Raw genomic sequence first — 57671 nt, 5'->3', positions numbered from 1 at the left:
CAGCAACTGACGGAGTAGTTTTAGATAGTAAATATACTGGAACTACTGGTACAGCAACTTTCCCATTTAACTTAGGAAGAACTGGAACTCACGAAGTTGGACACTGGATGAACTTACGTCACATTTGGGGTGATGCTACTTGTGGATCAGATTTAGTTTCTGATACTCCAACTCACAATGCTGCTAACTCTGGAGTTCCTGCAGTTGGACACAGAAGTACTTGTTCTGGTACTCCATTAGAAATGTACATGAACTACATGGATTATACAGATGACAGAGGAATGTACATGTTCACAAACGGTCAAAAATCTAGAATGTTAGCGATATTTAATGTTGGAGGTTCTAGAGCTTCTTTCAGATAATATAACAAAACACAAATAATTTTTCCCGAATAGTTGAAAAGCTATTCGGGATTTTTTTTATATTTGAATAAAAAAGTAACATGACAAAATCCAAAGAAATATCCAACGCCTTATTAAGAACTCTTTTTATATTAGTAGGAATAGGAATTTGTGGTTATTTTTTATTTTCCATCGCATCGATAATTGTTTATGTAATTCTTGGTATTTTATTAAGTTTTGTAGCAGAACCCATTTCTAAATTTTTACAAAAGCGTTTTAAATTTAAACCTATATTAGCTATAGTAACTTCATTATCCGTTTTTATCCTCTTATCATTTGGAATTTTAATGTTATTTGTTCCTCTAGTATTAAGTCAAAGTAAAAACCTATCGCTTTTAGATATTAATTCCTTGGAAAAAAACTCAAGCTTATTCATTCAAAATGTAGATATCTGGCTAAAAGGTCATAACATTAATTATGAAAACATTATCAATCCGCAAAAAATCTCACAAAACTTAAATTTCAATTTCATAACTGATATTCTCAATTCAATAATTGGTTCTATTGGTAGTTTTGGAATGGCCTTTTTTTCAATATTTTTTATCTGCTTTTTTATTCAAAAAGACAGAAAACTTGTAACAGCAAATTTAATAACTGTATTACCAGATTCTAATAGATGGAGAATTATTGCTTCACTTTTAAGAATTAAAAACATGTTAACCAAATATGCAATTGGTTTATTATTACAACTGCTAATTGTATTTGTCATGTATTTAATTGTACTACTAATCTTCGGTATAGAAAACGCATTTATTATTGCGCTTCTTGGAGCAATTTTAAATATCGTTCCGTATGTTGGACCAATTATTGCGCTTGTAATGACAGCCTTTTTAACTATGCTAAATTTTATTAATCAAGATTTTCAAACAGTTGTTTTACCAACAACTTTATATGTTATTATCGGTTATTTTATTGTTCAAATAATAGATAATAATTTTAGTCAACCTATAATTTTTTCAAAAAGCACCAATTCACATCCTTTAGAAATTTTTCTAGTTACCATAATCGCTGGAACACTTTTAGGAATTGTTGGAATGATTATCGCAGTACCACTGTATACTGCAATTAAAGTTGTATTGAAAGAATTTTATCCAAACAACACATTTATCGATATTTTAACTAGAAGTTTATAATGAATTTAAACATTATTACTACTGAAATTCAAGATTTTATTGACAAATCACTTCAGGCAAATATCTCAAAATTGGCTTTATCTAAAAGCCCTTTTCCAGAAATTGATTGGAAAGAAATTATCAATCAAATTGTTTCTAAAAATAAAGCAAAAAATAAATTACCTAGTTGGTTTGAAACGTATGGAATTTACTTTCCGCCTAGCCTTTCTATAGAACAATCTTCATCTGAAATTACTGCTAAATACAAAGCAAATTTAATTTCTGGAAAAGCTATAATCGATTTAACAGGTGGTTTTGGAGTAGATTGTTATTATTTCGCTCAAAATTTTGAAACTGTTATTCATTGTGAAAAAAATAGCGAACTTTCTGAAATAGTAGCACACAATTACAAACAACTAAATTGTAATAATATTGGCTGCATTGCTAAAAATAGCTCTGATTTTTTAGCAGAAACTTCAACAATTTTCGAATGGATTTATCTTGATCCAAGTAGAAGAAGCGACACAAAAGGCAAAGTGTTTTTACTAAAAGACTGTTTACCGAATGTGCCCGAAAATTTAGATTTCTATTTTTCGAAAAGTAAAAATATTTTAATAAAAACAGCACCAATTTTAGACATCACAGCTGGAATAAGTGAATTAAAATATATCAAATCAATTCATATAGTAGCCATAGAAAACGAAGTTAAAGAAATTTTATGGTTTTTAGAAAAAGAATATCGTGGAGAAATTGAGATTGTAGCGGTAAACATTCAGAAAGAAAAAATAGATACTAATAGGTTCACTTTAGGAGAAACTAAAAATGCAACTTTTGCTTTACCAGAACTTTTTTTATACGAACCTAACGCAGCACTTTTAAAATCAGGTTGCTTTGATAATTTATGTAATGATTTGAATATAAAAAAATTACAGGTAAACTCTCATTTGTTTACAAATATTAAATTAATAGAATTCCCGGGAAGACGATTTATAATTGAAGAAACTATTCTTTATAAAAAAGAAGAAGTTAAAAAGCATATTGAGGGAAAAAAAATGAACATTACAACACGTAATTTTCCATTATCAGTAGAAGAACTAAGAAAAAAACATAAAATTTCTGACGGTGGAAAGATTTACACATTCTTTACTACAAACCTAAATAACGAAAAAATTGTGTTAATTTGCACTAAAATTTAATATTAAAAATGAAAAATATAATCCGCATAATTACATTACTTTTATTAACTAACCTAGCATTTGGTCAAGAGAAAGCTTGTGAATTTGAAATTGAAATAGTAACAGACACCTCCAATACTAAAGTTCTAAAAGAAAAAATTATTGATGAAAATATATTTGGAAATACAACCTCATTTCTAACTTTTAAATTATTTGTAGTTGATGGCTTTGTAGGCTTAAATTTACAATATTTACAAAAAAGCAAAGATTTTTTATCGCCAATATGTATTGATGGAAATACTGTTGTTTACTTAGAATTATCAAACGGAAAACAAGTAAAACTGATAAATTCGTCTAAAAATGAAGATTGTAATGAGCTACAATACGATGAAATTAACAAAAATAATTTAAGAATATTATCTGGATTCTTTTATTTCACACCCGAAAACTTCCAAGATTTAAAAACTGAAAAAGTATACTTAATTAAAGTTACGGCAAATACAGGTGATGTAAACTTCGTAATAAAACCTGAATTAAACTCGGAAATCTATAAAGAAAAATCTACGCCAGATACTTATTTTATTGATTATTTAAAGTGTTTGGGAGTTTAGTTTTCATTCAATAAATTTCATTTACAAAATAACAAGAAATGAGTAAACTAAAACTACAAACTATTACCTTCTTAATGTTTGTAATCCAAACTTGTTTGGGTCAAACTTCTTCTAAAAAAGAAATCTATAATGCTGATTTTAAATGGACGATAACGATACCAGAAAACTTCATATCTGTAAGTTCAGAAGAATGGGCTAAAATGCAAGCAAAAGGTGAAGATGCAATTGAAAAAACGTTTAATGAAGATATAGTCAATCAATCGAAAACTATTTTTATTTTTAAAAATGATAATTTTAACTATTTCGAGTCAACGCATCAACCTTTCGATCCCCTGATTGATGGAGATTATATAGAAACTTTTGATGGCGTAAATGGATTATTAATGGAAACCTTCCAAACTCAAATGCCAAATGTAAAAATCGATACCCTTAGAGGCACAGAAAAAATTGATGGTTTAGAATTTCAAACTTTTAAAATGAAAGTAGTATATCCTAACAATCTAGTTTATACAATTTTAATGTTTAGTAGACTATTTGATAAGAAAGAACTAACAGTCAATATTATGTTTATTGATGAAGAAAAAGGCAATCTAATGTTGGAAAGTTGGAAAAAATCAAGATTTCAAAATTAGTAATACTGTTTTAAAAATACAAAAGGACTTTTTTATTATAAAGTCCTTTTTTTTATCTTCTAGATTCTTTCAAAATACATTGCCTTTACAATTCCATCTGAAAGTCCGATTTTTGGCACATAAATATGGTTGGCTCCGCTCCATTTCATGGCACTTAAATATATGGTAAGTGCTGGAATAATTACATCGGCACGGTCAGTGTTTAAACCTAATTCGGCAATACGTTGTTCGTAAGTTAAACTGTTAATATAATCAAATTGTGTTTTTAAATACTTATAAGTTAAGGGCTTATCTTGCATCTTGCCTGATAATTTAAAGGTTTTATTAATGTTTCCACCCGAACCAATCATTATTATATTATCTAAACCTTCCGTATTGGTTTTTATCCATTTTTCAATTTCTTGCCAAACTATTTCGTTTACCATATGGTTTAACAAACGGACGGTTCCATTTTTGAACGATTTGGAAACTACCATTTTTCCATTTGAAAACAATGAAAATTCTGTACTTCCACCACCCACATCAACATATAAATAATTTTCGTTTGTTTTGATAAACTGATGCAAATCGGAAGAAGCAATTATGGCTGCTTCTTTTTTTCCATCAATAATATCAATTTTTATATCTGCTTTTTTCTTGATAATTTCGATTACTTCTTTTCCATTATAAGCTTCTCTCATGGCTGAAGTAGCGCATGCCATATACTTTTCAACTTTATATACTTTCATTAATAATTTGAAAGCTTTCATAGCATCAATCATTCTGTCGATATTATCTTCAGAAATTTCTCCTACAGTAAAAGCATCTTGACCCAAACGTATGGGCACACGTATTAAAGCACTTTTATTAAACTGTACTTCTTTATTTTTTTGCTCAATAATATTAGTAATTAACAAACGCATGGCGTTAGAACCAATATCTATTGCAGCATATTTTTTTATATGAATCATTAACTTTTATTTTTAGCCACGAATTACTTTTAATTACGAGACTGCATTTCACGAACTATTCAAACAAGATTTTATAATTTTTACTAAAAGAATAAATTATAGTACTTCAGTAATTACTTCTAACTTGTTTTGATAATATTTATACATTTCTTGTTGTGCTCTAAACGGTTTTTCATCGCCACGTTTGCGGTATTGATTTTCAAATTTTTCAGAATGCAATCGGGCTTTTACGTTGGCTTTCCATCCGATTTCAAAGGTTTCAATTAAATCTTGTTTGATTTCTTTATCGTAAATTGGACAAGTAACTTCTACCCTTGCATCTATATTTCTGGTCATAAAATCTGCAGAAGATATAAAAACTTCAGGATCATTATCGTTACAAAAAATAAATACTCTCGAATGCTCTAAATAATTATCGACTATACTAATCGCTTCAATATTTTCACTAATTTTTAATTTATTTGGTACTAAGCAACAAATACCTCTAACAATTAATTTAATTTTTACACCAGCTAAACCTGCATCATATAGTTTATCGATCATTTTATAATCAGATAAACTATTCATTTTCAAATTGATATACGCTGGCTTTCCTTCTAACGCATTTTTAATTTCCCTTTCAATTAATTTAACAAAACGAGATCTTGTATAATGTGGGGAAACAATTAAATGTTTGTATCGATGCACTCGATAATTGACTTCAAAAAATTCAAAAACTTTAGAAACGTCTTTTAAAATTCTAGAATCACTTGTAAATAAAGTAACATCTGTATATATTTTAGCAGAAGATTCACTAAAATTTCCAGTCGAAATGAAACCGTATCTTTTCATTTCATCATTTTCAACTCGTTCAACCACACAAATTTTACTGTGAACTTTTAAACCTTTCACACCAAAAATTAAGTTAATGCCTTCTTCTTGCATTTGTTCTGCATAAGAAATGTTACTAGCTTCGTCAAAACGAGCTTGCAATTCAATTTGAACGGTTACTTTTTTTCCATTTTTAGCAGCATTAATCAGTGAACTCACAATCTGCGAATTTTTAGACAATCTGTACAAGGTAATTTTTATGGATTGTACTTTCGGATCGAGAGCTGCTTCTCTTAAAAAACGAATTACGTATGAAAAGGATTGGTAAGGTGCATGCAATAAATAATCTTTTTCTTTAATACTTTCCAGCATGCTTCCCTCTAAACTTAAACCCTGAATAGGCAATGGAATATTTTGTTTGTACAACAAATCGTAACGACCTAAATTAGGAAAATCCATATAATCTCTACGGTTGTGATATCTTCCTCCAGGAATAATTGAATCGGAACTATCAATTTTCATTCTACTCAAGAAAAAATCTAAGGTGTCTTTATCAATGGCTTGATCGTACACAAATCGAACAGGTTCCCCTACTCTTCGCTCTTTTACACTGTAAGAGATTTTTTCAATAAAACTTTTACTTAAATCCGAATCAAATTCTAATTGTGCGTCGCGAGTGATTTTAATCATGTGCGCAGCGATACTTTCGTAATCGAAAATTGTGAAAATACTGTCAATACTATAGCGAATCACATCGTCTAGAAGAATAATGTATTGTTTTTCAGAATTAGAAGGCAAAACTACAAATCGGTTAATAGTTTTAGGAATTTCAACAATTGCGTAGCGTATTTCTCTGTCATTTAACAACTGAGAAATGATTCCAGACTTATTTTTTTTCATAACCAGTTTAACGGCTAAATATCCGGAAGTATCTTTAATTAGTGGAAATTCTACTAAATCATTTAACATGATAGTAACCAATTCCGGACTTACTTTCTGAATGAAAAAATCTTTAATAAAGGTTTCTTGCTCTTTATTGATTTCTTTTTCATTGATGATGTAAATCCCTTCTTTTTCTAATTTTTTTTCGATATCATTTAAAATTCTTAAACTCTCCGACTGATGTTCTATAACAATTTCAGTAATATCTTTTAACAATTGATCGGCGGAAATACCACCTAAAATAGGTTTAGTATCAATATTTTCTAAACTCATTCTTCTGATTGCTGCATAGCGTACACGGAAAAATTCATCTAAATTATTTGAAAAAATTCCTAAAAATCTTAATCTATCTAATAGTGGAACATTTTCATCTGCAGCTTCTTGAAGTACTCTTGCATTAAAAGTTAACCAACTTTTTTCTCTATCTATATATGGATTCATTATTTATATCACTTCTTATTAATTTTGGAAATAAAATATTTTTTACTTTTCCTTTTTTGATGTTTAACCAATTATCATTGTCAAATTCAATTTGTACTACTCCAGAAGTTGGTACATTATCTATATATTTATTGCTGAATGAGTTAACAAAATTTGTAATCGCATCATTATGACCAAACAAAATAATATTTTCAAATTGGTTATCGCATCCTTTTATTTTTTCATATAAATCTAAGTAATCAAATGTATACAAATCTTTTTTAAAGATAATATTTTCGATAGGAATTAACAAATTTTGAGCAAAAATATAACAAGTTTCTTGAGTTCGTTTAGCAATACTACTCCATACTACAAAGCGGTTTGGAAGTAATTTATTAAGCTTAGAAGATACCAAAAGTGCATCATTTATTCCTCTTTGAGAAATGGGTCTGTCGATATCGCTTAATGGTAAGTCCCAATTTGATTTTGCATGTCGTATTAAAAATAAATTTTTCATTGCATTCCTTTTTAGTGAATCTTAAAAGTAATTAAAAAAAACAACTACCTACTTACCTGAAAGTTACTTTTAAAAGTTTTTATGTTACCGTTTAACGATTTTTAATGGTTCAAATAATTTTTAAAACTTTAAAAGTACAAATTAGAAACAGCTTCAAATAGGATTCCGATTTATTTACCTAAAAAATAACTAAAATTTAACTCATCTTATTCTTCTTAAATCTCTTTTTAAGAAATTTTATTTTCTAGTTTCAAATTTTAAAAAAAACAAATTATTATTTCTAATTTTAAATTTCAAACTTTCTACAATCTGTAACTTGAATTTTTCATTTGCTCCAAACTTTCAGGAATAAAATAACATTCAAACAATTCGATCGAAGCGTATAAAAATGGTAAGTTTTAAAACAGCATTCCATAAACTAGTCACACAAAATATTTCAATTAATGATACATCAAAAAATAAATTTAACTTTATTAGAGATAAATAGCTAAGGATTCTTATTTTTATATTTTAAATTAATTCATCTAAAATATTGAGATACTCGCGAAAAAAATATTAATTTATGAAAAATTACCTATACAAATTTTTAATATTATTTGGTATTTTGAGTTATGGGCAACAAGACTCGCAGTTTACTCAATATATGTATAATACCATAAATATTAATCCCGCTTACGCAGGAACGAGAGAATCGTTAAATATATTTATGCTTCATAGAAACCAATGGGTGGGATTGGATGGAGCACCAATAACTAACTCCGCATCAATAAACACTAATGTAGGTGATAGTAAATTTGGAGTGGGACTTTCATTTATTAATGATAACATTGGACCAACTCAAGAAAATACTATTTCTGCAGACATTGCTTACATTATACCACTAAATAATGAGTACAAGCTTTCTTTTGGAATAAAAGGAACTGCCAATTTTTATAGTTTAAACGCAAATAAATTAAACATATTTCAACAAAATGATCCCGAATTTCAGAGTTTAAATGGAAAACTTTCACCAAACATTGGAACTGGAGTATATTACTATTCGGATACGTTTTATGTTGGTGCTTCGGTTCATAATTTTAACCGAACAAAATATTATGATACAAATGAAATTTCAATAAATACTAAAGCTGTAAGCTATTATTTATTATCGGGTTATGTTTTTAATTTGAATGAAAAAATTAAATTTAAACCTTCTTTTTTAGCAAAAGTAAATGAAGGAGCGCCCTTTCAATTAGATGTAAATGCTAACTTTATGTTCAATGAAAAGTTTGTAATTGGCGGCTCCTACAGATTAGACTCGGCAGTAAGTGCATTACTTGGTATTCAATTTTCTAACTCGTGGTTTTTGGGTTACGGATATGATTTAGAAACCACAAAATTATCCAATTATAATTCCGGTTCTCATGAAGTTTTCTTGAGATATGAAATTTTTAAAAACACAAAAATTGTGGCGCCTAGATTTTTTTAAAACAATATCGAAATAAAAAAGCTGATTCGTTGTAAATCAGCTTTTAATAGTGTTATATTTTAATTCCTGGTGGAAGTAATTCATGAAATTTTTTATTTTTTCTAAAAAAAGAAACAATTTTTGTATTCGTTGGTACTACTTTAAACTTACGTTCTTGGGCAATATCTAAAACTGTTGCGATAAATTCATTAACTTTTTGTTCTTGCTCATTCTCATTCGCACAAAGCTTAGTTAAAAATATCTTTCTTTCCTGAATGGCATATTCAATAGTTAAAAGACCGTTATCTGTTTTAACTTCAAATTGTCTTAATAATTCGTTATCTTTAATTTCTTCAACTTGCATAAAATATTGTCTTTAAATACTAACAAATCTTAATTGTTTGTTAAAATGCGACACAAATTTACAAAATAAACAAAGACTAGTCAAGTACTAATTAAATGAAAATCATAAGAATAGAAAATAATTAATTAAAAATGCATTTTTATAGAAAAAAAAGAGAAAAAAAATAAATTTATATCCTAATTTTAAGGCATAAAACTAATTCTTATGTCTAAAATACAAGTATATTTTGTTCCTGGTTTAGCTGCCAGTATCGAAATATTTGAAAACATAAAACTGCCTGAATCTACTTTTGAAATGCATTTTTTAGAATGGATTTTACCCGTTCATAATGAAAGTATTGAAAAATATGCAAAAAGAATGTGTGATAAAATAACACATGAAAACATTGTATTAATAGGTGTTTCTTTTGGTGGAATTATGGTACAAGAAATGAGTAAACTAATTTCTACTCGCAAAGTAATTATTATTTCAAGTGTAAAAAGTAATCAAGAATTACCGATTCACATGAAACTTGCTAAAGCTACCAAACTATATAAAGCAATTCCAACTAGTCTTTTGGGAAAAGTAAATTATTTATCGAGATACATCAAAGGACGTGGTTTACTTGCAAAAAGAGTAAAATTATACAACAAGTATTTATTTATGAAGCAAACTAAATATTTAGATTGGGCGATTGAAAATGTTTTACTTTGGCAAAGAAGTGTTCCTGATGATAAAGTAATTCATATACATGGCGACGAAGATATGGTTTTTCCTATTAGCAATATCAAAAATTGCATCAAAGTAAAAGGCGGCACCCACATTATGATTGTAAACAAATACCGATGGTTAAATGAAAATTTACCTAAATTAATTTTAGAATAATAAAACGCAAACAAATGAAAACAATACACAAAACCTTAGTACTATTTACCCTTTTTATAGTTTGTGGCTTACTAATTTATGCCACTTCTTACCAAAATATTTCTAAAAATAATTATCAAGAATATCCTTTAGATATAGACTTTTGTGGGGAAAAAGTACCAACTGATTTGGCAGATGTTAAAGAACGTTTAGATAGAGAAATGTTAGTAAACATAAACATGAATGCTTCTACTGCTATTCTAATAAAGAGAGCTAATAAAGTATTTCCAATCATTGAACCCATTTTAGCAAAAAATGGTATTCCAGACGATTTTAAATATCTGGCTGTGATTGAAAGTGGCTTAATCAATGCAGTTTCTCCTGCTGGAGCAAGAGGTGTTTGGCAATTTATGCCCGCTACAGCAAAAGAAAGCAAATTGGAAGTTACAGATCAAGTTGATGAAAGATACCATATCGAAAAAGCTACTCAAGCTGCTTGCGAATACTTGTTAAAAGCGAAAAATAAATTAGGAAATTGGACGGTAGCAGCTGCTTCGTATAATGGTGGAATGGCTGGTTTGCAAAATCACATCAATTATCAACAAAGTTCTAATTATTATGATTTGTGGCTAACTGATGAAACTGCGCGATACGTTTTCAGAATTTTAGCTTTAAAAGAAATTATGAAAAACCCTGAAAAATATGGTTATAACATTCCAAGAGAAGCTTTATATCCAAAAATTAACACCAAAAGAATAACGGTTGACTCTACGATAACCAATTTATCTGCTTTTGCTATTAGTCAGGGAATTAACTATAAAATTTTAAAAACACATAATCAATGGTTAAGAGATAAAAGATTAGATAATCCTACCAAAAAGGTATATGAAATTGAAATTCCAACTGAAGGATACAAGTCAGAATAAAAAACAATCTTACACTTAATTGAATTGTCTCCAAAAAAAAATTTAAGATTACTAATTTCCGGCCATTCTGGTAGTATCAAAACCGTCATTAACAATTAATGAAGTTAATCCTGAATTGAATTTATTGTAATAAAAATCTAATGATTTTTTCATGTTGACTTTATTTTCAGGCTTTACAAAATTTTTCTGAATATCCACTAATTCCATATTTTCATCAATCAAATAAGAAGTGGGAAAACCAAAAGTTCTTTTCAAAAAAGAAATTGCTTTTAAATCTTTTTGTTCAGTATCATTAGCATAGCAAACCATTATATCAGAATCAAAATTTCTTGCTATCTTTTTCATTTCGCTTTTTTTATTCCAAAACACCACAACTATTTGCATTTTGTCTTTATATTCTTTGGCAATCTGATTTAAAGCTGGAATTTCACCTTTTCCCATAATGCACCATGAAGAATAAGTTACCAATAAAATAGGTTTATCAATGGCAGACAGTTGAATTCTGCTTTTCCCTAACCTTTTAAATGAAAAATCGTCAAAATGTGTTCCTTTCAAAGAATTTTCAACTAAAGAATCGAACAAACTCTCTGCTTTTTCATAATTTTTAGTAGTATAAGCTTTATTAGATAAACTTACATATTTTTTAAAATTTGATTTAACAGAAGCAGAAAAAACAGCAATTGTATCTGTAGAAGATGCAAATGTTGAAATTGTTACAAAACACAATAAAAAATAGATTTTTTTCATAACATTGACTTTATTTGTTACAAATTTACAGCTATGTATGCATGCATAGAAAAATAATCGTTACGACATTTAAAAAGTCGTTAAACAACATTATAGCAGTGTTAAAGCTCGAAAATATCGGTAAAATGCATATTTTTTGTATTTTTTATAAATTTTAGAATTTTACTTGTATTTTTACCAAAAAGAAAACTTTTGAAAAATAAGAAAATTGTCATTTCAGGCATAAATATGGTTGAAGGTGGAATATTTACTATTCTTCATAACGTATTACAAGAGCTCTCCGAATTTAATAAAAACAATACCATTGAAGTCATTGCTTTAGTGCATGATGCCACAAAATTTAATTTTCCAAACATTCAACTGATTGAAATTCCTAATTCTAAAAAATCTTGGTGGTTCAGATTGTATTATGAATATTTTTATTTCAAAAAATTATCAAAAAAATTAAAACCCGACGTTTGGCTTTCTTTACACGATACGACTCCAAGAGTAATGGCAAAAAAACAATTTGTGTATTGTCATCATCCCACTACCTTTTTCAAACCAACATGGAAAGATTGGAAATTCGATTATAAAATTGGTGTTTTTTCTTTATTTTATGATACATTGTTTCAAATAAACATAACTAAAAACCACACCGTTTTTGTACAACAACATTGGATCAAGGAAGTGTTTGAAAAACGTTTTCAGATTAAGAATGTTAAAGTAGCCTTACCAGAATTTGTAGAAGAAATTACAACAGAAACATATAATTTTGAAACCGGTAAAATTCACTTTTTTTATCCTAGTTTTCCTAGAAGTTTTAAAAACCATGAAACCATTTTAGAAGCGATAAAAATATTGCCTCACGAAATTAAAGATAAATGTCAATTTCACTTTACAACAATTAAAGATAGTAAAGAAAAATATGCGCGATTTTTAATCAAAGAATATAGTTTTTTAAATAATGTTGTATTTTATGGAAAAGTAAAAAGGAAACAATTACTTTCTATGTACAACAGTATGGATTGCCTTATATTCCCCTCAAAAATTGAAACTTGGGGTTTACCAATTTCGGAAGCAAAAGCTTATAAAAAACCTCTTTTTTTAGCCAATTTACCTTATGCAAAAGAAACCTGTGGCGATTATGAAAAGGTTACTTTTTTTGAAGAAACGAATGCTGTAAATTTAGCGCAATTGATTACAGAATTTGTAAAAGGTAAACACCAATTTAAAGGAAATAAAACGCCTTATCCTACCAATGAAGATTTACAAAACTGGGAAGAAGTATTCCATTATATTTTAACTGATTAAGATGCCATTTTTTTCTGTCATAATTCCACTTTACAATAAAGAAAAGTATATTGAAAAAGCTCTTAAAAGCATTCTCAATCAGACGTTTACAGATTATGAAGTACTCATAATAAACGATTGTTCAACAGATAAAAGTGCTGAGATTGCTTCAACGTTTTTATCCGAAAAAGTGCAATTAATTCATCATGAAAAAAACAGTGGATTGGCTGCATCTCGAAATACCGGAATAAAAAAAGCACGTGCTAATTACGTAACTTTCTTAGATGCAGACGATGTATGGAAACCTCATTTTTTAGAAAAAATTTTCCAATTGATTGAGACGTTCTCAGAAGCCAGAATATTTGCAACAAATTATGAAGAAATTTGGAACCAAACCGTTAAAAAACCACATAACGGAAATGAAAATTTACCTGAACATTTTACGGGTTATGTCGATTTCTTTAAAACTAATTTAAAACAAGGAATTTACAATCATGGTTCTGTTTGTGTACATAAAGAAGTTTATGAAAAAGTTGGTTTTTACAACGAAAACATACAATTATCACAAGATTTAGATTTTAATATTCGAGCCAATTATCAGTACAAATTGGCGTATGACAACTCGGTTCAAATGAGTTATTTTATGCAAACCGATAACCAATTGACTAGAAGTTCGATTGTAAATAAAACGATTCCAAATTACGATTTGTATGAAGATTGGACAAAAAACAACGCCAATTTGAAAAAATATCTCGATTTTGAACGGTATGTTTTAGGAAAGCGGTTAAAGAAAAACAACGATTTACGTTGGAAAAAAATGACTGCCAATATTGATACTAACAATCTAAATTGGAAACAAAATTTACTTTTAAAACTGCCGAGTTCAATGCTAAATTTAATCGATAAACTAAAGTTATTTTTACTGAAATTAGGAATAAAACCTAGTACGTATTAATTTTTTATCTTGCTGAACTCGTTTCAGCATCTCATTTAGAATTAAGTAGATTCTGAAACAAGTTCAGAATGACAATGGTTACTTCACAAAACTCAAATATTCCTTATAACTTCTGATATAATCAGATTCAGAAAATTCTTCAGAAGCCAATACCAAACAAACGGAACCAGAAGAAAAGTTTTCTAGTTCTCGCCAAATGTTATTCTCAATAAGTAACCCTTTATCTGGTCGATTTAAAGTAACAATTTCTTTTGATTTTCCATCTTTCAAAACCACATCAAAACTCCCCGAAATCGCTATCAAAACTTGCTTTAGCTTTTTATGTGCATGTCCACCACGCTTGGCACCACTTGGCACATCAAATAAATAATAAACTCGTTTCACAGCAAAAGGAATTGTATCGTTTTCAATAACGCCAATATTTCCCTTTGTGTTATTTATTTTTGGAATATCTAGTATTTTGTAGCTCATTTTTTAATTAGTTTTTCAAAACCTTTAACCATTTAGCGCCAATAGTATCTAAATCAAACTGTTTTACACTTGTTAGCGCGTTTTCTTTATAGTGTAAATATAAATGAATATCTGAAACAAACAGATTCATCGCTTCAATTAGTTTTTCTGAATTCTGGTTTTCAACTAACCATCCATTTCTTTGATGTTGAATGATTTCACTAGGTCCGGAAGCATAGTTCCAAGAAATTACTGGTGTTTCACAAGCAAGAGATTCTAATAAAACCATAGGCATTCCTTCATATTTACTAGTTGAAATAGTAAATAAAGCGTTTTTATAATATCGAAATGGATTTTTTACACTGCCTTTGAAGACGATCATTTCTTTTAGGTTTAGACTTTCTGCTAATTTGATCCATTTATTTTTCAGTTTTCCTTCTCCTAAAATAATTAGTTTGATATTTTTTGATGGTAAAGTTGATTTTGCATAACATTCAATTAATTTATCGAATTGCTTCACGTTTTTATTCATACTTCCAGCTGATAGTATATATGAATAATCGTCTGAAACGTATTCATCAATCTTATCTGAAATCAATTCAAAATCAATTGGATTATAAATTAATTCTGATGGAATAAAATTATATTTAGCACTAACTTTATCATTAATTCCTTTTGAAACTGTAATAAATTGAAGGCAATTTCGATATAAAATTTTCGCTAAAAACGAATTCTTTGGAAGATACGATTTCAGTTTAAAGCTATGAACGGTTTGAATAAATTTAGGATAAACAAAATTATGAATCAACAATTCTTGCAAAAAAAGTGGTTTCGTTCTAAAATCAATCACATAATCAAAATGATGGTTCTTAAAAAAATTCTTTAACGCGAAAAATCGTTTACTTCTACTCCACCAACTGTTTCTTTTATCTTTTAAATGTTCTAAATGAAAAATTTTACCCGAAAAATTATAGGACACTTTTCCATTGAAAACCACATGATATATTTCAAAACCCTGATTATCAAAATAATTAGACAACAAAGCTGCTACACGTTCTGCGCCGCCATCTGAAAGTGTTGCTGTAACCAAACAAATTTTTAATACATCCGTTTTCTTATCCAAAAGACCTAGTTTTTAACAAATATAAAAATATTCAATAAACTATACCGCTCATTCTTTAAATTTATAAATACTTTGTATATTTGAGCAACTATAAAAGGATAATAATGTCATTTATTAAAACCACTGAGCAAACATCAAAATACGAGCATTTAGAAAAAATGTCTGTTCACGAATTGCTAACCCATATTAATAACGAAGACAAAACAGTTCCTTTTGCTGTTGAAAAAGCCTTACCACAAATTGAAGCTTTAATTGCAAAAATTATTGCAAAAATGAAAAATGGTGGACGCTTATTCTACATTGGTGCAGGAACGTCTGGAAGATTAGGCGTAGTAGATGCAAGTGAATGTCCGCCTACTTTTGGTGTAGCATTCGATACCGTAATAGGAATCATTGCAGGTGGTGATTCTGCAATTAGAAAAGCGGTAGAATTTGCGGAAGATGATAAAAATCAAGCATGGAAAGACTTACAAGCTTGGAATATTACGGATAATGATGTTGTAATTGGTATTGCAGCTTCTGGAACAACACCTTATGTAATTGGTGGTTTAGAAAAATGCAATGAAAATAATATTACAACGGGAAGTATTAGCTGTAATGCTGAAAGTCCGCTTTCAAAAACAGCGAAATATCCAATTGATGTAATTGTTGGTCCAGAATTCGTAACTGGAAGTAGTAGAATGAAAGCTGGAACAGCTCAGAAATTAGTTTTAAACATGATTTCTACATCCACTATGATTGCCTTAGGAAAAGTGAAAGGTAATAAAATGGTAGACATGCAATTGAGCAACGACAAATTAATCGATAGAGGAATTCGAATGATAATGGAAGAAATCCCAGTAACCTATGAAGTTGGTGCTGAATTACTAAAAACTCACGGAAGTGTAAGAAAAGCAGTTGATAACTATACAAGCTAAAATAAATAACAATCAAAAAACGTAAATAATATAATATGAAAAAATTATTCGTCATCAGTTTATTTCTAATTTCAGTAGTAAACTTCGCTCAAACAAGATTTGTTACAAGAGAAATTCCTGCCGGACAAGCAATTGAATTAAAAGACAAAAAAATGTTTATTAACAATGAACAAATTCCATCTTATGAGATTAAAAAATACCTGAAAGAAAACGATTATAAAGCCTATTCTTTATATAATAAAGCAAAAAACAAAAGTGTTTTTGGAGGTTTATTGTTAGGATTGGGTTCGGTTCTTATTGTAAGTGACGCTGTAAAAGCAGCTGTAACAGAAGGTGGAAATTATCCGACAGTTATGAGCGGAATTGGAGTTGTTTTTGCTGGAACTTCATATTTTGTTTTAAAAGGAAAAAATAAAAAGATGCAAACAGCTATAGAAACATATAACAGTGGATTACAATCAACTGGTGATTTAGAAAACAATTATAACACTAGTTTACAAGTAGTGGCTAACCAAAATGGCTTAGGTTTACGATTAAATTTTTAACATGTCTATCAATAGAGAAGTTTTAAACAAAGGTTTACGGTTTTTATTAGGTTCGCTACCCACTCTATTTATTGGTGTTTTTATCTTAAATAGTAGTTTTAAAAATCAAAAACATCCTTTATATGTCTATGTATTAATTTTAGCAATATTAATTTGTGCTTATGCTGTGTATCTAATGTTTAAAGGCATTAATACAATTATGAAAAGTATGTTTGAGAAGTAAAAAATGTCTGGAAACATATATAATATAATAGGCGGACTAATTTGGTGGTTATTTCATTTTGGAAAAAATAATTTAAGCATTGAAACTTCGGAACAATTTTATTTTAGAAACCAAATTACAATATTCATTTTCAACTTGTTATTTATCACTTCAGTTGTACTCTTATTTATCTATTATTAATGAAACAAATAATATTACTATTCGCTTTTACTCTAGTGTCTTGTTACAACCAAGAAAGATCATGTAAAGACTTTAAAACTGGAAAATTTACTTCCGAAACTACCGTTGAAGGAAAAAAATTTACCAGTACTTTTGAAAGAAATGATTCGATTCAAATAGAAAATTATAATGCGATTATTGACACTTTTTCCATTCGTTGGATTAATGATTGCGAATATATTTTAGAAAATGTGAAACCTAAAAATAGAGCTGAAAAAAAAGCCATTCATGTTAAAATACTAAACACCAAAGAATTAAAATACAATTTCGAATATTCTTTTGTGGGCGATTCAAAAAAACAATTTGGTTCTGTAACAAAATTGTAAAAGTCTACGTAAAATACATGTAAAATAAATTAACAAACTAAACTAAATGGAAATTTTATCAAATCCGAATGCTTGGGTAGCTTTATTAACCCTAACTTTTTTAGAAATTATTTTAGGAATAGACAACATTGTATTCTTATCTATTGTATCTGGTAAACTTAAAGCAGAAGACCAACCAAAAGCTAGAAGAATTGGTTTATTATTAGCCATGGCTTTCAGAATCATTTTACTTTTCGGAATTACTTGGGTAATGAGTTTAAAAGATTCTTTCTTTAATTTCGATTGGGGATTTGTATCAGGTGGATTAAACGGCCAAAGTTTAATTGTTTTTGGAGGAGGATTATTTTTACTTTACAAATCGGTTTCTGAAATTCACCACAAACTTGAAGGCGAAGAAGAAGGAACATCCGGAAAAGCAAGTAATTCATTAAGCGCTGCCATTATCCAAATTGCTTTGTTAAATATTGTATTCTCTTTTGATAGTATTTTAACTGCAGTTGGATTAGTTAGTGCTGCCGAACCACCAATTGGTTTTGGACCTGCAGGTGCATTAGAAATTATGATTGCTGCAATTGTCATTTCGATTGTAATCATGTTAATTTTCGCAGGACCAGTTTCCAAATTTGTAAACGAGCATCCAACCATTCAAATCTTAGGATTATCCTTCTTAATCTTAATTGGTGTAATGTTGTTAGCAGAAGGTTCGCATTTAGCAGAACTCAAATTCTTTGGAGGAACTGAAGTACATAGTATTCCAAAAGGCTATTTATACTTTGCCATTTTCTTCTCATTATTTGTAGAATTCTTAAATTTGAGAATGAAGAAAAACAGCAAAAAACCTGTAGTTTTACACAATAGTAAAATCTTAGACAATAAATTAACAGATGATGATTTAATGAATTAATATTTTTTCTAATACAAAAGCCTCATAAATTAAATTATGGGGCTTTTTTGTTTTACAAAGTCTCGTAATTTCTTCGAGACTTTTTTTTTGAATAAAAATAATAAATATTAACAAAATTTACGGTTACACCGTAATGAATACAGGCGCTACTTGAGTAATTTCACAAATAGAATTTATGAACTCATTTTCTTTGAAAGTTAGAAAAACATATAAAAGTTCTTTAACATCTATAGTAAATTATCTCATTCTTTAACCACTTTAAGCGGCAACAATTTTAACAGCTATTTAATCCTTTTAGTACACATTATTTGTCCCATTTAACTCACATTTTATGAAAAAAATTACATTAGTATTGGTATTTCTATTTTCGCTAAATAATGCTATTGGACAACCACCACCGCCTGGCATTAATTATTACTATACCATTGACACTAACAATGACGGGTATACTACATTTAACATTGATTATTATATCAACACCTATTTATTCAATAAGGCTTTAGCGATGGGATTCAATCTTTCGGGATATAATCTTTCCTTATATCCTAGCTATACAGATTACACTAATAATACGGATGTAATTGGAGCCTCTTATATTAATCAGGTAAGTTCTTCTCAGTATTGTAAATTAAAAATAGTATATAGTGGAACAGGAATTAGTTACGTTCAAGAAATTTTAGATAATAATTTCTCGGATATCATTTTAAGAACCGTAAATCATGATTTTGATGATGATCATGATTCTGTATTAAATTATCTTGAAGATTTAAATAATGATGGCATTCTGAATAATGAGGATACCGATTCTGACGGAATTTTTAATTTTCTTGATGATGATGATGATGGTGATGGTATTTTATCAATTACCGAAGATTATAACCAAAACGGTTTACTTTCTGATGACGACACGAATGCTAATGGAATTCCTGATTATTTAGACAATACCTTGATTTTAGCCTCTGAAAGTTTTATTACAAAAAATGATGTGAAACTTTTTCCTAATCCAGTACAAAACAATTTAACCATTTCAACTTCATTCGATACGTATCAAAATATTGAAATTTTAGATTTAAGTGGAAAAGTACTAACTGTAATAAATGAAAACACTACTAATATAGATTTCTCTGGTTTTAAATCTGGAATATACTTTGTAAAAATAAATTGGAAAGACACATCTATAAATTTCAAAATAATTAAACTATAAAAAAAAGCCTTATGCAAATAAGGCTTTTTTTTGTTTTATACTGTTTGATTAATCCAGACTTAACGTAATTTGTCCATCATCATCTAATTCTATATTGAAATCTTGAATGTCTTTGGCCTCTGTATCATCAGAAACAACTGCTTCTGGTTCATCCAAAATTTCTTCATAAGGTAACGGATCCAACAAATTGATTTGCTTAATCTTATCTGTTGTCAATTGGTTTCCTAAAGCTTTTATTCCTTTCACAGCAATAAACTCATCTAAATTCACAATCTGATTGTCTTTTTGCACACCTTTTACTTTAGCATAAATAACTTCAGCCATTGGCAACCAATCGGTTGAAACAATCTCTAGTTGTGACTTTTCGTGTTCTGTGATAAAAATTTCTTCTTTGTTTTCGTTTTCAATTAAGAAACGTTTTACATAATAACGCTCTTTTTCACCATCGTAATAAATCGCAGAAATTGGTTTTTTCGGATGCCATTTTTCCAACACAATCATGTCTTCATCAAAATGTGTCGTCAATTCAGGAATTATGGTTTTAATTTTCCCAGATTGATTGGCGATAAGTAATCTGTCATTAGGTTTGAATTCGCCAAGCAACTCGCCTCTTCCATCTACATTCAATCGATGAACCGTTTCATCGAACCAAATTTTTCTTGGTCGAAGTGTAGAAATTCCTTTTTCTTTTAATTCAATTTTCTTGATTGGATATTTAGAAACCGTATTTCCTTTACTAGCACGACCTTTAATCGCAATATCAGAAAAATCTTGATCCCATTTCAGTTTCTTGATACTTCCGACTTGACGTAATAAAATTGTTACCACTTCAGCTTCACCATTCGGATTTGCTGAAAAATATAACACTTGAGAACCAGGTTTTTCTTGTGTTAAATCGTAAAACTTATCACGAGTTACACCCGAAACATTGAAACGTTTAATAAATGTCGAACCATTTTTACCATCACGATACATCATGTTGTATATGGTACGTTTGTCGTTTTTATCGAAAACCGCAATATGAATGATGTCTTTACCAACGAACTTTTTATCGTCCACTTTTGAAATCATCATTCTTCCATCTCTAAGGAAAACAATTACATCATCAATATCTGAACAATCGGCCACATATTCGTCTTTCTTCAATCCCGTTCCGAAGAAACCTTCTTCTCTATTGACATATAATTTGGTGTTACGTAAAACCACTTTCGTAGCTTCAATCGTATCGAAATTTCTTAATTCCGTTTGGCGCTCTCTTCCTTTTCCGTATTTTTCTTTCAGTTTGGCGAAATAATCAATCGCAAAATCAATTAAATTATCTAAATGATGTTGCACCTCCTTCATTTGATCTTCCAACTTCGCAATAAAATCATCTGCTTTATCCGAATCGAAACGGGTGATACGAATCATTGGAATTTGCGTCAAGCGTTGTAAATCTTCATCCACAATGTCTCTTACAAATGATTTTTTGAAAGGTTCAAATTGCTTGTATAAATATGCATAAAGTGATTCTCTATCCGAATACAATTTGAAATCGATATACATTTCTTCACGAATGAAGATTTTTTCTAAAGTTGAAAAATGCCATTTGGTTTTTAGTTCTTCCAACTCAATTTCCAATTCGGCTTTTAATAACTGAACCGTTCTGTTTGTTGAAATTTTCAGCATGTCTGAAACGCCAATGAACAAAGGCTTATTATCTTGAATCACACAACCTAATGGGGCAACAGAAGTTTCACAAGCTGTGAAAGCATACAACGCATCAATAGATTTATCTGGAGAAACACCTGGAAAAAGATGAATTAATATTTCTACTTCTGCAGCCGTATTGTCTTCAATCTTTTTAATTTTAATTTTACCTTTTTCGTTAGCTTTCAAAATACTATCAATCAAAGTTGATGTATTCGTTGAAAAAGGAATTTGCGTAATGACTAACGTTTGCTTGTCTAATTGTGAAATTTTTGCACGCACTCGTACTCTTCCGCCTCGCATTCCGTCGTTATAATTCGAAACATCTGCAATACCAGCTGTTTGAAAATCAGGATAAAGCGTAAAAGGTTTGCCTTTTAATATTTTTATTGAAGCGTCAATTAATTCATTGAAATTGTGTGGTAAGACTTTCGTTGACAATCCCACCGCAATTCCTTCCGCACCTGAAGCTAATAATAAGGGGAATTTTACTGGCAAATTGTTTGGTTCCGCACGACGACCATCGTAAGAAACGCCCCAATCTGTAATTTTTGGAGAATATAAAACTTCCAAAGCAAATTTAGACAAACGCGCTTCAATGTAACGAGAAGCTGCGGCGCTATCTCCAGTTAGAATATTCCCCCAGTTTCCTTGACAATCGATAAGTAATTCGCGTTGGCCGATTTGCACCATCGCATCACCAATACTCGCATCTCCGTGAGGATGATACTGCATCGTATGTCCAACTACATTCGCCACTTTGTTATAACGACCGTCATCCAACTCTTTCAACGAGTGCATGATACGACGTTGTACGGGTTTGAAACCATCTTCAATTGCAGGAACGGCACGCTCTAAAATTACATACGAAGCGTAATCCAAAAACCAATCTTTGTACATTCCTGTCACTTTGGTAATGGTATCTTCTGGATTTTCGTCGTTTTCGTAAAAATGTTGTCCTTCGAAGTGTTTGGCATCTACTTCAATACTTTCTTCGAAAAAATCTTCTTCTTGATGGTTATCAATTGAATTATCCTCTGAATCAGTATGATCCGTATTTTCTTCTTCTGGATTTATGTTTTCTTCTTCGTCTTTCATTTATGCTGAATTTATTTTCAGTATTTTATATATCCTTTATTTTATATATCCTTTATTTTTCAAAAAATGATACTCTTTTTGGTTATCTTCATCATTCTCTACAAAATATTTTATTCCAAATTTTCGAAATAATTTATTCATGTCTGAAAAACAGAATTTTTCAAATCCTTCTAAATTTTCAGATTCTCGTAAACCAATACATTGAAAACAAAACTCTTGATATCCTACAATTTTATTTTTCTTATCTTTAAATAAGATTAAATGCCTTGGCTGATAACAAGCGGCAGCCATTTCTTCTGGAACACAAGTATCACAAACCATTAAGGCAAAAAGTTCTTTTTTCTGAATTTCATTTAAAACTATTCTTTCTTTAATCATTGTACTGTCAAAAGTAAATTTCTGATTCTCAATTAGATTTTTTCTAAAAGGGATTTCACCTTTATAACTAATTGTATCCCAAGCAATCCTATCGGGATAAGACAGAAACTCTATTTTTGCAACATTTTTTAAAGGAAATTCTCTTTTTTTTATTGACTTGCTAACTGATGGTTCAATAATATTAAATTCAGGCGTCTTTAGTTTCTCTTCTTTACAAGAAAGAAAACTTAAAAACAAAATAGCTATAAAAAACCTCATCCTTTTAAACATCTCTAAACTTCCTCTTCCACTACATCCAATTCTACCTTCAAGTTATTGATGATAAACTCTTGACGGTCGGGTGTATTTTTACCCATGTAGAATTCTAATAATTTTTCAATAGATGTGGCTTTGTCTAACATCACAGGATCAAGTCGAATCGTTTCTCCAATGAAATTTTTAAACTCATCTGGTGAAATTTCTCCTAATCCTTTAAATCGAGTAATTTCTGGTTTGGGTTTTAACTTTTCTATCGCTGCTTTTCGTTCTTCTTCCGAATAACAATAAATGGTTTCTTTTTTATTTCGAATTCTGAATAAAGGTGTTTGTAAGATATATAAATGGCCTTCTTTTATCATTTCAGGAAAAAACTGTAAAAAGAACGTAATTAACAACAAACGAATGTGCATGCCATCGACATCGGCATCGGTAGCAATTACGATATTGTTATACCGTAAATCTTCCATACTTTCTTCTATGTTTAAAGCAGCTTGCAACAAATTAAATTCTTCGTTTTCATACACAATTTTTTTAGTCATTCCGTACGAGTTTAATGGCTTACCACGCAAACTGAAAACGGCCTGTGTATTCACATCACGACTTTTAGTAATCGAACCCGAAGCCGAATCTCCCTCGGTAATAAAAAGGGTACTTTCTAAACTTCTTGGATTTTTAGCATCGGTTAAATGTATTCGACAATCGCGTAACTTTTTATTGTGTAAGTTCGCTTTCTTTGCTCGGTCTTTCGCTAATTTTCGAATTCCAGATAATTCTTTACGCTCGCGTTCGGCTTGTAGAATCTTTCGGAGTAAAGCATCGGCTACTTCAGGATTTTTATGTAAAAAGTTATCTAACTTAGTTTTAATAAAATCGTTAACAAACGTTCTTACCGATGGCGAATCTGGTCCCATTTCTGTAGAACCCAATTTGGTTTTGGTCTGACTTTCAAAAACTGGCTCTTCCACACGAACGACAATTGCCGAAACAATTGACTTACGAATATCGGACGCTTCAAAGGGTTTGTTATAAAATTCTTTAATTGTTTTTACCAAAGCTTCACGGAAAGCACCTAAATGCGTTCCACCTTGTGTGGTATTTTGACCATTTACAAACGAATAGTATTCTTCTGAATATTGAGTTTTACTATGTGTAATCGCTACTTCAATATCATCACCTAAAAGATGAATGATGGGATATACCATGTCTTCTTCAGTGATATTTTCCTCTAATAAATCTTTTAAACCATTATCTGAATAATATTTTTCGCCGTTATAATATATTGTTAATCCTGTATTTAGGTAACAATAATTTTTAAGCATTTTAACGATATACTCATTACGATACTTGTAATTTTTGAAAATAGCTTCATCGGCAACGAATGAAACTTTTGTTCCTTTTCGTTTTGTAGTTTCAATAACCTCTTCTTCAAGGGTTAAATTTCCAGCGGAAAACTCTGCTGCTTTTTGTTGGTTGTCTCGAACAGATTCGACACGGAAATAATTAGATAAAGCGTTAACTGCTTTTGTTCCTACTCCATTTAAACCTACCGATTTTTTAAACGCTTTTGAATCGTATTTTCCACCAGTATTCATTTTAGAAACAACATCTACCACTTTTCCTAGCGGAATACCACGACCATAATCTCTTACAGTAACCATTTTATCCTTTAAAGTGACTTCAATAGTTTTACCTGCACCCATAACGAATTCATCGATACAATTATCGAGAACTTCTTTTAATAAAATATAAATACCATCATCTGGTGATGACCCATCTCCCAACTTTCCAATATACATACCAGGACGCATACGAATATGCTCTTTCCAGTCGAGTGACCGTATATTGTCTTCGTTGTATTGATTTTGTTGCTCTTGCATAACTGTATTTAGGATTTTGCGCTAATATACCATTAATACCATAAAATAAAAAGTAATTTTTTTAGAACTTATTGACAATATTTTACGTAAATAAAATAATATAAAGTATTATATTTGTAGCCCAAATTCACTGGAAAAATATATGATTAAATTTACTGAAGAACAACGCCTTAATATAGTTGATAAATATTCCTTATTTGATTCTGAACCAGAACTAGAATATGACAATATTACTTTTTTAGCTTCAAAAGTTTGTAATACGCCAATTTCTACCATTACATTAGTAGATGAAAACAGACAATGGTTTAAGTCGAAAATTGGATTTACGCACAATGAAAATCCAAAAAACTTGTCGTTTTGTGCGTTAAGTTTATCAAAAAACCAAGACGTATTAGTTGTCCCAAATTTGATGCAAGATGATGAATTTAGTGAAATAGGAAAATTAAATGGCTTAGAAAAAGACGGTTTTTATGCTAGTGTTACCTTATACAATGAAAATAAAATACCGTTAGGAACTTTGTGTGTTATTGATTATGAAAGCAAAACATTAGACCAAGATCAAATTAAAGCTTTAAAAATACTAGGCAAGCAAGTTGAAGAATTATTTAAATTGCGATTGAAAAATATTGAGTTGCAAAAAAACTTTGAAGAACTTTCTATAAAACACCAACAACTTAAGAAGTTTTCGAATACCATTTCGCATGATTTACAAACTCCCATCAATAATATTATTTCATTAATATCGCTTATAAACGAAGAAGATGTTAAAGAAGAAACAATAATTTCTGAATACTTAAATTTAGTAGTTACTTCATCACAACAACTAAAAGATTATGTAAATAAACTATTGAGTTATTACACGTCAGATACTATAAATGTTAATAAAACACCATTTCGATTAGCCGATTTAGTTTCAGAAATTTCTCAAATCGTTAATAGCAATAATGAAGCAGAGATTATTACTGAATTTGACAAGAACTTAGAAATTATTTCAGATAAAACCGCACTTTCACAAATTTTAATAAATATTATTTCTAACGGTATAAAGTACAATACAACTCCAAAACCGATAATTAAAATTACCAATAATATAATCAATCACAAATCGACTATCAGCATTACTGATAATGGAATCGGAATTGACTCGAAAAACTTTGATGCTATTTTTGAAAACAACATCACATTATCCCAAAAAGATCGTTATGGAAATTATGGTACAGGTTTAGGCTTATCTATTGTGAAGAATCTTACCGATAAAATTGACTTTGATATTAATATTGCCTCTGAAGTTGGGAAAGGCACTACATTTACTCTTGTTGAAAAATAATTTTTATTTTGTTACTTTTCATAATGCCTAAAAATCCCTGTATCAGTTAAAGTATGTAAAGCTGCTTTTTGATTGGCCGATTTTAAGGCTTCATTGGCCCATGAATTACAAGTATAAAATAACGAATAACTTCCTTTAGCTTCATAGAATGCATCGTTTTTTCCGTAAACAGCTTCTGTATCAATTTTAAGTATTGAATTGGTTTTGGTCTCAAAAGATTCAGAGATAAATGCAATTAGTTTTAGATATTCTTCTTTCGAAATTTGAATTTTTTTACAATAAGCATCTTCTTTCATTACTTTGTAAAAAGTAGCATGTAAAGCACTGGAACTTAATCCGGTTGTTGCTTTTAACGCAGTACTCACTTTTAAATCGGCCCAAGTTGGTGTTTCTAAATAAAAACCTCTATCGCCCCAACCAATTGCTAAGTACTTTGCTGTTGTATCTTTTGCTTTTGTATGTTCGAATTTAATTTGTTTCGACCAATCGTGGTATTCGTTTTTAACTGGCACTACAATATCGGTGTGCACGCCATTTGATAATATATAAATAGCTACATTTGAATTATCTGATAGCATTTTATCTTTATTAATGGGTATAAACGATAGTAAAGTCACTAGTATGCCATAAGAAAGTAAAATCAATAAAAATATTCCTATGTATTTGAAAGTTTTTTGGATGGTTTTCATTGCTCTATAAAAATCATTTCGTTAGTAAGTCCTTTTTTTCTTAATATTTTTCTAAAATCTGCTCTAGTTGGTTTTAAAACAACTGTTGTATCTTCATCCGCAAATTTATATTCAAATTCGATAGGAATTTCATTCCTTAACTTCTTGAAATCTTCTTTAGAACCCATAGAAATTTTTCTAATTCGATTGTTCTCTTTTTTAAAAACATCAATATAAATTTGACCCTTGAGGTTTGTATTGATGATTAAGGCATTTTTATAGTCTTTTAAAACTTTCTCTTTATTAAAAATAGTATCTGAATATTGAGACTTCCAAAAGAGTGAATCATTACTTTTAATTAATTTCATCTTTTGATTGGTTTGATTATCTATAACGAAATTTTCATCAAAAGTATACCCCTGAAAAGAATCTTTTTCACGAATTGAAACCTTCTCTTCATTGAACCATTTATGAATGATATGATCTTTATCTATTGCCACTACTGAAGAATCTGAAGCTATATAATTATCAAACCAATTTTCCGGAACTTCTTGAATCTCTTCAACTCCAATGGGTTGATTTTCTGCAAACTCAATATAACTATTTTCAACACCTCTTTCTTTGCAAGATGTTAACCAAACAAACAAACCAAAAATTAGCAGCAAATTTTTCATAAAATATCAATTTTAAGAAGAACTTAACAAATGTTGTGCCACAAAAAAAATCTGCTAAAATGAATTAGCAGATTTTTAAATATCTATTATTTTTTCAAAAATTACACGTTAAAACGGAAATGCATTACATCTCCATCTTTCACTATGTATTCTTTACCTTCTACTCTTAATTTTCCAGCTTCTTTGCATTTTGCTTCTGTACCATAATTTGAATAATCTTCAAATGCAATAACTTCAGCACGGATGAATCCTTTTTCAAAATCAGTATGAATTACTCCTGCAGCTTGAGGAGCTGTGTCGCCAATTTGAATGGTCCAAGCTCTAACTTCTTTAACTCCAGCAGTAAAATACGTTTGTAAATTTAATAATTTATAAGCTGCACGAATTAATACTGCAGAACCTGGCTCAGTTAATCCCATATCTTCTAAGAAAACCTGACGTTCTTCATAGCTTTCCAATTCAGTAATATCTGCTTCAGCACCAACAGAAAGTACAATAACTTCTGCATTTTCATCTTTTACTAATTCTCTAACTTGGTCAACATATTTGTTACCGTTCACAGCAGACGCTTCGTCAACATTACAAACATATAAAACTGGCTTCGCTGTAATTAATTGAAACGAATTATATAAAGCTTCTTCTTCAATCGTATTTGGAACAACTGTTCTTGCTGATTTACCTTGCAATAAAGCTTCTTTAATTCTATCTAAAATACCTTTTTCAATTTTTGCTTCAGCATTTCCTGTTTTGGCACCTTTATTTGCTTTTTCTAAGCGTTTTTCAACGGTTTCTAAGTCTTTTAATTGTAATTCAATATCAATGGTTTCTTTATCACGAATTGGATTTACATTTCCATCCACGTGAACAATATTATCGTTATCAAAACAACGCAATACGTGAATAATCGCATTACATTCTCTAATATTTCCTAAAAACTGGTTTCCTAAACCTTCACCTTTACTTGCGCCTTTAACTAAACCTGCAATATCAACAATATCAACAGTAGCCATTTGTACTCGTTCAGGTTTTACTAATTCTTCTAAACGATTAATTCTTGGATCGGGTACGTTTACTACACCAATATTTGGCTCGATGGTACAAAACGGAAAGTTTGCACTTTGTGCTTTTGCGTTTGATAAACAATTAAATAATGTCGATTTTCCTACGTTTGGTAAGCCTACAATTCCTGCTTTCATATTTTAAGTTTTGCTGCTATGACACAAAGGCGCAAAGCGTTTTTATTTATTTTCTAAATTTATTTCGGTGTGCAAATATAGTTTAAAGTTATCTAGTTACAAAGTTGATTAGGTCAAAAGTCAGAAATGTAAAAATCTCTAAAAACAAATACAGAAATAAAAACATAAAAGATAAATAGTAAAAAAATAAATAGTACAAATTCATAAATATGAAACCAAAAATAAAAAAATGAACAAATCTTTACTTTGTACTTATTTTCCTTGTTTTCCAATACTTTAATTTTTTCATTCAATTCAAAACTTGAAAATAATACTCTGTTTCCATCTTCGTAAGAAATAATTTTTCCTTCCTTATTTTTATACTCAATAATAGGAATATCTCTAGAATAAGTATAGTTTGAAGCATGCCCTCTAGTTGAAGGAACAGATTCTGATACAGTTACGTTTGTAAAACCAATAACTTTTGCATCATAAGTGGTATATTCTTTTAATTCTTCTTTTTTTAAACAATAGAGAACCAATGCATATCCCAAACAAAATAATAAAACAAAAGCCATCCGATAGAATGACTTTGATTTTATAAAATAAATGAAATTATTTTTACTCATTATGCAAAAACGCTTGTCGGTTTAAAAGCGTTTCTTCACTTTCAACGTGATTATCATCTGGAACACAACAATCAACAGGACAAACTGCTGCACACTGCGGTTCTTCATGAAAACCTTTACATTCTGTACATTTTCCTGGAACAATGTAATATAAATCGTCTGAAACTGGAGTTTGTGCTGCATCAGCATCAATTTCTGTTCCATCAGGTAAAACTATTTTTCCAGAAAGTTTGGTTCCATCTTTCCAACGCCAATCGTCAGCGCCTTCATAGATAGCTGTATTTGGACATTCGGGTTCGCAAGCACCACAATTAATACATTCGTCTGTTATTATTATTGCCATAATTTTAAAGTTAGAGGTCAGAAACAAGAAGTCAGAAGTTTTAAAAATTTCTATTAAAAAGTCTAACTAAATGTTTAATTTTGTGCAAAAATACAACGTTAACTAAATATATACAAGTTACTAATGTTACAAATTGAAATAAAAAATAATTTTGTTGAATTAGGAAAATTTCTAAGTCAATTTTCTTTAGATACCAATCAGCAAAATGACCAAGTAAAACACAATGATTTATTTTTTAATTCGTTTGTAGATTTAATTGCTTTATCGCAATCTCATAACAATTGGTTTACTCCAGATAATGTTCATTTTAGCATTACAAGTTGGGCAGAAGCTTTAACTGAAAACAACCTAAACCAATGGCTTTCAGCTTATAATTGGGTAGAAAAACAACCCAAAAATATAGGGTTAATTTTAGCAGGCAATATTCCGTTGGTTGGCTTTCACGATTTTTTATCGGTACTTATTTCAGGAAATAATGTATTGGTAAAAACTTCTAGTAAAGACGATCATTTAATAAAATTTTTAGCCGATTATTTAATCGCTTTAGATGCTAGATTTAATGAAAAAATAACTTTTGTTGAAGGAAAACTAGAAGGTTTTGATGCCGTAATTGCCACAGGAAGTAACAATACAGCAAGATATTTTGAATATTATTTTAAAAACAAACCTTCCATTATTAGAAAAAGCAGAAATTCTATCGCCGTTTTAACGGGAAAAGAAACTCCTGAAGAAATGATTTTATTGAGTGAAGATATTTTTAGATATTTCGGTTTAGGTTGCAGAAATGTTTCTAAATTATTTGTTCCAAAAAATTACGATTTTCAATCTTTTTTCAAAGGAATGTATGCACAAAAAGACGTAATTTATTATGAAAAATACGCAAACAATTACGATTATAATAAGGCGGTTTTTTTAATGAGTAATTTTCAATTATTAGACAATGAATTTTTAACAATCAAAGAAGATACAAGTCATGCCTCGCCTATTTCTTCTGTGTTTTATGAATATTATGAAGACCTTAACGAAGTAAAAACACGTTTAATACAAGATGCAGAAAGTATTCAATGTGTGGTTTCTAATGGAATTATCGAAAACTCCGTTTATTTTGGTCAAACTCAAAAACCAAAATTATGGGATTATGCTGATGCTATAGATACACTTGAATTTCTTAATTCCTTATGATGAAGACTTCAAAAATAAGTGAAATAATTAAACTTCAAAAAGAAAAAGAAGTTCATAAACATGAACCTAATTTTAATTTAGAGGCTAAAGTGAACTCAAACAGAAAAACTCTTAAAAAGAATAAATAAATGCTATCGAAATCGATTTTGTTAATAAATCGTTTTGAAAGCGTAAAATTATTTTTTCCTAGTAGTTGAGAATGTTTGAAATTTGCTTACTACTACAATAAATTATATACCATGAAAAAACATAACTACAGCGCAGGCCCTTGTATTTTAACACAAGAAGTTTTCGAAAAATCAGCGCAAGCTATTTTAAATTTTAATAATTCCGATTTATCTTTATTAGAAATATCGCACAGGAGTAAAGATTTTGTGGCAGTTATGGAAGAAGCTCGTGCTTTGGTTTTAGAACTTTTAGGATTAGAAAACAAAGGCTATCAAGCACTTTTTTTACATGGTGGTGCGAGTTTAGAATTTTTAATGGTTCCATACAATTTAATGAAAATGGATGGAAAAGCCGCTTATCTAGATACAGGAACTTGGGCAAATAATGCGATCAAAGAAGCCAAACATTTTGGGGAAACATTAATTGTGGGTTCCTCAAAGGAGGCCAATTATAATTTCATTCCGAAAGACATTGAAATTCCAACTGATGCGAATTATTTTCATTGTACAAGTAACAATACTATTTTCGGAACACAAATGAAATCGTTTCCAAAAACAAAGGTGCCTTTGGTTTGCGACATGAGTTCCGATATTTTTTCAAGAACTTTAGACTTTTCTCAATTCGATTTGATTTATGCTGGTGCTCAAAAAAATATGGGTCCAGCTGGCGCAACTTTAGTCGTTGTAAAAGAAGAAATCTTAGGAAAAACGGGGCGTTACATTCCAAGTATGCTAGATTATGAAAAACACATCAAAGCAGAAAGCATGTACAACACGCCACCCGTATTTCCTATTTATACTTCTTTACTAACTTTACAATGGTTGAAAAATTTAGGTGGAATTGCAGCTATTGAAAAAATTAACGAGCAAAAAGCTCAATTATTATATTCGGAAATTGACAGAAATCATTTATTTAAAGGCACTGCTGCAACTGAAGACAGAAGTATTATGAATGCAACTTTTGTATTAACTGACGAATCGTTAACTGAAAAATTTGACAGCATGTGGAAAGCTGCAGGAATTTCTGGTTTAACTGGTCATCGTTCTGTTGGTGGCTATCGCGCATCAATGTATAATGCACTTCCACTAGAAAGTGTGGAAGTATTGGTAAACGTGATGAAAGAATTAGAAAGTAGTGTTCAGTAATTAATATTTAGTGTTCGGAAAAAAAATTATAAAAAATCAAGTTTAAAACGCAATACCTTTTAAACTCTTAAACTAATAAACTCTTAAACTAATAGTATGAAAGTATTAGCAAACGACGGAATATCAAAAGTAGGAATCAAAACATTAGAAAAAGCAGGTTTTGAAGTAATTACTACAAAAGTAGCACAAGAACAAGTGGCCAATTATATCAATTTGCATGATATCAAAGTAGTTTTGGTAAGAAGTGCCACTAAAATTAAACAAGACATTATTGATGCTTGTCCAGGATTGAAAATTATTGGTCGTGGTGGCGTAGGAATGGACAATATTGATGTCGATTATGCCCGCTCAAAAGGAATTCATGTAATTAACACACCAGGTTCTTCCTCAGAAAGTGTGGCCGAATTGGTTTTCGCACATTTGTTTACTGGAATTCGTTTTTTACATGATTCCAATAGAAATATGCCTTTAGAAGGCGATACCAATTTTGATGGGTTGAAAAAAGCATATGCCAACGGATTAGAACTTCGTGGAAAAACATTAGGAATTGTTGGTTTTGGAAGAATTGGTCAAGCGGTAGCAAAAATGGCTCTAGGATTAGGTATGAAAGTGATTGCAGCCGATAAATATGTAAATGAAGCCGTAATTCGTGTAGATTTTTACAATGGTCAATTCATAAATGTAGAGATTATTACCGAACCTTTAGAAGATTTACTGAAGCATTCAGATTTTATTACACTCCATGTTCCTGCTCAAGAAGGCTACGTACTAGATAAAGCAGAATTTGAGGTGATGAAAAATGATGTAGGAATTGTAAACTGTGCTCGTGGTGGAGTAATTAATGAAGTAGCTTTAGTAGAAGCTTTAGATGCAGAAAAAGTATTATTTGCTGGTTTAGATGTTTTTGAAAATGAACCTACACCAGAAATTCAAATCTTAATGCATCCAAAAATTTCTTTAACTCCTCATATCGGTGCAGCTACTTTAGAAGCTCAAGACAGAATTGGGACAGAATTAGCTGAACAAATTATTAGTTTATTAAAAAATAAATAATTTTTAGTACCTTTATTAAAACTAAAAAACAAAAACTATGTTTGAACAATTAACAGAATTAGTAAAGCAATATGGTGGCGATGCGATTGTGAATAATCCAGCTGTACCTAACGAACAAAATGAAGCCGTAATGGAAGAAGCCAATGGCTCTATTCTTTCTGGTTTAAAAGATATGGCAGCAAGCGGAAACATCGGCGATTTAGCTGGAATGTTAACCGGAAAAACACCAATTGACATGAACAATCCAGTGGTAGCTGAATTAGCAGGAAAAGTTACTGGAAATTTAGGTGAAAAATTTGGATTATCTTCTGAAGCTGCTGCTAGTGTAGCTGGTGGATTAATTCCTCAAGTACTTGGTGGTTTAGTTAACAAAGCACAAGATCCAAATCAACCTGGATTTAATATTCAAGACATTATTGCTGGAATTTCAGGCGGTCAAGGTGGCGGATTAATGGATATGGTACAAAAATATGGCGGCCAATTCGGATTAGACCAAGATGGCGACGGTCAAGTAGGAATTAGCGATGCTGTTGCCGCTGTATCAGGTAAATCTGGAGGTTTAGGCGGATTATTAGGTAAACTTTTCGGAAAATAAAATTTATTTAAATTCAATATAATGAGTCCCGATTTATCGGGACTTTTTTTTATCTTTATACTTTCAATACGCGAGCCATGAAAAAAGTAGTATTCTTAGTTTGTATCGGTTCTTTTTTAATCATTTCTTGTAATTCTAATAAAAATTTTAGTTCTGAGAATATTGAGAAACTAACAAGTGATACCATCCATATTTCAAATCCAGATTTAGAATATGAAGTTGTAATTTTCGATGCTGGTTTTACTTCTTGGTTCAATTCCTTTGCGAGACCGAAAAATTTTTATACGCAATCTTTTTTGGAAGCTAGAAATAGAATTTGGATTATGGAATGGAACAATCGGTTTAGAAATCCATTAAGATATGGAAATATTTATGATATGCCTATAGAGTATGACAACACAATCAATTACGGTTACCATGTAAACTACATGATTTACAATTACTTAGTTTATTTTCAAATGACAAACAAACAACAATTAGGCGGATTTCAAGCTAGAATATAAATATGAATAAATTGAAACAACGCTGGAACATTACAAGTAATTTTCAGTTTTTTATTATTTTATTGGTTTTTGCCTTAACAGGTTCTACTTCAGCATACATTGCTAAACCCATCCTAACTTTTATTGGGATTACCAAAGAAAGTGTAAGCCTTTGGTTGTATTATCCGCTTTACATCATTATCATCTTACCCATTTATAAAGTTCTACTTTTATTAATTGGTTCACTTGCAGGTCAACATACTTTCTTTTGGAATTTTATTAAAAAAATGCTAGACAGAATCGGTTTAGGGTTTATTCATAGAATTTTTGAGGAGTAGTATGAAAAATAAAATAATTAAAATTCTTTGCATTATTTTCTTAGCTAGTGGTTTCTTCAATTGTAAAGATGATGTAAAAGTTAAAATTAATGTATCAACTACTCAAAAACATTTAAATTTAAATACATCCGATTCATCAAAAACAATAACTAACGATAGTATTGAATTGACATTATTAGTTAGAAAAGTTTATAAATGGCATGAAACAAAATTTCTTGAAGATTTTCCTTATAAATATCAAAATGACACCATTTTTACAGGAATAAATTGGGAAGAATATGATAAAAATATCAAACTTCATAAAAATACAGATTTATTTACGGATGAGTTTTTCAAAAGACATAAATATATAGCTTCAATTATTGACAAATCAATGAAAAGCGCCGATAGGGAATGGAGAAATAGTAACGATGGAATTTCTTTATGGCAATCAAATGCTGACGACTGGTGTGCTTGTCAGGATAGTCCTGATGATTATTGGAAAATCTTAACAATAGATAGTTTGAAAATTAATAACAACTTAGCTAGTTTTATTTGGACTTGGGATACAAAAGATGTTAAAGACAAACATGAATATTTAGTTACTGCTAAAAAATCAATAATGTATGGAAAATAAATAGTTTAGGATGGCAAAACCATAATTATTCTGTTGAAGAATTCGATAAAATTATGAATGATTAATAATTCAATTTGTTTTATTATTTTAACCTTTTTATTCCCGATTTTAGAACTTATTTCTTCTCAAAAAATCGTACTTTTGCAAAAATCTACTTAGTTGTATGCAACACACAGAAAATTCTATTGAAATTATTGGGGCTCGTACTCATAATTTAAAAAATATTGATGTTACTATTCCTCGTGAAAAACTAGTCGTAATTACTGGTTTGTCTGGTTCTGGAAAATCGTCATTAGCCTTTGATACCATTTATGCGGAAGGACAACGAAGATACATCGAAACCTTTTCTGCCTATGCGCGTCAGTTTTTAGGCGGATTAGAACGACCAGATGTAGATAAAATTGACGGATTGTCTCCAGTTATCGCCATTGAACAAAAAACCACAAATAAAAGTCCACGATCAACCGTTGGAACTATAACTGAAATTTACGATTTTCTACGATTGTTATTTGCACGTGGCGCTGATGCTTACAGTTACAATACAGGTGAGAAAATGATTTCCTATTCTGATGAGCAAATTAAAGAGTTGATTCACGAAGAATTTGATGGAAAAAGAATTAACATTTTAGCGCCTGTAATTCGCTCTAGAAAAGGACATTATAGAGAATTATTTGAACAAATTGCCAAGCAAGGTTTTTTAAAAGTTCGTGTAAACGGTACGATAAAAGATTTAGAATATGGCATGAAAGTAGATCGTTATAAAACACACGATATCGAAATTGTTATTGATAGAGTGGCCGTAAAAAAAGACGAAGACACCGATAAAAGATTAACCGAAAGTATCAAAGTAGCCATGCATCATGGAGACGACATAATGATGGTTATCGAACAAGACACACAAGAAGTTCGTTATTACAGCCGAAGTTTAATGTGTCCTACTTCCGGAATTTCATATCCCAATCCTGAACCTAATAATTTTTCTTTTAATTCACCAAAAGGCGCTTGTCCAAGCTGTAATGGTTTAGGAGTGGTGAACGAAATTAACTTACAAAAAATCATACCTAATCCTAAAGCCACCATAAAAGGCGGCGGATTTGCCCCGTTAGGTGAGTTTAAAAGTACTTGGATTTTTAAACAATTAGAACTAATTGGTGAAAAATTCGGATTTAAAATTACCGATCCAATTGAAACCATTCCAGCTGAAGCGATGGACATGATTTTATACGGTGGAAACGAAAAATTTTCAGTGGTTTCTAAAGTAATGGGAATTACCAAAGATTATAAAATTGATTTTGAAGGTATCTCTAATTTCATCAAAAATCAGTACGAAGAATCGGAATCAACAAGCATCAAGCGTTGGGCAAAAGAATTTATGGACGAAAACGAATGTTCGGAATGCAAAGGTTCTCGTTTACGTAAAGAAGTACTATATTTCAAAATCAACGAAAAAAGTATTGGCGATTTGGTTCACATGGATATCGTGGAATTAAAAAAATGGTTTGATGATTTACCGAAGCATTTATCTGAAAAACAAGTAGCTATTTCTCACGAAATTCTTAAGGAAATTACAGCTAGAATCAATTTCTTACTTGATGTGGGTTTAGATTATTTAAGTTTAAACCGAAGTTCGAAAACACTTTCTGGTGGTGAAGCACAACGCATTCGATTGGCCACTCAAATAGGTTCACAACTTGTGGGTGTTTTATATATTTTAGATGAACCAAGTATCGGATTGCATCAACGTGATAATGAAAGATTAATTAAATCGTTAGAAAGTTTACGTGATATTGGTAACTCGGTTTTAGTTGTGGAACACGATAAAGACATGATTATTCGTGCCGATCATGTAATTGATATTGGTCCGAAAGCTGGAAAATATGGCGGACAAATTATCAGTCAAGGTACACCTGCCGAATTATTAAAAGAAAATACCATTACGGCTCAATATTTGAACGGAAAAATGGAAATTGAAGTACCAAAAACGCGTAGAACAGGAAACGGAAAATTTTTAAAATTAACTGGAGCAACAGGAAATAACTTAAAAAATGTTTCTATTGAAATTCCGTTAGGACAACTAATATGTGTTTCTGGAGTTTCTGGAAGTGGAAAATCGACTTTAATTAATGAAACGCTCTACCCTATTTTAAACGCTCATTTTTATAATGCTGTTAAAAAACCTGCGCCTTATAAAAAAATTGAAGGTTTAGAACATTTAGATAAAGTTATCGATATTGACCAAAGTCCGATTGGAAGAACACCTCGAAGCAATCCTGCAACGTATACCGATGTATTTTCGGAAATTAGAAGTTTATTTACCTTAACATCTGAAGCACAAATACGTGGTTACAAGCCGGGGCGTTTTAGTTTCAATGTAAAAGGCGGAAGATGTGAAACTTGTGAAGGTTCAGGAGTAAGAACCATTGAAATGAGTTTCTTACCAGATGTATATGTAGAATGTGAAACTTGTCAGGGAAAACGCTTCAATAGAGAAACCTTAGAAATTCGTTTTAAAGGAAAATCGATTTCAGATGTATTGAACATGACGGTAGATGAAGCAGTAGATTTCTTTGAAAATATTCCAAAAATTTATCGAAAAGTAAAAACCATTCAAGATGTAGGTTTAGGTTACATCACACTTGGTCAACAAAGCACAACGCTTTCTGGTGGTGAAGCACAACGTATTAAATTAGCAGGAGAATTATCTAAAAAAGACACTGGAAACACGTTTTATATTTTAGATGAACCTACAACTGGCTTACATTTCGAAGACATTCGTATTTTAATGGATGTGATTAATAAATTGGTAGATAAAGGAAATACCGTTTTAATTATCGAACACAATTTAGATGTAATTAAGTTAGCAGATTACATAATTGACATAGGTTTAGAAGGCGGAAAAGGCGGCGGTGAAGTCTTATGCACAGGTACACCGGAAGAAGTAGCAAAAAATAAAAAAAGTTATACGGCTCAGTTTTTGAAAAAAGAATTATATTAGCATTCTAATTACTTCACACAACAACACTGCTAATTTTATATTTTAAATTAAATTAGAACAAATTATTATGTCAGCAGATCAATATCAAAATGATGATGAAAGAATCCAAGATAAGTTAAAACAAAAAACTTGGAACGAAGTTAGAGCAAACGATTCATGGGCTATTTTTAAAATTATGTCAGAATTCGTAAATGGATATGAAACGATGGGACGAATTGGACCTTGTGTATCTATTTTTGGTTCAGCAAGAACAAAACCAGAAGACAAATATTATTTATTAGCAGAAAAAATTGCTTATAAAATTTCTAAAGCTGGCTACGGTGTTATTACTGGTGGTGGACCAGGAATTATGGAAGCAGGTAATAAAGGGGCGCATCATGGTGGTGGAACTTCAGTAGGATTAAATATCGAACTACCTTTCGAACAACATTATAATCCGTATATCGACAGAGATAAAAACTTAAATTTCGATTACTTTTTTGTTAGAAAAGTAATGTTTGTGAAATACTCGCAAGGGTTTGTAGTTATGCCAGGTGGTTTCGGAACTTTAGATGAAATGTTCGAAGCAATTACGCTTATTCAAACAAAAAAAATTGCCAAATTTCCTATCATTTTAGTAGGTACAGAATTTTGGACTGGATTAATCGATTGGGTAAAAGAAGTAATTGTAGATAAATTTAAAAATGCATCTCCTGAAGATTTGAATTTATTCAAAATTGTAGATAACGAAGATGAAGTTGTAGAAGCTTTAGATAACTTTTATAAAAAATACGAATTGTCTCCTAATTTTTAAAAAACAAAAACCTCCACAAAATGGAGGTTTTTTTTATTTTAGAAATCCCGCTGCTTTAATTTCTTTATGTATTTGTAAAATATTTTCAGGAATTTCGGCATTAATTAGCCAATTTATATCTAAACTATTATAAATAGCCGTTTTCAAAAGCATTTTATTACTGGAAATGTTTGTACCTAATCTTTCCAAACCTTCTTTAAAATCTAATAAAAAATCTTTGTGAAGTGCAGAAATTAACAGTAAAATTTTAAAACTTCTACCAATAACGTAACTGTAAAATTTGTTAGATTTTTGTGGTCTATAATGAGATAAAGAAAAAGAATTTTGTTCGATTACTTCATTTAACATTAGTAAATTCAAACTAATTTCTCCAAATTTATCTTTAGTAATTTTTACATGATGTGAAATTTTACCGCTTACACTTCTCATTTCTGAAGCAATAAAATCTAGCGAATGATGCTTTTCTGAAAACCTTTTTATCATTTTCACAATTTCAATTTCCATATGTCTACGTTTGTCTTCTGCAGTATCTGTATCAACTAATTCGAAAAATAATTTTTCAGCTAAATCCATATCTCTTTTGAGTAATCTTAATAGGAGTCTGTCTTTTTCTTTTTCAGGTAATTCTTGAAGCGCTTTTTTAAACTCTATATCTTTAAACATATCTAATTGATTGATTCGTAAATTTAGGTATTGAAAATTAATTCTAAACATAAAATCAAAAAAATCCCACTTTAGAATTAACTAAAATGGGATTTCTAACTAAATAAAAACTATGGGGATTACATTTTTGGAGTAACTACTGTATCAATTACGTGAATTACACCATTAGATTGGTTTACATCAGCAATTGTTACTTTTGCAGAACCACCATTTTCGTCAGTTAAATATACATCGCTTCCTTTCAATGTAGCAGTTAATTTTCCACCACTTACAGTAGTTAATTCTGCTTTACCATTTCCTTTTTTAATAGCTGCAACAATATCTTTTGCATTCATTTTTCCAGCTACAACATGGTACGTTAAAATGGTTTGTAATAATTTTTTGTTCTCTGGTTTTACTAAAGTTTCAACAGTGCCTGCTGGTAATTTTTCAAAAGCTGAATTTGTTGGGGCAAAAACGGTGAATGGACCAGCAGACATTAAAGTTTCAACTAATTCTGCTGCTTTTACTGCTGCTACTAAAGTAGTATGGTCTTTAGAATTTACTGCATTTTCTACAATATTTTTTGAAGGATACATTGGTGCACCACCAACCATTACAGTTTTTTCTTTTTGGGCTAAAGCATTTCCTCCTGTTAATAATGCAAATGTTAATGCAACTGCTGATAAAATTTTGTTCGTTTTCATGTTTATGATTTTAAAGTTATAAATGCATTTACGAGAAAACGATTCGTTTGGTTTTAATAAATCAAAATAAATTATTAATAATTTAAAAAATGATAAGTAAAGCTGACAATAATTAAGAAAATAATATTTTTAAATTTAGTTGTAAAGTATTCTACTTCTATGAGATTTTAAGAAAATATCAATAAAAGTTTTTACAATTAAATTCAAATTGTTGGTTGTACTTAATTGAAAGGGATTTATCTCTTTATTCTGAATTAAGAAATTTTTATCTACAACACTATATCCCATTTTCCATTCTTCGAAACTTCTTTTTTCTATGCACTCATTAGCAACGACAATAATATTTTTATGTCTTCTATCAGTTGAAATTATAGAAAAAATTGCATCTATAACTTCATTTTCTCCTTCTAAAACCTGAAGAAAATTTCCATCACAATACAATAACAAACCAGTAATATTGTTTTTTTTGTTATTCTCTCTTGAAGTTTTCAACAATAAATTAATTTCTTGATCTGAAAGCAATTCAGTCGCAGAACTTAAATAAATAATGTGTTTCATATTTTGCTACAGTACTTAAACAAAAATAGCAATTTAATAATAGTTTCCAAATCATATAAAAAAAATCCCAACCATTGCTGATTGGGATTTAATAGGATTTAGAATTTGAAAAATTAGTTTCCTCCTTTTTCCATTCTTGCTTTTAATTCCATTAATGCGTCGATATCACCTAAAGTAGATTTTTCAGCATTGTTAGAAGATGAAGCTACATTATTATTGCTAGATTCGTTAGAAGCTGATTTGAAGTTTTTCTCTTCTTCTTCTCTGAATGTAGCTGTATGTGAAGCAACGATTCTTTTGAATTCTTTGTTAAATTCGATAACTTTAAATTCAATTGAATCCCCTTTTTTCAATTTTTTACCGTCTTCTTTTTCTAAATGACGTGTTGGAACGAATCCTTGAACGTCTTCAGAAAATTCTACTGTAGCACCTTTGTCAACAATTTCAGAAACAGTACCAGTGTGAACTGTACCTACTGCATAAGCAGCTTCATGCTTGTCCCAAGGATTGTCTAAAGTTTGTTTATGACCTAAAGATAATTTACGTGCATCAACATCTAATTCTAATACAACAACCTCTAATTTATCACCAACGTTAACAAATTCAGATGGATGTTTGATTTTTTTAGTCCAAGATAAATCAGAAATATAAACTAAACCATCGATTCCTTCTTGTAATTCAACAAAAATTCCGAAGTTAGTAAAGTTTCTAACGATACCTGTATGTTTAGAACCTACTGGGAATTTCTCAGTAATTCCAGTCCATGGATCTTGTGTCATTTGTTTGATACCTAATGACATTTTTCTATCATCTCTATCTAAAGTTAAGATTACTGCTTCAACAGTATCTCCTACTTTTACGAAATCTTGAGCAGAACGTAAATGTGTAGACCATGACATTTCAGAAACGTGAATTAATCCTTCAACTCCTTCAGCTACTTCAATGAAAGCACCGTAATCAGCTAAAACAACTACTTTACCTTTTACTTTATCACCAACATTTAATTCAGCAGATAAAGCATCCCATGGATGAGCGTTTAATTGTTTTAAACCTAATTGAATTCTTGTTTTCTCGTCATCGAAATCTAAGATTACAACATTTAATTTTTGGTCTAATTCTAATACTTCACTTGGGTGATTGATACGAGACCAAGATAAGTCAGTAATATGGATTAATCCATCTACACCACCTAAGTCAATGAACACTCCGTAAGAAGTAATGTTTTTAACCACACCTTCTAATACTTGTCCTTTTTCTAATTGACCGATGATTTCTTTTTTCTGTACTTCGATATCAGCTTCGATAAGTGCTTTATGAGAAACAACTACGTTTTTAAATTCGTGATTAATTTTCACAACTTTAAATTCCATAGTTTTGTTTACGTATTGATCGTAATCACGGATTGGTTTCACATCGATTTGAGAACCTGGTAAGAAAGCTTCAATACCAAATACGTCAACAATCATTCCACCTTTAGTTCTACATTTCACAAAACCGTTAACAATTTCTCCAGTTTCGTTAGCAGAAATAACTCTATCCCATGCTTTGATTGTTCTTGCTTTTTTGTGAGATAATACTAATTGACCTGTTTTATCCTCACGGATGTCGATTAATACTTCTACTTTGTCACCTACTTTTAAAGAAGGATTGTAACGGAATTCATTTAAAGAAATAACACCTTCAGATTTAGCGTTGATATCAACAATAACATCTCTGTCAGTGATTCTAACTACTACTCCTTCTACTACTTCTTCGTCAGAAGTTGAGATGAAAGTTTTTGTTACTAAATTTTCAAATTCTTGTAAGTTGTCTGCGTCAATTGGATCAATTCCTTCAGCATAGTTATGCCAGTTGAAATCTGCTAAAAATGACTCTTGTTCTTTGTTTAATTCAGACATGCTTTTATTATTTTGTATGTTGTGTTTGTTCGAGTTTATTTCATGCAGATTAAAACAACAACAGTGTTTTACGTAAATAGTTGAATACCAATTGAAAACTCTACTCCGCCAAAAGGTGTGCAAAGATACTATTTTTTTGGTAAATACAAATGTTTTGCAAAAAAAAGAACCAAGGAAAAAGTAAAAAGAAAAAAGTATTTAAATCAGTAAAGCATTTTAGCAAGAAGTGTTTAAAAATAAAAAGCTCTGTTTTTACTTTTTTTTACACTTTTTCCTTGGCTCTTTTTCCTTGACTCTTTTTACTTGGCTCTTTTTACTTGGCTCTTTTTACTTAACTCTTTTCACTTGGCTCATTTTACTTGGCTCTTTTTACTTTTCACTTGGCTCTTGCAAAACCTCATTCACCAACTCCATCACTAACTCAAATTGTTCTTTTTTGGATAAATGAGAATTGTCTATTTCAATCGCATCTTCAGCTTTTACTAAAGGAGAATCTTCTCTATGTGTGTCGATATAATCTCGTTCTTGAACGTTTTGTAATACTTCCTCAAAAGTGACGTGCTGACCTTTTTCAACTAATTCGTCAAATCGGCGTTGCGCTTTTGTTTCTGTACTTGCCGTCATAAATAATTTCAAATCGGCATCTGGAAAAACTACGGTTCCGATATCTCTACCATCCATCACAATACCTTTGTTTTTTCCCATTTCTTGTTGTTGTTCCACTAATTTTGCTCGAACTTCAGAAATTGCTGCAATTTTACTCACTAAACGTGAAACTTCAATAGTTCGAATATTGAGTTCTACATTTTCATTATTTAAATACATTTCTGCAAATCCTAACGCTTCATTAACTCGAAATTGCAAGGTAACGAAAGGTAAATTTTCAATTAATTTAGCAGTATCCAAATGCGTCTCTGAAATGAAATTATTTTTCATAGCATAATACGTTATGGCTCTATACATGGCTCCAGAATCTACAAAAACATAACCTAAATGTTTGGCGATTTGCTTGGCTAATGTACTTTTTCCTGTTGACGAAAATCCATCTATTGCAATCGTAATTTTTTTCATATATGTAACATTTGATTCCGCTAGAATCTCACTTGATTTAATTATTTTGTTTATGAATGTTTGATTCCGCTAGAATCAGTTCACTTTTCACTTGGCTCTTTTCACTTGGCTCTTTTAACTTGGCTCTTTTAACTTGGCTCTTTTCACATGACTCTTTTCACATGACTCTTTTCACTTGACTCTTTTCACTTGACTCTTTTAACTTGGCTCTTTTCACTTGACTCTTTTAACTTGGCTCTTTTCACTTGGCTCTTTTAACTTGGCTCTTTTAACTTGGCCCTTTTAACTTGGCTCTTTTCACTTGACTCTTTTAACTTGGCTCTTTTCACTTGACTCTTTTAACTTGACTCTTTTAACTTTTTCTAATCCAAATTAATCATTAATCCGAAAATACTTGAATTGGCTGCAACAGTATAACGAGAATGCGAAAAATCGAATCGTACTTTATTAAATCTCAAACTAAAACCCGCTGAAATTCCTGAGAAATTTCGCTGATCGATAATATTTAATTCTTGTCCACGTCGAAAATTATAACCCAAACGAATATTAAACGCTTTTTCTGGAAACAACTCTGCTCCCATAATTACATGTCGCAAAGCATTATTAAAAAAGGATACTTTTTCTTCTTCAGTGGAACCATCTAAACTTCCTTGTGCTCGGTTTGGATTTGAAAAAGCAATATTCCATTGTTGTAAATTTTCAAAAGTTAAATGCCAACGAATAGGAACATTTTCTACCAATTGCGAAATACCAGCAGTTATTTCAAATGGGAGTTTTTCTCGTGTAGTTTCATAAGGAGTAATTTGATAACCAATATTTCTAAACGACAAGCCGTAATTGATATCATTTCTATCATCAACATACAAAAAACCAATATCGGTAGCAACTCCAAATGAATTATAAGTTTCTAGAACTGAAGTTATGAATTTCACATTGGCGCCGGCATAAAAATTAGTCCATGGAATATTATAGGAATATCCGAAAGATAAGGCTCCTTCAGAACCTGTAAAACTATTAGTTGCATTTCCAAACTCATCATAACCATCAAAATTTCCATAGTTCACATAGTTTGCACCCACATGAAACGTTTGAACATGTCTGTCGTAAGTATAGGCATAAGCAGCAGTTCCGTAGGTTACTTCACCAAAATAGTTACTATAATTAGTAGCCAATTGATTGTGCATTTTTGCATTAATTGTGGCGGGATTAAAAAAAGCCTGATTCACATCGTAATCGACAATAGTAACGGTTTTTCCTCCCAAAGCTGCTTGTCGTGGAGATTGCACTAAATTTAAAAACTGATATACTGATTGGCCTCCTACTTGCGCATAAATAGGCGTAACAAAGACCATAAAAAAAAGCAATAGTTTTCTTAACATTTTTTTCTGTTATTCTATAATAACGCAGTTGCGAAGATAAAATTATATATTAGAATGAGAAAATTTAGTTTAATTTGTTTTTTACAGAAAATAAAAAAGGCATTTCAAGTTGAATTAAAATGCCTTATATTTTTATTTGGATGGAATAAACTTTATGGATACGGAATTCGTACAATAACGTTGCCCAGTTGTTTCTTTCGGTCCATCATCGAAAACATGTCCTAAATGTCCGTCACATTTTGCACACATTACTTCGGTTCTAATCATGCCAAATGAGGTATCTTTATGATAAGTAGTCGAACCTTTGATTGCTTGATCAAAAGAGGGCCAACCACAATGAGAATCAAATTTTGTATCTGATGTAAACAATGGATTTTCACAAGCAGCACATACATACATTCCTTTTTCAAAATGTTTGTCATATTCTCCAGTGTAAGGTCGTTCTGTACCTTTTTCTCTTAAAACAGCATATTCTTCTGGAGTAAGCAGTGCTTTCCATTCGGCATCTGTTTTTACAATTTTTAAACTCATAGTGTCTTTTTTAGTTTCTGTTTTTTTAGTGGTTTTCAGAGTCGTTTCTTTTATTTTGTCTGAATTTTGACTCGTACAAGAAACAAAACTAAAAGCTGCTAAAATGATAAAAATATTTTTCATATCTGATTGTTTATATAAAATTACGAAAAAGTTTTACTAATGGTTTTAAAACATCAAATTTTAAGTATTTTATAACTATTGTTACAACAAACAGTATTTATAGAGCTTGTTTGGGAAACTGTGAGACTTTAAAAAATCAAAAAAAACAGATATTTCATTCTGGTTTAAATATAATGATCAAAAGAAAATTTACTTAATATACAAGGTTTTAATTCTTTCAATTGGTCCACCACATTTCACTTCATGACAACTAATACAAGCATCTACCATAGAATTGAAACTTTGTTTGGTATTTTCTGAAGCATAAATTTCGGTTTGTGCTTTGATAAAAACTTTAGCTTTCTCATTAAAAAAGTCGTCTCTTTCTTTCCCCTTTGTCATGGAAGCTTTTGTAATTTTCGAAAAATAATCTGGCAAACTTCCTAACGAATCGTTTTTTATAATCTTATCACGAAGTTGTGCATTATGTACATACATTTGTTCCATCAATGTAGCCATTTCAGAAGCTTCGTACATTTGAAATTCTTCTTGAGGTTTTTCAGAACTTTCTTTTTTCTCTTCTGATTTATTCGAAGTACAACTCATTAATAAAAAAGAAAAAACAACAATTAAATATCTCATTATTTAGAAATTAAAACGCCATTTGCTAAAAATTTATACTCTGTTTTTGGCTCAGTAATCTTTGCTATTTCTTCTGCAGATTTCCCTTCATCTTCGGCATAATGTTTTAATTCAGCTACAGAAGTTTCTTCTACAAAAGCCTTTCCTTCAACTACAGCTTCTCTTTTTTGGGCATTCATTGGTACAAAAAAAGCATAATCTTTAAATTTCACAAAGGCATTTTTTTCATCACCTAAATCTAAAGTCATCCAACAACCTTTATTCTGACAAATCTCATTAATTTTTGTACTTAATTTAACAGTAAGCGTATCACCGCTTTTCAAACTTTTATATTTTGCTAACATTTCTTCTTTAGAAATGGCGTTTTTTTCCGAAATTTTATCTCCAAAAGAAGCATAAACTATTTCTGAAGAAGATTTTTTCACCACATCCTCTTTCTTGTTACAAGAAATTAATACTACTGATAATGTAGCGATTGCGATTATTTTTTTCATAGTAATAGAATTTAATTGCATTTTAAAAAACAAATTTAATTATTTATGATAAACTTTGTTAATAATTATTCAAAAAATGAATCCTAAAGAATAATTTATTTAATAAATTTGTAAAAATATAAATACAACACATACCCAAACTTACAATGAATAGTAGCAATACAGATATTAAAATTATAAAAAATGAAACTTCAAAAATTAATGAAGTTGATTTTGAAAACTTAACTTTTGGAAACACCTTTACAGATCACATGTTAATATGTGATTTTAAAAATGGTGCTTGGGAACAACCTGTAATCAAGGCTTATGAACCTTTTACAATTGACCCTTCTGCAAAAGTTTTCCATTACGGACAAGCGATTTTTGAAGGTATGAAAGCATACAAAGACGAAAATGATGATGTTTGGTTATTTCGTCCAGATGAAAATCACGCGCGTTTCAATAAAAGTGCCGTTCGTATGGCGATGCCAGAAGTTCCTGAAACTATTTTTATTGATGGTTTAAAAAAATTATTAAACCTAGAGAAAGATTGGGTAAAATTCGGAAACGGAAATTCCTTATACATTAGACCATTTATGATTGCGATTGGAAGTGGTGTAATTGCGCAACCTTCTTCTCAATATCGATTCATGATTATCCTTTCTCCAGCTAAATCTTATTATTCTGGAGAAGTTAAGGTAATTATCGCAGAACATTTTAGCCGTGCTGCAAATGGTGGAATTGGCGCTGCAAAAGCGGCAGGAAATTATTCTGCTCAATTTTATCCAACCAAGTTAGCAAACGATTTAGGTTTTCAACAAATTATATGGACAGATGACGCTACACATACAAAATTAGAAGAAGCTGGAACCATGAATGTGTTTTTTAGAATTGGTGATACCTTATTAACAGCACCAACTTCTGAAAGAATTTTAGATGGTGTAACCAGAAAATCAGTATTAGATATCGCTAAAAGAGATAATATTGCCACCGAAGTTCGTCCTGTTTTAGTAGAAGAATTAGTGGCTGCCGCGAAAAACGGAACCTTAAAAGAAATTTTTGGTGCTGGAACAGCTGCTGTTATAAATCCGATAGTCGGCTTCTCATTTAAAGATGAATACTTCGAATTACCCAAATTAGAAAATTCTTTTGCTTTAGAAATCAAAGAAAAATTAAACAATATCCAATATAAATTAGCAGAAGATACGTTTAACTGGACAGTAAAGGTTTAGTAATCAGTCACAGTTTACAGTTTACAGTCACAGTTTACAGTAAAAAGTCTCAATTTTCATTATTGAAAACTGAGACTTTTTTTTATTACAATTCACAAAACTGCCAACTGCAACTGCCACTGAGACTGCCACTGAGACTGCGACTGAGACTTAAAACTACTTCAATATTGCTTCAAAATTAGGCTTAAAGTAATTAGGTCCTTTCAATACCTTTCCATCTTCTCGATAAATGGGTTTGCCATCTTCTCCTAATTTGCTCATGTTGCTTCTTTGAATTTCATCAAATACCGCTTCAATTTTATGTTGTAAACCATGTTCTAAAATCGTACCGCATAGAATATAAAGCATATCGCCTAAAGCATCTGCAATTTCAACAATATCATTATTCTGAACCGCTTCTAAATATTCTTCATTTTCTTCCTTCATCAATTCAAAACGAAGTTGGTTTTTTTGTTCGCCTAAATCAGCTTTCATTTCAGTACTAACTCCTAATCCGTATGTGGTATGAAATAATTTTACTGCATCTAATTGTTTTTGCATATCATTTATTTTAAGTATTATATTTTAACGCCAAAAATTCGCTAAAAATCATTTAAGATAAAAATTGTATTCAAATACGTTTCCAACCAAGCCGAAACTAATTTTTAACTTTAAATTCAATAATTCTTGGCAAAATTTCTTTGAAATTTTAATGCCATAAAATTATATTTTAAATATAGTAATCCTTAAATTTGTTGAAAATTTTATCAACATGTTTTCAAAAGGACAAACCATATTTGCTGTTTTATTCGCAATTTCTTTTATCATCATCATTACTTTTATGTATTTGAAAGACAAAAGTATCCACAAACAACAATATAAAGGAGTAAAATGGATCGTATTGGGATTTTTGCTATTTATTTTATTCTTATTTTTAATTAAAGGTTACATAAAAGAATAATTTATTTATATTTGGTTTTTAGAATCAAGCTAAATGAAAATTTTTAAGTATTTAACACTTTTATTTCTACTTTTCCTTTTGGCATTTGTAGTTTTTGTTGCGACACAACCTGCAACGTATCAAATTACTAAACAAAAAGAAATCGATTCTCCTGCAACTGTAGTATTTGAATATGTAAACGATTTTTCAAATTGGAGCGATTGGCAACAGTTTAACAAAGAGGAAGATTTCACTTTTAGTACTTCTGAAAATACTATTGGAGAAAAATCATTTGTAAAATGGAAATCTAACAATACAATTGCAACAACCTTTGCACAAAAAGATTCAATCGTACAAGATTATATTGAAAATACCAACAAACAAACACTTCACTGGAAATTTAAAAAAACCAAAACTGGAACCTTAGCATTAGTAACAATTAAGGGAGATTTAACCTTTAAAGAGAAAATATATTCTGTTTTAAATGGTGGAATTACCAGCTATGTGGGTCCGCAAATCGAAGAAAGTTTAGCTAAAATCAATAATTATTTAGTAAATGAATTAGGCAGTTTTGATGTTAAAGTTCAAGGTTTAGTTAACCGAGCAGAAACCATTTTCATTGAACAAAAAGATTCTTGTTTGGTTAAAGATTTTCCAAAAAAATCTAAAGCTTTATTAAAAACCATGAAAGCTTTTATCAAAACGAACGCTATTGAAACTTTGGGTGTGCCATTTGTAATTTTTTATAACAATCCGAGTGGAAATTTGATGAAATATGCCCTGTGTGTTCCAGTTAAAGATGAAATTTTAACGACACCTGAAAGTCAAATTAAAGGAAATAGTTTTAAATCATTTCTAGCCGTTAAAACGGTTTTAACAGGTGATTATTCTCACATGAAAAAAGCTTGGTCCAAAGCAAGAAATTATATAGCTGAAAATAAATTTACCGAAGACAAAGCTTCAGTTTACATGGGAATCTATAAAAAATCGTCACCAGAAATAAATGAACCATCCAAATGGGAAACTGAAATTTACATTCCTATTGTAAAGAGAAAACCAAAACCAAGAAAAAGAGTGGTATCAGATAGCACTGAGACTTCAACTCCAGCAGCGGAACCAGTAGAATAAAAATCTACTTACTCATCTCAACTGTAATCATATTGTTCGTTAGTTTTGGTCCAAAACTCTTGACTTTTGTCGTACACAAAACATACAAATTAGAATTGAAAACAGGTACAATTGTAGTTGGATATCGGTTCAACGTGTCCATAATTTTAACAGAATACCCCTCATCTTCTGGAATAAAACTAGCTTTTAATTGTAGCAAATACTGATCTTCACAAATATTATAAAACCATCTTACTTCAGAATTAGCTAAAGTTACCTGATAATTTTTAGCAAAAGCTAAGGTTTTATCTTTATGAATTAAACTAAATTCATTATTTGTGTTTACAACATCATTTCCATTGCGATCTACTAAAGTAATTTGCAATCCATCTATAATTTTCTTTGTGGCGGCATCAATAGGATTGGCTACTAAGTACGTAGTAAAATCATAACCACAATGAGGCAAACCTTCTTGAGAATAGCTAAAAATTGAAAATAAAAATAAAAATAAAAATTTTTTCATATAAAAAAAGCTCGCAAAAAACGAGCCAAAGTTAATTTAAACGGCACACAAACGCAAGTTATTACATTTGAGTCGTAGTTAAATAAGCATATATTTTTTCTCGTTGTTCGTCAGAAATTCTAGCTTTCTTTTGCATACGCATCACAATTGGTGTCCATTCTTCCGCAGTAAAACTTTTAGCATCATATAATTTGTGACATTTAGCGCAATTCGTACCATATAAATTTTTTCCTTCTGCCAATACTTCAGCTGTTACCTCTGCTTTTTCTTCAGGTACTTCAAGTGGCACAGCTACTACTGGAGCATCACCTTTAGCAGATTGCATCATGCTAGGAGAGTTTTTATCAACTACTAATGGTACTTCCTCATTTACAGCCTTTTTTGCTGTACAACCATATGCAAATGCTAAAGCACATAAGCCAAGTATGAATTTTGTTTTCATTTTTAAGTTTTTAGTTTTAGTTTTTCAAATATATAAAAAATCCGTCTCGAACTAATATCGAAACGGATTTAATATATAATTTTTAAGGAAGTATTATTTCACATCCATTAATTCCACATCAAATACTAAAGTAGCATTTGGTGGGATTACACCTCCAGCGCCATTACTTCCATATCCTAAATATGATGGAATTACAAAACGAGCTTTATCTCCAACTTGTAACAAAGCAATTCCTTCGTCCCAACCTTCAATCACTTGACCAACTCCTAATTGAAAATCAATTGGTTGTTTTCTCTTATAGGAAGAATCAAATACTTGACCGTTTTCTAAAGCTCCTTGATAATGAACCGAAACTTTTTTCCCTTTTTCTGCCTGTTTTCCATTACCCTTTTGAATAATTTGATAACGTAAACCACTTTCTGTTTTAGCAAAACCTGCTGCTAATTTTTCCATTGCTTCTTCAGCTTGTCTTTTTTGTTCCGCAATTCTTTTCTCACGAGAACCTTCAAAAACTCTAAACGCTTCAATGGCATTCCATTTTTCTGCCTCTGCTCCTACTCTAATGATCTCAACAGAATCTAAAGAATCATTTCCTGCAACAGCATCAACAACGTCTTGTCCTTCAACTACATGACCAAAAACAGTATGTTTCCCATCTAACCAATTCGTTGGAACGTGTGTAATAAAAAATTGAGAACCATTAGTTCCTGGACCAGCATTAGCCATTGACAAAACTCCTGGTCTATCATGTTTCAATTCTGGGTGAAATTCATCATCAAATTGATAACCTGGCCCACCTGTTCCTTGTCCTTGTGGGCAACCACCTTGAATCATGAAATCTGGAATAACTCTATGGAATTTCAAACCATTATAATAAGGTTGTCCCATTGGTTTAGCCTTGTTTTCTAACTGTCCTTCAGCCAAACCTACAAAGTTTCCAACTGTTCCTGGTGTTTTATCGTGAGTTAACTTTACCAAAATGGCACCTTTTGCTGTATTAAATTTAGCGTAAATTCCGTCTTGCATTGCTTTTTATTTAAAATTAAAGTGCAAATTTACTATAATTTTCGCTATTTTTGGAGGTAGAAGCAGAAAAATTCGGTTGCATAACACATTTGGTCCTGCTATCCGTTCTATCTTTTTATTTGTATTGCCTCCGAAAAAAAAGACATTACAAATAAAAAGGATGCCACTACTATCAGGGCTATAATAGACAGTAAGTCTTAAAATTTTACGAACCTAAAAGGCTAATATAACTTGTCAGTAAAAAAATGAAAATGAACTTTGAAAACTACCTACAAATAAACAAGCAAACTTGGAATAACAAAGTGGCAGTTCATGTAACTTCTGATTTTTACGATCAAGAAAATTTCATTAATGGAAAAATTACGTTACCTCAAACAGATTTAGAAGCGCTTGGAGAGGTTTCAGGAAAAAGAATACTACACTTGCAATGTCATTTCGGACAAGATAGTTTGTCTTTAGCACGATTAGGAGCAAAAGTTACAGGAATAGATTTTTCTGAAGAAGCGATTGCAAAAGCCAAAGAACTAAATGAAAAATTAGATTTAGATGCCGAATTTATTTGTTGTGATGTGTACGAAACTTTACAACACATTACCGAAAAATATGATATCGTTTACACGAGTTATGGTACAATTGGCTGGTTACCCGATATAGACAAATGGGCTTCTATTATTGCTGGCGCTTTAAAACCAAAGGGTAAATTGGTCTTTTTTGAGTTTCATCCTGTGATTTGGATGTACGATACTGATTTTAATGAAGTATCCTATAACTACTTCAAATCGGATCCAATTTATGAAGAAGAAACGGGCACTTATGCAAACCCATTAGCAGAAATTGAAAACAAGACTGTAACCTGGAATCATAGTTTAAGTGAAGTGTTTCAAGCGCTTATAAAACAAAACATTACAATTAAAAATTTTAAAGAATTTGATTATTCTCATTACAACTGTTTAACTCTTACAGAAGAGGTTGAACCTGGAAAATTCCGCATACAAAAATTCGGAAATAAAATTCCAATGATGTATGGAATTGTAGGAGAATTAAAACTTTAATTTATTTGTTTCAAGTTTCAAATTTTTGTTGTTTATCTTTGCAACTGTTTACAACTCCAAACTAATTACTAAATACTCCAAACTAAAAAATATGCGCGTTGATATAATTACCGTTTTACCTGAAATTATGAAAAGTCCGTTTGAAGGTTCGATGATGAAAAGAGCCATTGATAAAGGATTGGTTGAAGTACACTTTCATAATTTACGTGATTATAGTACGAACAAACAAAAAAGTGTAGACGACTATCAATACGGAGGTGGCGCTGGAATGGTAATGAACATTCAACCCATTGACGATTGTATTACAAAATTAAAAAGTGAACGCGAATACGACGAAATCATTTACATGACACCGGATGGCGAAACGCTAAACCAAAAAATGGCGAATTCGATGTCGATGTTAGGAAATGTAATTATTTTATGCGGACATTATAAAGGCGTAGACCAACGCGTGCGTGACATGCATATTACCAAAGAAATTTCTATTGGAGATTATGTGTTGTCTGGTGGCGAAATGGGTGCAATTATTTTATGTGATGCTTTATTCCGATTGATTCCCGGTGTTTTAAGCAATGAAACTTCTGCTTTAACTGATAGTTTTCAAGACAATTTACTTTCGCCACCAATTTATACTCGACCAGCAGAATATAAAGGCATGAAAATTCCAGACATTTTATTAAGTGGAAATTTTCCAGAAATAGAAAAATGGCGCGAACAAAAAGCCTACGAACATACATTAGCCAGACGTCCAGATTTATTAGAAGAAGAATAATATTTAAGATTTTGGATTTACGATTTAAGATTTACGATTTAAGATTTACGATTTAAGATTTACGATTTAAGATTTACAATATACGATTTACGATATACGATTTACAACACACGCACCACAACTCACAACCCACAACCCACAACCCACAAAAAATCCCAAGCAAAACTCGGGATTTTTTATTTTTCAAACACGTAAATCTAAAATCTCTAATCGTAATTAATTATACATTTTAGCTCGTAATTCTTTAATTTTATCGTCTTCTAAATATTCATCAAATGTCATGTAACGATCGATAACTCCTTTTGGTGTTAATTCTAAAATTCTATTTCCAACCGTTTGTGCAAATTCGTGGTCATGAGTAGTAAATAAAACCGAACCTTTAAAGTTTTTCAACGAGTTATTGAAAGCGGTAATCGACTCTAAGTCAAGGTGATTCGTTGGCTCATCTAACATTAAAACGTTCGCTCTAATCATCATCATACGAGACAACATACAACGCACTTTTTCTCCTCCAGAAAGTACGTTACATTTTTTTAACGCTTCTTCACCTGAAAAAATCATTTTTCCTAAGAATCCACGAACATAAACTTCATCTCTTTCTTCCTCTGTTTTTGCCCATTGGCGCAACCAATCTACTAAGTTTAAATCTACACTATCAAAAAAATCGTGGTTTTCTACTGGTAAATACGATTGTGTAGTTGTAATTCCCCAATCGAAAGTTCCAGAATCAGCCGTTTTCAATCCATTTAAAATATCGTAAAAAGCAGTTGTAGCACGAGAATCTTTAGAGAAAACTACAATTTTATCGCCTTTTGCCATATTTAAATCTACATCTTTAAACAACAATTCACCATCAATTGAAGCAGATAAATTTTGTACGTTTAAGATTTGATCTCCTGCTTCACGTTCTGTTTCAAAAATAATGGCTGGATACCTTCTACTTGAAGGTTTGATTTCATCTAAATTTAACTTCTCAATCATTTTCTTACGAGAAGTCGCTTGTTTTGATTTGGCAACGTTCGCACTGAAACGACGGATAAATTCTTCTAATTCAGCTTTTTTCTCTTCCGCTTTTTTGTTTTGTTGCGCTTTCTGACGTGCTGCTAATTGAGACGATTCATACCAGAAAGTATAATTTCCAGAATAATGTGTAATTTTTCCAAAATCAATATCCGAAATATGTGTACAAACCGCATCTAGAAAGTGACGGTCATGAGAAACCACCAAAACCGTATTCTCATAATTCGCCAAGAAATTTTCTAACCAACCGATAGTTTCAAAATCCAAATCGTTCGTAGGCTCATCCATAATTAACACATCAGGATTTCCAAATAAAGCCTGTGCTAATAACACACGTACTTTTAATTTTCCATCCATTTCGCCCATCAAAGTGTAATGATATTCTGCACCAATTTCTAAATTAGACAACAAAGTGGCCGCATCACTTTCTGCATTCCAACCATTCATTTCATCAAATTGCAATTGCAACTCTCCAATTCTATCTGCATTTTTATCGTCATAATCAGCATATAAAGCATCCATTTCGGATTTTACAGCATGTAAAATTTTATTTCCAATCAATACCGTATCTAAAACCGTGTATTCATCAAACATATTGTGGTTTTGGTTTAAAACCGACATACGTTTTCCTGGCTCTAAAATTACTCTTCCAGAAGTTGGATCTAATTCACCTGAAATAATTTTAAGAAATGTAGATTTTCCAGCACCATTAGCACCAATTATTCCGTAACAGTTACCTTGTGTGAATGTTGTATTTACCTCGTCGAATAAAACTCTTTTACCAAATTGTACCGATAAATTAGAAATTGTAAGCATGTATTTTAAAATTTAATTTGCGCAAAATTAACAAAAATGAACGAGTTATCACCATTTTTTATTTTTATAATTCTATAAGTTATTTTTAACGCTACCTTAACATGAATACTATTTTGAATGAAATATATTTGTTTCGCTAATAAAAGTATAGGTATGCAAAAAAAATACGTTTATATTAATTTAATTTTATTTTCTCTTCTAATTACGTCTCTTAACTCCTGTAAAGACGGGATTTTAAGTGAAAATCATACCGCTTATTTTGGAGGCGAAATTGAAAATCCAAAAAATAATTTTGTCGTTTTTATGAAAAATAACAAAGTTGTTGATACTTTTTATTTAGACAAAAACAATCGATTTTTTCACAAATTTGATTCATTAACACCAGGATTGTATTCATTTAAACATGATCCAGAATACCAATATGTGTTTTTTGATAAGAACGATAGCATCATGATTCGTTTAAACAGTAACGATTTCGACAATACACTAATGTATTGTGGAAGAGGTGATGAAAAAAATAATTTTATGATGGAATTATTTTTGAGAGATATAGAACTCAAAAATAAAATGTTTGAAATGTATGAAAAAGACGAGAAAAAATTTTCAAAATATTTAGATTCCTCTTACCAAAGTACTACAAAATTATATACGAAAAGAAAGTCATTTATCAATTGGTCTGATGAATTTGATGAAATAGCAAAAGCAAATATTGAATTAAATCACGCCTACAAAAAAGAAGTGTTTCCCATCATACATGAATTTAAAACCGGTAAAAGTATAAAAACGAATTTACCAAAATCGTATTACGATTACCGAAAAAGAATCAATGTAAACCAACCTAACTTATTGCATTATTCGCCTTTTATCAACTACATGACAAGTATGTTAAATAATATTGTTTTAACAGATAGTAAAGGAAGTTTAGACGACATGAGTTTAGAAAACAACATCAAAAAACTTCAAATTGCAGATACTTTAATAAAAGATAAATATGTTAAAAACCTAGTGGTTAACAATATTGCAAACATGTATTTATTATCGGACCAATGCGCAGTAAATAATGGTAAGTTTTTTAATTTATATTCTAAATTGGTCTCAGATGAAAAAATGAAATCTGATGTAATGAGAACGGCTGAAAACATTAAAAAACTAAAAAACAATAATGTTTTACCTGAAGTAAGCTTGTTGGATAAAAATGAAAAGTTAGTTAAAATTCAAGATTTATTAAATAAAAAAACAAT

General features: G+C 30.4%; 61 protein-coding genes (2 of these 61 running past the window's edge). 32 read left to right on the top strand and 29 right to left on the bottom strand.

The annotated features are described in order from the left end of the window. From G4D72_RS05905 to G4D72_RS05885, 5 genes are all read left to right on the top strand, one after another. Positions 1-362: the final stretch of a zinc metalloprotease gene (locus G4D72_RS05905; RefSeq protein WP_166076701.1), read on the top strand. The gene continues 592 nt to the left of window position 1, outside the view; the window shows 362 of its 954 coding nt (coding positions 593-954); its start codon lies off the left edge, out of view; its stop codon occupies positions 360-362. A gap of 80 nt (positions 363-442) precedes the next feature. Next, positions 443-1534, top strand: a complete 1092-nt coding sequence (locus G4D72_RS05900; RefSeq protein ID WP_166076700.1) for an AI-2E family transporter — start codon at positions 443-445, stop codon at positions 1532-1534. Beyond that, complete coding sequence (locus G4D72_RS05895; RefSeq protein WP_166076699.1) at positions 1534-2709, top strand: THUMP-like domain-containing protein; 1176 nt, start codon at positions 1534-1536, stop codon at positions 2707-2709. The genes G4D72_RS05900 and G4D72_RS05895 overlap by 1 nt, the downstream gene beginning before the upstream one ends. An 8-nt stretch (positions 2710-2717) precedes the next feature. After that, positions 2718-3299 (top strand): hypothetical protein, encoded by a 582-nt coding sequence (locus G4D72_RS05890; protein ID WP_166076698.1) that lies wholly within the window; start codon positions 2718-2720, stop codon positions 3297-3299. A 38-nt stretch (positions 3300-3337) separates the two neighbouring features. Beyond that, positions 3338-3931, top strand: a complete 594-nt coding sequence (locus G4D72_RS05885; protein ID WP_166076697.1) for a hypothetical protein — start codon at positions 3338-3340, stop codon at positions 3929-3931. Between the two features lie 59 nt (positions 3932-3990). Here G4D72_RS05885 and G4D72_RS05880 read toward each other — a convergent pair whose 3' ends face one another. The 3 genes from G4D72_RS05880 to G4D72_RS05870 all read right to left on the bottom strand — a co-directional run bounded on the left by G4D72_RS05880 (position 3991) and on the right by G4D72_RS05870 (position 7570). Then, positions 3991-4881, bottom strand: a complete 891-nt coding sequence (locus G4D72_RS05880) for a Ppx/GppA phosphatase family protein (protein ID WP_166076696.1) — start codon at positions 4879-4881, stop codon at positions 3991-3993. A 96-nt stretch (positions 4882-4977) separates the two neighbouring features. Next, positions 4978-7074 carry a polyphosphate kinase 1 gene (ppk1, locus tag G4D72_RS05875; protein ID WP_166076695.1) on the bottom strand — a complete coding sequence of 699 codons (2097 nt, stop codon included), beginning with the start codon at positions 7072-7074 and terminating at the stop codon, positions 4978-4980. Continuing rightward, positions 7055-7570 carry a SixA phosphatase family protein gene (locus tag G4D72_RS05870; protein ID WP_166076694.1) on the bottom strand — a complete coding sequence of 172 codons (516 nt, stop codon included), beginning with the start codon at positions 7568-7570 and terminating at the stop codon, positions 7055-7057. Before G4D72_RS05870 ends, ppk1 begins: the two co-directional genes overlap by 20 nt. Positions 7571-8132: 562 nt before the next feature. Here G4D72_RS05870 and G4D72_RS05865 point away from each other — a divergent pair. Beyond that, positions 8133-9038 carry a PorP/SprF family type IX secretion system membrane protein gene (locus G4D72_RS05865; RefSeq protein ID WP_166076693.1) on the top strand — a complete coding sequence of 302 codons (906 nt, stop codon included), beginning with the start codon at positions 8133-8135 and terminating at the stop codon, positions 9036-9038. A 52-nt stretch (positions 9039-9090) separates the two neighbouring features. Here the strand turns inward: G4D72_RS05865 and G4D72_RS05860 are convergent, their stop codons facing one another. After that, a complete protein-coding gene (locus tag G4D72_RS05860) occupies positions 9091-9381 on the bottom strand; it encodes an N-acetyltransferase (protein ID WP_166076692.1) in 291 nt (96 codons plus the stop codon). Positions 9382-9585: 204 nt separating this feature from the next. On the opposite strand from G4D72_RS05860, the gene G4D72_RS05855 reads away from it, so the two are divergent. Beyond that, positions 9586-10245 (top strand): lipase family protein, encoded by a 660-nt coding sequence (locus tag G4D72_RS05855; protein ID WP_166076691.1) that lies wholly within the window; start codon positions 9586-9588, stop codon positions 10243-10245. Between the two features lie 14 nt (positions 10246-10259). Further along, a complete protein-coding gene (locus G4D72_RS05850) occupies positions 10260-11150 on the top strand; it encodes a lytic transglycosylase domain-containing protein (protein WP_166076690.1) in 891 nt (296 codons plus the stop codon). Positions 11151-11201: 51 nt separating this feature from the next. On the opposite strand, the gene G4D72_RS05845 is transcribed toward G4D72_RS05850, so the two are convergent. Then, positions 11202-11897, bottom strand: a complete 696-nt coding sequence (locus tag G4D72_RS05845) for a TlpA family protein disulfide reductase (RefSeq protein WP_166076689.1) — start codon at positions 11895-11897, stop codon at positions 11202-11204. A gap of 192 nt (positions 11898-12089) precedes the next feature. Between G4D72_RS05845 and G4D72_RS05840 the strand changes: the two genes are divergently transcribed. Both G4D72_RS05840 and G4D72_RS05835 read left to right on the top strand, forming a co-directional pair. Then, on the top strand, positions 12090-13190 hold the full coding sequence (locus G4D72_RS05840; RefSeq protein WP_166076688.1) for a glycosyltransferase: 1101 nt from the start codon (positions 12090-12092) through the stop codon (positions 13188-13190). A 1-nt stretch (position 13191) separates the two neighbouring features. Next, positions 13192-14124 (top strand): glycosyltransferase family 2 protein, encoded by a 933-nt coding sequence (locus G4D72_RS05835; protein ID WP_166076687.1) that lies wholly within the window; start codon positions 13192-13194, stop codon positions 14122-14124. A gap of 78 nt (positions 14125-14202) precedes the next feature. Here the strand turns inward: G4D72_RS05835 and G4D72_RS05830 are convergent, their stop codons facing one another. Next, positions 14203-14595: a sugar 3,4-ketoisomerase gene (locus tag G4D72_RS05830; RefSeq protein ID WP_166076686.1), complete on the bottom strand. Its 393-nt coding sequence runs from the start codon at positions 14593-14595 to the stop codon at positions 14203-14205. Positions 14596-14602: 7 nt separating this feature from the next. Beyond that, positions 14603-15697 carry a glycosyltransferase gene (locus G4D72_RS05825; RefSeq protein WP_166076685.1) on the bottom strand — a complete coding sequence of 365 codons (1095 nt, stop codon included), beginning with the start codon at positions 15695-15697 and terminating at the stop codon, positions 14603-14605. 104 nt (positions 15698-15801) lie between these two features. Between G4D72_RS05825 and murQ the strand changes: the two genes are divergently transcribed. From murQ to G4D72_RS05795, 6 genes are all read left to right on the top strand, one after another. Next, positions 15802-16614 (top strand): N-acetylmuramic acid 6-phosphate etherase, encoded by an 813-nt coding sequence (murQ, locus tag G4D72_RS05820; protein WP_166076684.1) that lies wholly within the window; start codon positions 15802-15804, stop codon positions 16612-16614. A gap of 35 nt (positions 16615-16649) precedes the next feature. Beyond that, the gene (locus G4D72_RS05815; protein ID WP_166076683.1) at positions 16650-17159 is read left to right on the top strand and encodes a hypothetical protein; all 510 of its coding nucleotides are present in this window, start codon (positions 16650-16652) and stop codon (positions 17157-17159) included. Between the two features lies 1 nt (position 17160). Further along, entirely contained in the window at positions 17161-17382 is a 222-nt protein-coding gene (locus G4D72_RS05810; protein WP_166076682.1) for a DUF6095 family protein, read from the top strand. Between the two features lie 179 nt (positions 17383-17561). Then, a complete protein-coding gene (locus G4D72_RS05805) occupies positions 17562-17927 on the top strand; it encodes a DNA topoisomerase IV (RefSeq protein ID WP_166076681.1) in 366 nt (121 codons plus the stop codon). A 46-nt stretch (positions 17928-17973) separates the two neighbouring features. Beyond that, a complete protein-coding gene (locus G4D72_RS05800; protein WP_166076680.1) occupies positions 17974-18831 on the top strand; it encodes a TerC family protein in 858 nt (285 codons plus the stop codon). Positions 18832-19162: 331 nt separating this feature from the next. Beyond that, positions 19163-20035: a T9SS type A sorting domain-containing protein gene (locus tag G4D72_RS05795; RefSeq protein WP_166076679.1), complete on the top strand. Its 873-nt coding sequence runs from the start codon at positions 19163-19165 to the stop codon at positions 20033-20035. A gap of 48 nt (positions 20036-20083) precedes the next feature. Here G4D72_RS05795 and G4D72_RS05790 read toward each other — a convergent pair whose 3' ends face one another. From G4D72_RS05790 to G4D72_RS05780, 3 genes are read right to left on the bottom strand one after another with little or no spacing between them, the layout of a single operon-like run. Beyond that, positions 20084-22822, bottom strand: coding sequence for a DNA gyrase/topoisomerase IV subunit A (locus G4D72_RS05790; RefSeq protein ID WP_166076678.1), 2739 nt, complete (start codon positions 22820-22822; stop codon positions 20084-20086). 36 nt (positions 22823-22858) lie between these two features. Next, on the bottom strand, positions 22859-23437 hold the full coding sequence (locus G4D72_RS05785; protein WP_235922454.1) for a hypothetical protein: 579 nt from the start codon (positions 23435-23437) through the stop codon (positions 22859-22861). A gap of 35 nt (positions 23438-23472) precedes the next feature. Continuing rightward, complete coding sequence (locus G4D72_RS05780; protein WP_166076676.1) at positions 23473-25335, bottom strand: DNA topoisomerase IV subunit B; 1863 nt, start codon at positions 25333-25335, stop codon at positions 23473-23475. 142 nt (positions 25336-25477) lie between these two features. Here G4D72_RS05780 and G4D72_RS05775 point away from each other — a divergent pair, with 142 nt between their 5' ends. Further along, complete coding sequence (locus G4D72_RS05775) at positions 25478-26662, top strand: GAF domain-containing sensor histidine kinase (RefSeq protein WP_166076675.1); 1185 nt, start codon at positions 25478-25480, stop codon at positions 26660-26662. 11 nt (positions 26663-26673) lie between these two features. Here the strand turns inward: G4D72_RS05775 and G4D72_RS05770 are convergent, their stop codons facing one another. From G4D72_RS05770 to G4D72_RS05750, 5 genes are all read right to left on the bottom strand, one after another. After that, a complete protein-coding gene (locus G4D72_RS05770; protein ID WP_166076674.1) occupies positions 26674-27351 on the bottom strand; it encodes a TIGR02117 family protein in 678 nt (225 codons plus the stop codon). Then, positions 27348-28004 carry a hypothetical protein gene (locus G4D72_RS05765; RefSeq protein WP_166076673.1) on the bottom strand — a complete coding sequence of 219 codons (657 nt, stop codon included), beginning with the start codon at positions 28002-28004 and terminating at the stop codon, positions 27348-27350. The genes G4D72_RS05770 and G4D72_RS05765 overlap by 4 nt, the downstream gene beginning before the upstream one ends. A 101-nt stretch (positions 28005-28105) precedes the next feature. Then, a complete protein-coding gene (ychF, locus tag G4D72_RS05760) occupies positions 28106-29200 on the bottom strand; it encodes a redox-regulated ATPase YchF (protein WP_166076672.1) in 1095 nt (364 codons plus the stop codon). Positions 29201-29313: 113 nt separating this feature from the next. Further along, entirely contained in the window at positions 29314-29757 is a 444-nt protein-coding gene (locus tag G4D72_RS05755) for a hypothetical protein (RefSeq protein ID WP_166076671.1), read from the bottom strand. Positions 29758-29800: 43 nt separating this feature from the next. Further along, positions 29801-30151, bottom strand: coding sequence for a 4Fe-4S binding protein (locus G4D72_RS05750; protein WP_166076670.1), 351 nt, complete (start codon positions 30149-30151; stop codon positions 29801-29803). 123 nt (positions 30152-30274) lie between these two features. On the opposite strand from G4D72_RS05750, the gene G4D72_RS05745 reads away from it, so the two are divergent. From G4D72_RS05745 to G4D72_RS05705, 9 genes are all read left to right on the top strand, one after another. After that, positions 30275-31333: an acyl-CoA reductase gene (locus tag G4D72_RS05745; RefSeq protein ID WP_166076669.1), complete on the top strand. Its 1059-nt coding sequence runs from the start codon at positions 30275-30277 to the stop codon at positions 31331-31333. 239 nt (positions 31334-31572) lie between these two features. After that, positions 31573-32646 carry a 3-phosphoserine/phosphohydroxythreonine transaminase gene (serC, locus tag G4D72_RS05740; RefSeq protein WP_166076668.1) on the top strand — a complete coding sequence of 358 codons (1074 nt, stop codon included), beginning with the start codon at positions 31573-31575 and terminating at the stop codon, positions 32644-32646. A gap of 96 nt (positions 32647-32742) precedes the next feature. Continuing rightward, positions 32743-33699, top strand: coding sequence for a D-2-hydroxyacid dehydrogenase (locus tag G4D72_RS05735; RefSeq protein WP_166076667.1), 957 nt, complete (start codon positions 32743-32745; stop codon positions 33697-33699). A 37-nt stretch (positions 33700-33736) separates the two neighbouring features. Next, positions 33737-34294 (top strand): hypothetical protein, encoded by a 558-nt coding sequence (locus G4D72_RS05730; protein WP_166076666.1) that lies wholly within the window; start codon positions 33737-33739, stop codon positions 34292-34294. Positions 34295-34371: 77 nt separating this feature from the next. After that, positions 34372-34797, top strand: coding sequence for a DUF6146 family protein (locus tag G4D72_RS05725; RefSeq protein WP_207784866.1), 426 nt, complete (start codon positions 34372-34374; stop codon positions 34795-34797). 2 nt (positions 34798-34799) lie between these two features. After that, positions 34800-35114, top strand: coding sequence for a DUF6787 family protein (locus G4D72_RS05720; RefSeq protein ID WP_166076665.1), 315 nt, complete (start codon positions 34800-34802; stop codon positions 35112-35114). A gap of 1 nt (position 35115) precedes the next feature. Beyond that, positions 35116-35730, top strand: coding sequence for a hypothetical protein (locus tag G4D72_RS05715; RefSeq protein ID WP_166076664.1), 615 nt, complete (start codon positions 35116-35118; stop codon positions 35728-35730). Positions 35731-35893: 163 nt separating this feature from the next. Next, positions 35894-38725, top strand: coding sequence for an excinuclease ABC subunit UvrA (uvrA, locus tag G4D72_RS05710; protein ID WP_166076663.1), 2832 nt, complete (start codon positions 35894-35896; stop codon positions 38723-38725). A 67-nt stretch (positions 38726-38792) separates the two neighbouring features. Next, positions 38793-39518: an LOG family protein gene (locus G4D72_RS05705; RefSeq protein WP_166076662.1), complete on the top strand. Its 726-nt coding sequence runs from the start codon at positions 38793-38795 to the stop codon at positions 39516-39518. 33 nt (positions 39519-39551) lie between these two features. Here the strand turns inward: G4D72_RS05705 and G4D72_RS05700 are convergent, their stop codons facing one another. The 9 genes from G4D72_RS05700 to G4D72_RS05660 all read right to left on the bottom strand — a co-directional run bounded on the left by G4D72_RS05700 (position 39552) and on the right by G4D72_RS05660 (position 47542). Then, positions 39552-40181: a hypothetical protein gene (locus G4D72_RS05700; RefSeq protein WP_166076661.1), complete on the bottom strand. Its 630-nt coding sequence runs from the start codon at positions 40179-40181 to the stop codon at positions 39552-39554. Positions 40182-40300: 119 nt separating this feature from the next. Beyond that, positions 40301-40867, bottom strand: coding sequence for a fasciclin domain-containing protein (locus G4D72_RS05695; protein WP_166076660.1), 567 nt, complete (start codon positions 40865-40867; stop codon positions 40301-40303). 135 nt (positions 40868-41002) lie between these two features. Beyond that, entirely contained in the window at positions 41003-41425 is a 423-nt protein-coding gene (locus G4D72_RS05690; RefSeq protein WP_166076659.1) for a BLUF domain-containing protein, read from the bottom strand. Positions 41426-41538: 113 nt separating this feature from the next. Then, the gene (gene rpsA / locus G4D72_RS05685) at positions 41539-43323 is read right to left on the bottom strand and encodes a 30S ribosomal protein S1 (protein WP_166076658.1); all 1785 of its coding nucleotides are present in this window, start codon (positions 43321-43323) and stop codon (positions 41539-41541) included. 369 nt (positions 43324-43692) lie between these two features. Further along, positions 43693-44394: a (d)CMP kinase gene (gene cmk / locus G4D72_RS05680; RefSeq protein ID WP_166076657.1), complete on the bottom strand. Its 702-nt coding sequence runs from the start codon at positions 44392-44394 to the stop codon at positions 43693-43695. A 362-nt stretch (positions 44395-44756) separates the two neighbouring features. Continuing rightward, positions 44757-45773: a type IX secretion system protein PorQ gene (porQ, locus tag G4D72_RS05675; protein ID WP_166076656.1), complete on the bottom strand. Its 1017-nt coding sequence runs from the start codon at positions 45771-45773 to the stop codon at positions 44757-44759. Positions 45774-45905: 132 nt separating this feature from the next. Then, positions 45906-46427 carry a peptide-methionine (R)-S-oxide reductase MsrB gene (gene msrB / locus G4D72_RS05670; RefSeq protein WP_166076655.1) on the bottom strand — a complete coding sequence of 174 codons (522 nt, stop codon included), beginning with the start codon at positions 46425-46427 and terminating at the stop codon, positions 45906-45908. Between the two features lie 189 nt (positions 46428-46616). Continuing rightward, on the bottom strand, positions 46617-47048 hold the full coding sequence (locus tag G4D72_RS05665) for a hypothetical protein (protein ID WP_166076653.1): 432 nt from the start codon (positions 47046-47048) through the stop codon (positions 46617-46619). Further along, positions 47048-47542 (bottom strand): DUF4920 domain-containing protein, encoded by a 495-nt coding sequence (locus G4D72_RS05660; RefSeq protein ID WP_166076652.1) that lies wholly within the window; start codon positions 47540-47542, stop codon positions 47048-47050. The genes G4D72_RS05665 and G4D72_RS05660 overlap by 1 nt, the downstream gene beginning before the upstream one ends. Positions 47543-47688: 146 nt before the next feature. On the opposite strand from G4D72_RS05660, the gene G4D72_RS05655 reads away from it, so the two are divergent. Beyond that, entirely contained in the window at positions 47689-48753 is a 1065-nt protein-coding gene (locus G4D72_RS05655) for a branched-chain amino acid aminotransferase (protein WP_166076651.1), read from the top strand. A 156-nt stretch (positions 48754-48909) separates the two neighbouring features. Here the strand turns inward: G4D72_RS05655 and G4D72_RS05650 are convergent, their stop codons facing one another. Continuing rightward, entirely contained in the window at positions 48910-49293 is a 384-nt protein-coding gene (locus G4D72_RS05650; RefSeq protein WP_166076650.1) for a pyrophosphohydrolase domain-containing protein, read from the bottom strand. Positions 49294-49504: 211 nt separating this feature from the next. Between G4D72_RS05650 and G4D72_RS05645 the strand changes: the two genes are divergently transcribed. Both G4D72_RS05645 and G4D72_RS05640 read left to right on the top strand, forming a co-directional pair. Next, positions 49505-49693 (top strand): hypothetical protein, encoded by a 189-nt coding sequence (locus tag G4D72_RS05645; RefSeq protein WP_166076649.1) that lies wholly within the window; start codon positions 49505-49507, stop codon positions 49691-49693. A 33-nt stretch (positions 49694-49726) separates the two neighbouring features. Beyond that, complete coding sequence (locus G4D72_RS05640) at positions 49727-50800, top strand: GyrI-like domain-containing protein (protein WP_166076648.1); 1074 nt, start codon at positions 49727-49729, stop codon at positions 50798-50800. 4 nt (positions 50801-50804) lie between these two features. On the opposite strand, the gene G4D72_RS05635 is transcribed toward G4D72_RS05640, so the two are convergent. The 3 genes from G4D72_RS05635 to G4D72_RS05625 form a co-directional block, all read right to left on the bottom strand. Then, positions 50805-51302, bottom strand: a complete 498-nt coding sequence (locus G4D72_RS05635) for a hypothetical protein (protein ID WP_166076647.1) — start codon at positions 51300-51302, stop codon at positions 50805-50807. Positions 51303-51363: 61 nt separating this feature from the next. Beyond that, positions 51364-51744 (bottom strand): c-type cytochrome, encoded by a 381-nt coding sequence (locus G4D72_RS05630; RefSeq protein WP_235922453.1) that lies wholly within the window; start codon positions 51742-51744, stop codon positions 51364-51366. Between the two features lie 93 nt (positions 51745-51837). Next, complete coding sequence (locus G4D72_RS05625) at positions 51838-52770, bottom strand: peptidylprolyl isomerase (protein ID WP_166076646.1); 933 nt, start codon at positions 52768-52770, stop codon at positions 51838-51840. 245 nt (positions 52771-53015) lie between these two features. On the opposite strand from G4D72_RS05625, the gene G4D72_RS05620 reads away from it, so the two are divergent. Then, on the top strand, positions 53016-53822 hold the full coding sequence (locus G4D72_RS05620) for a class I SAM-dependent methyltransferase (protein WP_166076645.1): 807 nt from the start codon (positions 53016-53018) through the stop codon (positions 53820-53822). A gap of 91 nt (positions 53823-53913) precedes the next feature. Beyond that, on the top strand, positions 53914-54594 hold the full coding sequence (trmD, locus tag G4D72_RS05615) for a tRNA (guanosine(37)-N1)-methyltransferase TrmD (RefSeq protein ID WP_166076644.1): 681 nt from the start codon (positions 53914-53916) through the stop codon (positions 54592-54594). Positions 54595-54810: 216 nt separating this feature from the next. On the opposite strand, the gene G4D72_RS05610 is transcribed toward trmD, so the two are convergent. Beyond that, positions 54811-56430 carry an ABC-F family ATP-binding cassette domain-containing protein gene (locus G4D72_RS05610; protein ID WP_166076643.1) on the bottom strand — a complete coding sequence of 540 codons (1620 nt, stop codon included), beginning with the start codon at positions 56428-56430 and terminating at the stop codon, positions 54811-54813. 153 nt (positions 56431-56583) lie between these two features. Here G4D72_RS05610 and G4D72_RS05605 point away from each other — a divergent pair, with 153 nt between their 5' ends. Beyond that, positions 56584-57671, top strand: the 5' portion of a protein-coding gene (locus tag G4D72_RS05605; protein ID WP_166076642.1) for a TlpA family protein disulfide reductase. 316 nt of this gene lie beyond the right edge of the window; only the first 1088 of its 1404 coding nucleotides appear in the window; its start codon is at positions 56584-56586; its stop codon lies off the right edge, out of view.

Origin of the sequence: Flavobacterium difficile (assembly GCF_011392115.1) — a bacterium.
Classification (GTDB): domain Bacteria; phylum Bacteroidota; class Bacteroidia; order Flavobacteriales; family Flavobacteriaceae; genus Flavobacterium; species Flavobacterium difficile.
Note: the sequence above shows the minus strand (reverse complement) of the source record. Positions and strands in the feature narration are given on the sequence as shown.

What these genes read in the sequence shown, in the direction of transcription:
- G4D72_RS05900 (WP_166076700.1), top strand. Translation starts at nt 443, where the DNA reads ATGACAAAATCCAAAGAAATATCCAACGCCTTATTAAGAACTCTTTTT.
- G4D72_RS05895 (WP_166076699.1), top strand. Translation starts at nt 1,534, where the DNA reads ATGAATTTAAACATTATTACTACTGAAATTCAAGATTTTATTGACAAA.
- G4D72_RS05890 (WP_166076698.1), top strand. Translation starts at nt 2,718, where the DNA reads ATGAAAAATATAATCCGCATAATTACATTACTTTTATTAACTAACCTA.
- G4D72_RS05885 (WP_166076697.1), top strand. Translation starts at nt 3,338, where the DNA reads ATGAGTAAACTAAAACTACAAACTATTACCTTCTTAATGTTTGTAATC.
- G4D72_RS05880 (WP_166076696.1), bottom strand. Translation starts at nt 4,881, where the DNA reads ATGATTCATATAAAAAAATATGCTGCAATAGATATTGGTTCTAACGCC.
- ppk1 (WP_166076695.1), bottom strand. Translation starts at nt 7,074, where the DNA reads ATGAATCCATATATAGATAGAGAAAAAAGTTGGTTAACTTTTAATGCA.
- G4D72_RS05870 (WP_166076694.1), bottom strand. Translation starts at nt 7,570, where the DNA reads ATGAAAAATTTATTTTTAATACGACATGCAAAATCAAATTGGGACTTA.
- G4D72_RS05865 (WP_166076693.1), top strand. Translation starts at nt 8,133, where the DNA reads ATGAAAAATTACCTATACAAATTTTTAATATTATTTGGTATTTTGAGT.
- G4D72_RS05860 (WP_166076692.1), bottom strand. Translation starts at nt 9,381, where the DNA reads ATGCAAGTTGAAGAAATTAAAGATAACGAATTATTAAGACAATTTGAA.
- G4D72_RS05855 (WP_166076691.1), top strand. Translation starts at nt 9,586, where the DNA reads ATGTCTAAAATACAAGTATATTTTGTTCCTGGTTTAGCTGCCAGTATC.
- G4D72_RS05850 (WP_166076690.1), top strand. Translation starts at nt 10,260, where the DNA reads ATGAAAACAATACACAAAACCTTAGTACTATTTACCCTTTTTATAGTT.
- G4D72_RS05845 (WP_166076689.1), bottom strand. Translation starts at nt 11,897, where the DNA reads ATGAAAAAAATCTATTTTTTATTGTGTTTTGTAACAATTTCAACATTT.
- G4D72_RS05835 (WP_166076687.1), top strand. Translation starts at nt 13,192, where the DNA reads ATGCCATTTTTTTCTGTCATAATTCCACTTTACAATAAAGAAAAGTAT.
- G4D72_RS05830 (WP_166076686.1), bottom strand. Translation starts at nt 14,595, where the DNA reads ATGAGCTACAAAATACTAGATATTCCAAAAATAAATAACACAAAGGGA.
- murQ (WP_166076684.1), top strand. Translation starts at nt 15,802, where the DNA reads ATGTCATTTATTAAAACCACTGAGCAAACATCAAAATACGAGCATTTA.
- G4D72_RS05815 (WP_166076683.1), top strand. Translation starts at nt 16,650, where the DNA reads ATGAAAAAATTATTCGTCATCAGTTTATTTCTAATTTCAGTAGTAAAC.
- G4D72_RS05810 (WP_166076682.1), top strand. Translation starts at nt 17,161, where the DNA reads ATGTCTATCAATAGAGAAGTTTTAAACAAAGGTTTACGGTTTTTATTA.
- G4D72_RS05805 (WP_166076681.1), top strand. Translation starts at nt 17,562, where the DNA reads ATGAAACAAATAATATTACTATTCGCTTTTACTCTAGTGTCTTGTTAC.
- G4D72_RS05800 (WP_166076680.1), top strand. Translation starts at nt 17,974, where the DNA reads ATGGAAATTTTATCAAATCCGAATGCTTGGGTAGCTTTATTAACCCTA.
- G4D72_RS05795 (WP_166076679.1), top strand. Translation starts at nt 19,163, where the DNA reads ATGAAAAAAATTACATTAGTATTGGTATTTCTATTTTCGCTAAATAAT.
- G4D72_RS05790 (WP_166076678.1), bottom strand. Translation starts at nt 22,822, where the DNA reads ATGAAAGACGAAGAAGAAAACATAAATCCAGAAGAAGAAAATACGGAT.
- G4D72_RS05780 (WP_166076676.1), bottom strand. Translation starts at nt 25,335, where the DNA reads ATGCAAGAGCAACAAAATCAATACAACGAAGACAATATACGGTCACTC.
- G4D72_RS05775 (WP_166076675.1), top strand. Translation starts at nt 25,478, where the DNA reads ATGATTAAATTTACTGAAGAACAACGCCTTAATATAGTTGATAAATAT.
- G4D72_RS05770 (WP_166076674.1), bottom strand. Translation starts at nt 27,351, where the DNA reads ATGAAAACCATCCAAAAAACTTTCAAATACATAGGAATATTTTTATTG.
- G4D72_RS05765 (WP_166076673.1), bottom strand. Translation starts at nt 28,004, where the DNA reads ATGAAAAATTTGCTGCTAATTTTTGGTTTGTTTGTTTGGTTAACATCT.
- ychF (WP_166076672.1), bottom strand. Translation starts at nt 29,200, where the DNA reads ATGAAAGCAGGAATTGTAGGCTTACCAAACGTAGGAAAATCGACATTA.
- G4D72_RS05755 (WP_166076671.1), bottom strand. Translation starts at nt 29,757, where the DNA reads ATGGCTTTTGTTTTATTATTTTGTTTGGGATATGCATTGGTTCTCTAT.
- G4D72_RS05750 (WP_166076670.1), bottom strand. Translation starts at nt 30,151, where the DNA reads ATGGCAATAATAATAACAGACGAATGTATTAATTGTGGTGCTTGCGAA.
- G4D72_RS05745 (WP_166076669.1), top strand. Translation starts at nt 30,275, where the DNA reads ATGTTACAAATTGAAATAAAAAATAATTTTGTTGAATTAGGAAAATTT.
- serC (WP_166076668.1), top strand. Translation starts at nt 31,573, where the DNA reads ATGAAAAAACATAACTACAGCGCAGGCCCTTGTATTTTAACACAAGAA.
- G4D72_RS05735 (WP_166076667.1), top strand. Translation starts at nt 32,743, where the DNA reads ATGAAAGTATTAGCAAACGACGGAATATCAAAAGTAGGAATCAAAACA.
- G4D72_RS05730 (WP_166076666.1), top strand. Translation starts at nt 33,737, where the DNA reads ATGTTTGAACAATTAACAGAATTAGTAAAGCAATATGGTGGCGATGCG.
- G4D72_RS05725 (WP_207784866.1), top strand. Translation starts at nt 34,372, where the DNA reads ATGAAAAAAGTAGTATTCTTAGTTTGTATCGGTTCTTTTTTAATCATT.
- G4D72_RS05720 (WP_166076665.1), top strand. Translation starts at nt 34,800, where the DNA reads ATGAATAAATTGAAACAACGCTGGAACATTACAAGTAATTTTCAGTTT.
- G4D72_RS05715 (WP_166076664.1), top strand. Translation starts at nt 35,116, where the DNA reads ATGAAAAATAAAATAATTAAAATTCTTTGCATTATTTTCTTAGCTAGT.
- uvrA (WP_166076663.1), top strand. Translation starts at nt 35,894, where the DNA reads ATGCAACACACAGAAAATTCTATTGAAATTATTGGGGCTCGTACTCAT.
- G4D72_RS05705 (WP_166076662.1), top strand. Translation starts at nt 38,793, where the DNA reads ATGTCAGCAGATCAATATCAAAATGATGATGAAAGAATCCAAGATAAG.
- G4D72_RS05700 (WP_166076661.1), bottom strand. Translation starts at nt 40,181, where the DNA reads ATGTTTAAAGATATAGAGTTTAAAAAAGCGCTTCAAGAATTACCTGAA.
- G4D72_RS05695 (WP_166076660.1), bottom strand. Translation starts at nt 40,867, where the DNA reads ATGAAAACGAACAAAATTTTATCAGCAGTTGCATTAACATTTGCATTA.
- G4D72_RS05690 (WP_166076659.1), bottom strand. Translation starts at nt 41,425, where the DNA reads ATGAAACACATTATTTATTTAAGTTCTGCGACTGAATTGCTTTCAGAT.
- rpsA (WP_166076658.1), bottom strand. Translation starts at nt 43,323, where the DNA reads ATGTCTGAATTAAACAAAGAACAAGAGTCATTTTTAGCAGATTTCAAC.
- cmk (WP_166076657.1), bottom strand. Translation starts at nt 44,394, where the DNA reads ATGAAAAAAATTACGATTGCAATAGATGGATTTTCGTCAACAGGAAAA.
- porQ (WP_166076656.1), bottom strand. Translation starts at nt 45,773, where the DNA reads ATGTTAAGAAAACTATTGCTTTTTTTTATGGTCTTTGTTACGCCTATT.
- msrB (WP_166076655.1), bottom strand. Translation starts at nt 46,427, where the DNA reads ATGAAAAATATTTTTATCATTTTAGCAGCTTTTAGTTTTGTTTCTTGT.
- G4D72_RS05665 (WP_166076653.1), bottom strand. Translation starts at nt 47,048, where the DNA reads ATGAGATATTTAATTGTTGTTTTTTCTTTTTTATTAATGAGTTGTACT.
- G4D72_RS05660 (WP_166076652.1), bottom strand. Translation starts at nt 47,542, where the DNA reads ATGAAAAAAATAATCGCAATCGCTACATTATCAGTAGTATTAATTTCT.
- G4D72_RS05655 (WP_166076651.1), top strand. Translation starts at nt 47,689, where the DNA reads ATGAATAGTAGCAATACAGATATTAAAATTATAAAAAATGAAACTTCA.
- G4D72_RS05650 (WP_166076650.1), bottom strand. Translation starts at nt 49,293, where the DNA reads ATGCAAAAACAATTAGATGCAGTAAAATTATTTCATACCACATACGGA.
- G4D72_RS05645 (WP_166076649.1), top strand. Translation starts at nt 49,505, where the DNA reads ATGTTTTCAAAAGGACAAACCATATTTGCTGTTTTATTCGCAATTTCT.
- G4D72_RS05640 (WP_166076648.1), top strand. Translation starts at nt 49,727, where the DNA reads ATGAAAATTTTTAAGTATTTAACACTTTTATTTCTACTTTTCCTTTTG.
- G4D72_RS05635 (WP_166076647.1), bottom strand. Translation starts at nt 51,302, where the DNA reads ATGAAAAAATTTTTATTTTTATTTTTATTTTCAATTTTTAGCTATTCT.
- G4D72_RS05630 (WP_235922453.1), bottom strand. Translation starts at nt 51,744, where the DNA reads ATGAAAACAAAATTCATACTTGGCTTATGTGCTTTAGCATTTGCATAT.
- G4D72_RS05625 (WP_166076646.1), bottom strand. Translation starts at nt 52,770, where the DNA reads ATGCAAGACGGAATTTACGCTAAATTTAATACAGCAAAAGGTGCCATT.
- G4D72_RS05620 (WP_166076645.1), top strand. Translation starts at nt 53,016, where the DNA reads ATGAAAATGAACTTTGAAAACTACCTACAAATAAACAAGCAAACTTGG.
- trmD (WP_166076644.1), top strand. Translation starts at nt 53,914, where the DNA reads ATGCGCGTTGATATAATTACCGTTTTACCTGAAATTATGAAAAGTCCG.
- G4D72_RS05610 (WP_166076643.1), bottom strand. Translation starts at nt 56,430, where the DNA reads ATGCTTACAATTTCTAATTTATCGGTACAATTTGGTAAAAGAGTTTTA.